This window comes from Bacteroidota bacterium, from assembly GCA_018266835.1.
Lineage (GTDB): Bacteria > Bacteroidota > Ignavibacteria > Tepidaquicellales > Tepidaquicellaceae > JAFDZO01.
This window is the reverse complement of record JAFDZP010000004.1, coordinates 57672-115342: the sequence shown is the minus strand read 5'-3', so window position 1 is coordinate 115342 and position 57671 is coordinate 57672. Positions and strand designations below refer to the sequence as shown.

The window sequence follows — 57671 nt, the reverse complement described above, 5'->3', positions numbered from 1 at the left end:
AAGAAGGTCAATTAGTGCTTTCCAAAAAGAAAGCTGATTCCATTAAGATGTGGGATAGAATTGTTGACTCATGGAAGAACGGTACAATTGTTAAGGGAAGATGCGTAAGAAGAATTAAAGGTGGTTTCGTAGTAGATCTTAGCGGACTTTCAGCATTCTTGCCTGGTTCACAAATCGATACAAAGCCAATCAGAGATTACGATGAATACATTGGTAAAATAATGGAATTCAAAGTTATCAAAGTTAACAACCTTAACGAAAATATTATCATCTCTCATAAGGTCATTATCGAAGAAGGTATGGCCGGACAAAGAGAAGAACTGTTGAAGACAATCGAAAAAGGAATGAAGCTGAAAGCAACTGTAAAAGCTATTACAGACTTCGGTGTATTCGTTGACTTAGGCGGTCTTGACGGTTTGATTCATATCACAGACTTATCATGGGGAAGAATCACACATCCTACAGATGTTGTCAAACTTGACCAGGATATCGAAGTATATGTACTTGAGTTCGATAAAGAAAAACAAAGAGTATACCTTGGCCTGAAACAGTTAATGGCTCATCCATGGGACTCTGTAAAAGATAAATACAAGATCGGCGATAAAGTATCAGGTAAAGTTGTATCATTGACTGACTACGGCGCCTTTATTGAAATTGAAAAAGGTATCGAAGGCTTAATCCACATCAGTGAAATGAGCTGGACACAGCACGTAACTAACCCAACCCAATGTGTAAACATGGGACAGGTTGTTGAAGCGCAAATCTTAACAATAGATTCAGAGAACAGAAAACTTTCATTAGGTATTAAACAATTAACACCTAATCCATGGCAGTCATTGCTTGAAAGATTCCCTGTCGGCACAAAGCACAAAGGAAAGATCTGCAACATCACAGGCTTCGGCGTATTTGTTGAGCTTGAAGAAGGCGTTGACGGATTAGTTCACATCTCTGACTTATCATGGACAAAGAAAATATTCGATATAAACGAACACTACAAAGTGGGCGATGAAATAGAAGTTGTTATCTTAGGTGTTGATGTTGCTAACCAGAGAATTTCTCTTGGAAGAAAACAGTTGTTTGAAAATCCATGGGAAACACTTGCCGATACTTATAAAGTAGGTACAGAAGCAGATGCAAAAATTATTAAAGCTATCGATAAAGGATTGATTGTTGAGCTTCCGAACGAAGTTGATTCATTCATCCCTGCATCACAGTTAGCTGCAAATAATATCAGAAACTTTGCAGAGCTTTTCAAAGCAGGCGAAACTCTTAAAGCAAAAGTTATCGATGTAGATAAGAACAATAAAAAAATCGTTCTTTCGGTAATCGATTACTTAAAAGATAAAGAGCAGGACGAAATTGATGCATACGTTACAAAGTTCAACATTCCGAAGAAATTTGCAGCGAAAGATATTGCAGATAAGACAAGAACATATGAAGCAGAACAAATTGATTTCAAGATTGAAGATATAATCGGTGAAGACGTTCCGGAAGCAAATCATCCTCCGGTAATAATTGACCCGACTGCCCCAGCTGCACCGGAAGTTCCGGCTGAAGCGCCAAAGGCATAATCAAATTCAAAAAATTAATTCGCTTTAATAAATACAAAATCCCTTCAGGTGAAATCTTGAAGGGATTTTTTTATTGGAGAAATTGTATTATCTATAAATGATGATTACTTACACAGAGTAAATTTACTTTTGCCCAGAAAATGATAATTACTAATTTCGGAATCTCGGACTTTAAAAAGAGGTAAGTATCTAATAAATGGTATTAGTACTTTTACTTTTTTAACCTTACCGTGATGTTTATATTTTATTTTATCCTTAATTAAAATACCATCAAGATTCGTTTTAAAGATAAAATAATTATTGCTCAAATTACTTCTAAATCTCCATGGCGTTGCACCTTCAAATAGACTACAGTTAATTTTCATTTTATCAATTCTATCAAAATATTTTACGCTATCTTCTAAACTATTTTCGCGTCCACTGTTAACTAGTTCAAAATACTTCTCTTTTGGATTTACTGACCAATATGAATCCGAATAAACGTAATAATTAAAGCTTGAGAAGTAAAAACCATTACCTAAATTTTCAATCTGAGATATTTCATTAATAAAATAAATTGAAACAACGATTGTATTTGTGTCTTTAGAAGATTGAGAAAGTTTGAAAACTATATATCCTTTAAAGTTTAACGAGTCTTGTAAAATCTTAATATCTTGCTCTGAGTTGAATTGTGTGTAATAAAAACTTTTAGGAACTATTGAGTCCTGTGAAAAACCATTTTGAAATAGAATCAAAATAAAAAAAGTGAATATGTAAATTAATTTTTCATTCATTTTATTCACTTAGCTATTTTTAAAACTCTTTTCTATATCTTGAAAGAATTTTTGTAGTGCATTCCATTCCATATAATCATCCCATTCTTCAAAATTTTCTTTTGCTGATTTCTTAATCTTCTGTTCGAATTCTTCAAAGGTAGAGTTGTACTTTTTAGAATATAGGTCTATTCTGTTTTTTATCTGACTTAATCTGTTTTCCATAGCATAAAATTAATTATATAAAAACAGAGTTTCAAACGCTTTTAACCTGACAGGATTAATTCGCCGCGGCGAACTGTCAGGTTATTTCTAAAACACTATCTCCATTTTTATATCTGCCCGCGCATATGCAGCGTGATCTAATGGAATTTCTTTGAAGCCGAGTTTTCTGTAAAGACTGATTGCATTTTCAGAGCCTTTGGTATTAGAAAACAAAATTACTTTTACTGCTCCGAGTTCTTTTGCTTTCTGCAAGGTTGCTTCACCAAGCAGCTGGCCTATTTTCAATCCGCGGCAGGTCTTATCAACTCCCATTTTCGTAAGTTCATATACATTATCTCCCTCGTTAATCAATGCGCATGTGCCTACAAGTTTTCCTTCACACTCTGCCATTAGTATACGTCCGCCGCCGCTCAGGATGTATTTATCAGGATTTCCTAAAACTTCTTCATCCACATCTTCAACTACAAATTTATCTTTAATCCAGTCGATGTTTATTTTCCGGAATGCTTCATGATGCGAGGGATTGTAATCTATTATTTGAACTGATTTGTTTTCTGTTTCCATACGGAATATTACGGTTGTGATTAACTAAAGTTGTAAAAATTACTTCAATTGAATTTGGAAGACAACCGTTTTTTGAGCAGGGAATTTTTTGTATAAAAAAAAAATCTCCGTCGATTTTAAATCGAGGGAGATTTCTGAAAAATTGTTTTGATTAAACTTACAAAAAAAAGAAGGGTAATAATTTACCTCCCCCTGCCCCCTCCTTATAAAGGAGGGGGTACTGTGTGCTTACTTAACCAAAATCATTTTTATTGCATTGGTATAGTTTTCTGAATTCATTCTACATATATAAATTCCTGAGGCAAGTGACTCGCCGTTGAAATGAACTTCGTAATTTCCTGCCTGACTATTTCCTGAAAATAAATTCTTCACAAGTCTTCCGCTTATATCATATACATTCAGTTCCATGAATGAAGCTTTCGGGACTGAGTAAGAAATTTTTGTAACGGGATTAAACGGGTTCGGATAGTTCTGATTCAGCTTAAATTCCTTTGGTACAACTGAACTCACTGTCTGCACATCCAATGGTAATGTTGCTGCGTATTGTTTTAATTTTGTCACGCTGTTAAGATATCCCGTTCCGCGAGCTGCTATTGCTGCAACTATGATTGTTGCGGTTTCTCCCGCAGCTAAATTGGCGGGGCCCAGAGTCATAAAAAATCTTGCGTCAGCATTTACATTTGAAAGCCAGCCGGTTCCTGTTTGCGGGTCGCCGTTAAAAATAAAATTTCTGGGTAAGCCGTTATACGTAAAAGGTTCTCCGCATTTATCTAAAGCTTTCTGATAATTTCTGAAATCATGAGGTGTGTATGGATCTCCCAAACATGGAGGCGGAGCGCTGCCTACATTATAGAAAGGTACACATGAGTTTAAAATAAATCCGTTGGTACTTGAAACAAATTTATATCCTACCGCTGGCGGCGTTGAACCGTAACCCGGGTCTGTAGCAACTCCGTTGTAGCCATAACCCAGACCTAATGCACTATCGCAGCCCATTCTATCATCAGTTGCTGTGCCAATATCAGTATCAACAAGAAATGAAAAATATGCGTTGTTCCAATCTGCAGTGTTTTTATTTGTGATACTAATTTTGTAATAGATTGCATCTTTTCTTAAATCATCATTAAAAGAATATTGATATATTTTTACTTCAGCTTTCAAAGGCGCAGTTTCACCGGTAAGTCCTGTTCTTGTCATATCTGTAAGAGTTACAAATGATGATTGATTGCCTGTCAGCTGAGGTAGACTTCCCGATACAGGAGCACCCTGAGATACAGGCCAATGGTCATAGTCAGGTACACCGCTTCCATCTCCGGTTTTTATCTGGTAAAGTCCGTATTCACCAAGTCTGCTTCCTACCTCATTTCCTCCTATAAATTGACCGGCACGGAAATCAGAGCCATTGTAACTTTGGCTTACTAAAGTATCTCCGTTGACAACAGCACTTAAAGCAAATGTTGAATTGAACAAACAATAATTATTGCTTCCCTTTGGATATTCAAATCCGGGAAGATTTGATCCCAGCGGCGATGGCGCCGTAAGACTGCCACGCGAATCTGTATAGCTGCTAATATTGTTAGAGTTTTGAATCTTTATGTAATCGGCAAAAAAAGGATTTACAAGATTACCCGGACCGGTGGTTGTTTTATATAAAAAATCGTCTGCTGTTCCATACCATCCTGTAGAATTATTGATAAAAGTCATAGGACCGGCGTAATAATTGGCGGAAGTTACTAATCTGAAATCTGTAGGGTTAAACCAGTTTACTCCTCCATTAGTTGTTTTTATAATTCCTGATTTATTGATATAATAATTTGCATAACCTGTTTGCTCATCAAAAAATATCACATCTTTAGGAGCGCGGCTGCCCGAATCATTAGAGTATAATAGAGTCCAGTTCTGTCCGCTGTTTGTAGTCTTCCAGCTTTTACCTTTTATTGATGATGCTGCAGATTTTCTACTAAACAACCATCCTGTATTACTATTTAAAAAATAAAATTCAGAAAGAAGCGAATCAGTCAATGTGTTAGTCCAATTAGTGCCTGAATTAGTCGTCACAAAAAATCCGTTGCTGTTAATTCCCACTCCTTTTGTTGCGGATTGAAAATTTATTTTCGTAAAACCAGTGGAAGAATTTACGATTGCCCAAGATGTACCGCCGTTTGTGGTCTGATACGTTTTATTAGTAGCTGCAGGATTATCTGTAGTAATCCATCCTGTAAGAGAATTGATAAAACTTATTCTCCACCGAATGAGTGTACTCGGCAATGGAGGTGTATTAAGAGTCGTCCAGGAAAGTCCTCCGGTTATTGTTCTGATTACCTGCCCTGAGTCGCATGCAGCATATACTATAAGAGGATTGATAACTTCTAACTGCTGCACATTAAAAGCAGTATTAAGTGTGAGCCGGTTCCAGTTGACCCCACCGTTTATGGTTTTATATATAGAGCCCGAATTTTGATAATTATAGTTAGTTCCTCCGATATAACCTGTATTTGCATCAGCAAATTTTAAAGTATAGGCAGAGAAAGATTCCTGCCCGAAGCCCGATGAATCTACACCCTGAACCTGCTGTTTTATCCATTGAGCATTCAAAGAAAAATTAACTGATAATAATATTGCTGCACAAAGAAAAAATCGCCAGAGAATACTTGATTTCATATATAAATATTTTAGTTGATTATAATAGTGATTATATCTTTTAAAATAAATAAAGTTCCAAATATTACTTATTTAATTAATTAAGAACGAAAGTATTCCAAATATTCCTCTTTCTACTTTCAAATGCCTTGAATAAAACTCATTTTACAAATATTTTAAAAGGAACCTTTAGGCACTTTCTTACATTAAATATATAATAATATATCATATCGGAGATACTATACCTTTTCTATAAATTATTTTACATTTTGAGATACTTTAAGCTATCGATAATAATTTTTATGTTCGCAGGAATATTTATCGGCGGATGTAACTATACAACTCAGCGTACTTTCGAAAAAACTCCTACTGCAGACGAAGAAGACCCTCAACCGAATTACGATATTTCTTTAGATGAGGATTATCAGGATTACGTTTCGTTTATGTTCATGGGGAACAGGAATGAAAACTTTTCCACATACTTCAATACATACTTTATGGCATCTGCAGATTTTGAAGATGCATATAATCTTTACAGGACATCAACAGTAGCATCATTCAATAAAAGACTTGACTCACTGAACATAACTCCTGCAATCAGCAATGAAATAAAAGAAAAGCTGACTAAAGTTATTGAAAGGGCATCAAAAGTTATCCAGATTCATAAGAACAGTAAATACTTGGATGATGCAGTGCTTCTCATAGGTAAATCATATTTTTATCTGGGAGATTATCTGCAGGCAGAAAGAAAATTCAACGAGTTCCTTACAAATCTTTCTGCAAGCAAGCTGTATGATGAAGCAATGTATTATCTTGGCGTAACAAAGATGAAGCTTGGAAAAACCGATGAAGCATCAATAATATTAAAGAACCTTGTTAAAAATGCTAAAGATAAAGAAGTCCGTTCAGGCGCTGCCGGCGAGCTGGGCATCAATGCCTTTGTAAAGAAAAATTATAAAGATGCAGTAGATTATTTCAGACAGTCAATAGAACTCTCGGGTGATAAAGATAATAAAGCAGTTAATCAGTTTATACTTGCAAGAATATTTTCACTATACCAGCCAACAAAAGCCGCAAAAGAATTTCAGAATGTTCTTGATTACTCTTCTGATTTTGATTTATCATTTTATGCAAGGCTTAATTATGCCAAATCGCTCGATATTGAAAAACAATACTCCAAAGCCAACGATGAGCTTGATAATCTAAGAAGAAAATACAGAGAAGTTCCTGAATACAAACAGCTTGCTGAACTTGAACTTGCCAATAATTTATACGACCAGAAAAAATATAAAGATGCTATATCCGGTTACTTCGATGTTATAATTGATTATCCTTCATCTTTAGCTGCAAGTGATGCTTATTACTATCTTGCAAGACATTATGAAACTGTGGAGAATAATTATCTTAAGGCACTTGTAAATTATAAAAAATCTACGGAAGAAAACGCTTCATCGGATTATTCTGCATTGAGCAAAAAAAAATATGATGTTTATACACGGTACTTTGCATTGCAGGAAAAAATTGATACTGCGAATAAAGTTGTCATACCGACTGAAAACAAGGAGCTTGAAAAAAGAAGGGTTATCCGAAATGAGGAGAAAGGTATAAAAACCAACCTGCCTAATAACCCCGGAAATGACCCTAATAATCCCAACGGCAGAGAGAACGGAAAGGGTTCAGGTATGCGCAGCTATGAATCTGATTTCAATAATGTATCTGATACAATTAAGGAAAAAGAAGAACGTAAGAAGAAGAAAAAGGAAACCAATGTACCCAATATAAAATCGGAAGATTCTGTAAAGGTACAGGATACTCTTATAACTTCAGCTATAGATACAGCCGGAATAAGAAGAGCTAACGATGAAAAATTTAATAATTACTATGAGCTTGCCGAATTATTTTTATATGATTTAAAAAGCGTAGATTCTTCCGTTCATTACCTGAATGTAATACTGGATAAATTTCAGGAGGAAGATAAAACATCAAGAACTATGTACACGCTCGCTACTATTTACGCAAACAATAATCAGCCGGATAAAGCGAACGAACTCTACAGGGAAATAATACAAAAATATCCGAATACAATTTTCGCAAATGAATCTAGAAAGATTTTAGGTGTTACAACTATCGAGCTTGAAGAGGAAACCGTAAAAGAGCTGTACAAAGATGCAGAGAAAAGACTTCTGGCGGGTTCAAGCAGAGATGCCGTAACAATACTCACAAATTTAAAAGATAAATATCCCGGCAGCGAGTTACTTCCTAAGACATACTATACATTAGGCTGGATATATGAAAATGTTTACAGGAACAAGGACAGCGTGATTTATTATTACAGAGCGCTAAAAGAAAAATATCCGAATTCAGAATATTCGCAGAAGATAACCGAAAAGCTTGCAATACTTGACTACAAACCGGAAGATTCACTAAAGACGAAAACGTTGCTTGATTCCAATGGTAATCCTATAGCAATGGATTCCTTATCAGTAAGAATGCCTGCTGATACTTTAAACCAAAAAATAGAAAATCCAACCGGTACCGATACAAAAGAACAGGAACTTGATGATTTGTTAAAAGATAAAACACCTGATGAAATTTTGAAAATACTGCAAGATGATGCAAAGAAAAGTCAGGAAGAGGAATTTAAAAAACAACAGGAAAATAATAAGCAAGACCCCGGGAAAGAACCTGAACCGCCAAAATAGATTTTTGAAATATTTTTAAAAAGAAAAGCGGAAGTGAGATAAAAACTCAATTCCGCTTTTTTGTTTCTCCTTGTTTCTTACTACTAATATACCGCTCCCCCATTTTTAAAACTAAAATTACATTGGCATTAAGACTTTATCGACAACCATTATAACTCCGTTTGACTGATATACATCAGCAATTGTAATCATAGCTGAGTTTCCTTTTTCATCCCATACCCAGATTTTGTTATCTTTATCCATAGAGAACATTAAGTTTCCGCCTGCAACTGTTTTTAAAGTAGCCTTACCGTTACCTGCCATTATTTCATCCATTAGTTTCTTTGAGTCATATTTTCCTGCGATAACATGATATGTTAAAATTTTAACAAGCATGTCCTTATTTTCAGGTTTTAAAAGTGTTTCAACTGTTCCTGCAGGAAGCATATCGAATGCAGAATTTACGGGAGCAAACACTGTGAACGGTCCTGCGCTTTGAAGTGTTTCTACAAGTCCCGCTGCCTGTACTGCAGCAACTAAAGTTGTGTGGTCTTTGGATTTCACTGCATTTTCAACGATGTTTTTTGATTTGTACATCATTTCTCCGCCTACCATTGGATTTTCCTGAGCGAATGAGAATGTTGATCCTGCACTTAATGTAAGCATAAGTGCAAGTGCGATTAAGATGTTTTTCATTTGTGTATTTTATTTTGGTTAATTAGTGTTTTTCATTTTCAAAATAAAATACGGAGGGATTGGGAGATTGGATTTAAAAAATTTTTAATAAAAACCCCTCCTTACTAAGGAGGGGATTTAGGGGAGGTTAAGGATAAGAGCAAAGTTTGTCAGCTCTTCCCTTTAACCCCACCCTGCCCTCCCCTTAGTAAGGGGAGGGTTACATTTTTTCTATATCAAAAAAGCGGGAGGGGAAACCATGAATCCCCTGCCCGCTTTGTTTGACTAATTAACCACTCTATTTCAACTAATAATTAATAATGAGTAATTAATAATTTTATTTTCTGACTTTCCTTCAGTAGTTTTTGCTCCTGCCTATTATACCTTTACCGTAATAATGAGGGAGTACTACTTTTGCTAACTTAATCTGTGTTTCAACTTTTGTGTTTGCTAAAAGCTTCTCTGTTAATTTGTGAGAGAGCTTTTCAAGAGTGTTTAGGGATTTCATAATTCTTCTCATTTTGTTTTAGGGGGTTTGGAGTTTTCTTTTAAAAAATCGGAGGCGCTGCTCTTAAGGGCAAACGCCTCCTATGTTGCTAAATTATTTTACTAACATCATTCGTTTTACATCTGAGAAGCCTTCTGCTTCAAGTTTGTAGAAGTATACTCCGCTTGCCATATTTGCTCCGTCAAAGTTTACTTCGTAGTTACCGACGTTTCTGAATCCGTTTACAAGAGATGCTACTTCTTTACCGAGCATGTTATATACTTTCAAAGTAACGTTACCTTGTTTTGGAATAGAGAAGGCAATCTTTGTTACAGGATTGAAAGGATTTGGATAATTCTGGTCAAGTGCGTAATCTTTTACATCTGTGCTGTTTGTGTTTATTCCTACTGAGTTTGAAATCATCACTGCATTCTGAACTGTATAGTCATAGCTTGATAAAGAAGGATTAAGCGATTTTGTCAACTGGAAGTAAACCATTGATACGTTGTTTAAATCCACCGGCTGACCGTTTACTAAGAATGTGCTCAAAACGATTTCTCTTGTTGTTACTGTTGAAGTTAATGGAACGTTTACAAAAGGATAGTAAACATTGTTTCCTGATTTTACTTCTAAGTAAACACTCATTGTGCCTGAACCGAATGCTTCGAATTTCAATTTAGAGAAATTTGTTAAGTTAATTCCTTCATATGAACCGTCTAATGAACGTCCGATATATACTTTATCGCCAAGGTTACCTTTTAATCTTGCGCCGCCCGGGAATATTAATGAGTTAGCCGGTGCAGTAGGGTTACCACTTGTTACTACATTTGAAAACTGTGTTATTGTGCTTGAAGGACCTGCATATGAACCGTAAACTCCGCCGCCTATGAATGCTGCATCTTTGAATCCGTTGGCGCATGTTAAGCTTAATGAAGCACCTGCCATAATTCCGATATTTGTATTGTATTCAAACTCACCGTTAGGAACGTTAACACTTTGATTTAATGTCTGTGATGACATACCGGTCTGCGGTGTGTATAAATAAGATACCGGTACTGTCTGGTTTACACCTGTTGTGTTGATGAATTTAATTTTTATCTTTCCGTCATTTGTATATCTTGCTGACTTCATGTAAACGTCAGGGTATTTTAATTGTGTCTGCTGATAAGAAACTGTTCCGAATGTTGCGAATTTATCTAATATCTTTTTTACTAAAATTGATGTTGCACCGAAATCTGCGCCCCATACCTGGAAGTTGTAAACGTTTGTTGCTCCGGCAGGAACTGTATATTCAGGGATTGTCCATTTGTTATCTACTATAAATCCGTTTGGCATTTCATATACACTGAATACTACTGAGTAATCTGTATATCCTTTTGTTGGGTTTACAATTTTTGCTGAGTAGAATTCATGGTTATCAATTAATGTTCTTTCAAGATTTTCAATATTACAGTTAGCAAGTCTGTCGCAGACTGATTTTGTATGTGAATAAATATTCGGAGCATTTGTTGTTGTTGAAAAAATTGTAGCGATTCTTGTTGAGCTGCTATTTACTTTATAATCTGCTGCGAAAGCTGATGTAGCATTTGAAATTCCTAAGATATCAAAAGGTGTCGTTGTAAATCTTACTGTTGTGTAAGGTCCTGCAGTTGGTGTAATCTCTTCAAGTGTATGAGTTAACGGGAAGAAGTCTGATTGATTGGAAACCATCACACTTGTTTCGCCGTTCATAATCTTATTGTGTCTTGTGAATAATGCTGAAGCTAAGTCATATGAAGATTCTACACCGCCTGAATTGCCGGATGATGTTGAATCCCATGAACATGTAAACTGGTCTTTCTTATTTCCGTAGGTAGGTGTTGCGATAACAAGTTTCTGTTTTGTTGTCGGGCTGCCTAAATGAACGTATCTTGTTCCTTGCGGAATAACTATGCTTGCCTGAGCAGTAATTGTTGCTGTTAATGAAGCGCCTTTTTGTATGGTAATCTTCGGGGAAAGTCCGCCTGCGCCGGTTGTGGTTGTTAAACTTCCGAGTGTTCCTGATGTTGTTGTAAGAGTAACGTTAATTCCGCTTACGCCAACGCCGAGTTCATTAAGAGTTTTAATTTGTATTGTATCCTTCACTGAAGGATTGTGTAACATACTTACGGGGACAATTTGTAAAGTTTTTACAGGAAGCGTGCTTGCGCCGTTTGCATCTGCATCTGCAATAATCTGCAATGCGCGTGCTTTAACTTCTGCGTTATCACTTGTGTTCACATCTACACCGTCACTGTAATGCCAGATTGCAAACTGCACTGCAGCTGCTTCTTTTGATGGAGTATTTAATGAACCAGAATAAGGCAAAGTTTTATAAGGGTAATAATTATTTAGTACATAAGTAATTTTGTTAGCAGTATATCCGGAATCGTTGTAAACTTCGTTGAATACCAGATTGTTTTGTATATCTATACAGTACATCTTTGTTGCATGTCCGTCAATTGTAGCATTGAATGTTCCTACATTATCATACTGTGTTAAAAACGGAGGATAAGGACTTGTAAAGTGAATTGGCAGAACATCTGCAACTGATTGCACCTGGCATACGCTGATACCTCTTGGCTGCGCGGATGCAAGGTTGATTCCTAAAAGCGTCATCAGAGCAATCTGAATGATTCTTTTAATAAATGAGTTAAATGTTGTCATGGTTTTTGGTTAATTATTAGTTAGTGACGCACTCTTATTCAATAGCTGTGCCAAATGAATATATGCTGTATTTACAGTAGTTATGATGATTTTTGAAGAAAGAAATTTCAGACCATTATTAGTATCAAAACTGCTTTTGTAGCGCCGGTACTATGCTTATTTTTCCCTCTCATTTCCGTATTAAGTTGTGTTAAAAAACCATATTTTGGATAAAATTTAAGTATGAAAGTAACGGGCATAACTGTTCAAAAAATTATTCTTGGATTCTGGAGCTGTTATTTCAGTATTGTAACTTTGACGAACATTCTGGACGGACTTAAAGCGATGGGTGTGCTTTCAAAGGACTGGAAATTTTCATCCGGCAACTTTGAAATGATTCTCCAGACAACTGCTAAAATGAGCGTTCCGGCAGGATTCAATGCATTCCTATTCTGCGGAGTGATTCTTCTGGAATTAACTGCATCTATATTATTCTGGAAATCTTTACTTACAACAGATGACGGCAATATTTATAAAGCGCATGCTGTCGGCTTAATTTTATTTGCAGGATTTATAATGGCTGATGAAATATTTTTCGCTTACGGCGTTGAGGCAACTCACATGAGAATTTTATTCGGCTTAATGCTTTCACTAACAACTATAATTATTTTAAGGAGAACTAACGAGAATTGGAAAAAAAGCTGATTAACCCAAAAGAGATTGAAATAAAAGATTACGATTACGACTTACCTGTTGAAAGAATTGCAAGCTATCCTTTACCGCAAAGAGATGAATCGAAGCTTTTAGTTTACAGAAATGAAAAAATAGAAGAATCCGTTTTCAAAAATATTTCACAATTTATTCCTGAAGATACAATTTTAATTTTCAACGATTCAAAAGTTGTTAAGGCAAGAATATTAATTGAAGACTCTGCAGGACATAAGATAGAAATTTTCTGTCTTGAGCCGCTGCAGCCATCGCGCGAATTCCAGATGGCATTCGCCGCAACTAAAAAATGCAAGTGGCTTTGCATGGTTGGAAATGCAAAGAAATGGAAAGAAGATGTAATCATTCAGAATTTTTTTACAAAAGGAAAAGTTGTAGAGCTCCGCGTAAAAAAATCCGCTCCCGCAAACGGAGTGTACGAAATTGAATTTGAATGGAATCCGATAGAGCTTACTTTCAGTGAAGTATTAATGAGAGTGGGGCACATTCCGCTTCCTCCCTATATTAAAAGAGCAGATCAAAGGTCAGATGCAGAACGATATCAGACGGTTTATGCGAACATGGAGGGCTCCGTTGCCGCCCCTACTGCAGGACTTCATTTCACACAGGAAGTACTTGACGAATTAAAAGCAAAAGGAGTTGATGAAGAATTTGTAACACTGCATGTAGGCGCAGGGACATTTCAGCCTGTTAAGGGTGAGAAAATAGGCGAGCACAATATGCATGGAGAAAAATTCTTTGTAAGCAGAGGACTGATAGAAAAATTATTAAATAAAGGTGATAAAAAAATTATTGCTGCAGGAACAACATCAGCAAGAACAATTGAATCTTTATTCTGGCTTGGAATAAAGCTGATTGAAAACTCAAGCGTGCAGATAAATAATCTGAGAATCTCTCAATGGGAAGCTTATGAAAACAAAGATGCAAGAAAATATACAATGGAAGATGCAATGCGTTCACTTGCAGATTATATGAACTTCAATGAAATAGATACGCTTGAGTGTGAAACGGAAATTATCATTACTCCGGGATATGATTTTAAAATAATCAACGGGCTTATAACAAACTTCCACCAGCCGAAAAGCACTCTGCTTTTATTAATAGCTGCATTTACAAAAGGAAAATGGAAAGATATTTATGATTACGCCATGAAAAATGATTTCAGATTTCTCAGCTACGGCGATAGCTCACTACTCTTAAATTTTTAATTTATTTATTGATGAAATATTTCTCAATCTGCATCTCTGGTCTTGTACCCCTCTTTATCATCCTGTTCATAGGAGAAATTAACGCTCAGTCAAATCTTTACATGCCGAAGGAATTCATTATCGCGCATGAAAAGAACACTCGTTCATCTGACGGCAGACCGGGAGCAAATTACTGGCAGAATAAATCAGATTATAAAATTTCAGTAGAAGTTGAACCTAAGACAAGAAATGTAAAAGGCAAAGAGACGATTTATTATCAGAATAATTCGCCGGACACGTTAAAGAGAATATATTTCAGAATGTATCAGGACTTGTATAAGCCAAATACGAGCAGGGACAGGTCAGTTCCCGCAAAAGAACTAACGGACGGAGTTTTGCTGCACTCAATTAAGATAGATAACAAATCCATACCTGAGAAAAGTATTTCAAGATTTGAAACACTGATGGTTATAAGTTTAGATAATCCTGTGCTGCCGTACAGTTCAGTGCAGGTTAATGCTGACTGGAGCTTTACTATTCCAAACGGGACAAGTATTCGTATGGGTACAAAGGATTCTACAACATTTATGATTGCTTACTGGTATCCTCAGATTGCAGTTTACGACGATATAAGCGGTTGGGATGAACTGCTATACAACGGAAATACAGAATTTTATAATGACTTCAATAATTATGACGTTGAAATAAAAGTCCCATATGATTTTAATGTCTGGGGAACAGGCATGCTGCAAAATCCCGAAGAGGTTTTAAGCAGCTCTGTTTTAAATAAAATGAACGAAGCAAAAAAATCAGATAATATTATTAACCTAATTGATTCCAACAACATTCTCGCTAAAAATTATTACAATAAGAATACAGGATATAACATCTGGAAATTTAAAGCAGAGAACGTAACTGATTTTGTTTTTGCTACTAGTGACCATTCTCTTTGGGATGCAACAAGCGCTGAAGTTGAACCGGGAAGAAGAGTATTCATCTCCTCCGTTTACAATATGGATTCAAAATATTTTTACTCAGTTGATAAAATTGCCAGAGATGCAGTATTATTTTTTTCAAACGAATTCCCTGCAGTTCCTTTTCCTTTCCCGTCGCTTACAATTTTCAACGGGCAGCAAAGAGGAGGAATGGAATTTCCTATGTTTGTAAATGACCGCTCATCAAGAACGTACAACGATGCAGTAGATGTTACAACTCACGAAATAACACATCAGTATTTTCCGTTTTATATGGGTATAAACGAAAAGAAATATACCTGGATGGAAGAAGGAATGGCGCAGATGATTCCTGAAGATTTGCAGGACAGACTTTCTGAAAATACAAACAAAAGAAAATCCAATACAGCAAGATATCAGTTTTTTGCAGGAAGCGAGCTGGAAGCTTCAATGATGACAACAGCATATTTATTGAAAGGTGATGCCTTTTCTTCTAATGCTTATTTTAAATCTTCCGTTATATATAATCTGCTGAGAGATTATTTCGGCAAGGAAAAATATATTTCACTGATGAAAGAATATATGAACAGGTGGAATGGAAAGCATCCCACTCCTTATGATTTTTTTAACACGTTCAATGAAGCTTCGGGAGAGAATTTAAACTGGTTCTGGCAGCCCTGGTTTTTCGATAAAGGTTTCCCTGATTTATCTGTAAAAGAAGTAAAGAAAGGAAGTACAAAAAGCATTATTGTTATAAAAAATAACGGAACACTTCCGCTTCCGATTGAACTCACTATTAATTATTTTGACGGAAGCAGTGATAAGATCATAAAAAAGATGGATATATGGAAAAAGGGCGAAAAGGAAATAGAAGTAATTGATGAATCAGGAAAAGATATTTCACAGATAAAATTGGGTAGTGACTTAATTCCTGATATTGATCCGTCAGGTAATATTTACAAACCGGAAAATTGATAACAAGGTTAACTTATTATCTTAGAATTTCATTAATTTTGCTGATAATAAATTTACCACGTTTATCTATAGTGGTAAACGGCACTTCTATTATTTGGTAATCCAAACTTTCATAAATTCTTTTCAATGTTAATCCGAAATTATTAGCTTCGTCAAAGCCGATAATTCTTTCATCATCCGTTGTATAAATTTCATTCCAGCCGTTAAACATAAAAACATTTTTGTTGTATCTGTACTCCTTAGCAGATTTTGTGCTTTCGTCTTCGTTTGTATTTAATAACTGAGAGTAAGCAATAATATCTGCAATACCTCTGTCAAAAATTACAGGTTCATTTATATTAATATTCGTTTTGTATTGAGATATCATTTTGTCCAGCATCAATTGATTAAACACCGTAGCATTTTTTTCAGGCACTCCTTCTCCGTTAATTTCCCTCTGCTCTTTTAAAACTATCCTTGCAGGTTCATCAATGCATATATAATTTTGTTTTTTAATTTCATTTAAAACGGCAGACTTCCCTGCTCCCATTGCGCCCGTAAGAATGAAGTAATTATTTTTAATCACATAAAATTTAAGAAAATGACTTTTTTAAAATAGGTTTTGAAATTAATTTAGAAAATATAAATTAAATTACATCTTATGATAAAAACACAGAGGCTTGACCACATTGCAATAACAGTTAAAGACGTGCAGAAAACAATTCAGTGGTATTCCGAAATTATAGGACTCGAGAGAGTTCATTCAGATATGTGGGACGGAGTGCCGGCATTTATGGTCGCTAACGGCAGCGGACTTGCAATATTTCCTGCGAATGAATCACTGGAAGATTCAGGACCTGCGAAAGAAAAATATGACGTGAAACACTTTGCTTTCAGAGTTGATAAAGAAAACTTTGAGAGAGCGAAGAAAATTTATAAAGAAAAAAACTTAGAGCATAATATTGAAGACCATGAGATATGTTATTCAATATATACAAAAGATCCTGACGGCTACATAGTAGAACTTACTACTTATGAGATTTAAGCAGTTTTAAAATCATAAAAAACGAAGAAGACAGCACCGATAATAAATCCGAACGCAACGATGTAATTCCATTTAAAATCCTCTTTAAAATATAAAACCGCAATTAGTACAAAGACAGAAATTGTAATAATCTCCTGAAGAATTTTCAATTGAAAGAGCGAGAGAGTCTGAAATCCAAGTCTGTTTGCCGGCACCATCAGTGAATACTCAAAGAATGCAATCCCCCAGCTGATAAGCACTGCCTTCCATATAGGATAATCCATTTTTTTCAGATGTCCGTACCATGCAAAATTCATAAATGTATTTGAAGCAATGAGAAGGAGTACAGTTGTGAGAACATTCATACAAGATTTTCTTTTTTAATTAAATTGATGAACAATTCAGAACCTTCACGTGGAGGAATTGAATTGTAACAATCATCAAAATATTTAAAATCGAAATAAGGTTCAAATAGTTTCACGTATTCATTTTTTGTACCGCCGAAAGGAGGACCCGGATTTGTGAATTCCGTGCCAAATAATAACCCTGATAACTTGCCATTCTCTGAAAGCAATTCAAAGGTTTTCTTAACATAATTTTCTCTTTGTGAAGGATGAAGCGCGCAGAAGAAAGTCTGCTCGATAATTAAATCATATTTTCCGGTATGATTAAAGAAATCATCCTGAAAAATATTTTCTGAAGGAAAGTCCGGAAAGCGCTGAATAAAATTTTGAATGGCTGTATCTGACCATTCAACTATAAAAATATTTTTGAAGCCAAGGTTGTATAAGTACTCTGCTTCATATCCGTTACCGCTTCCGGGAATGAGTATCTTTAAATCTTTATTTGTCAGCTGGTCAAAGTACTCTTTTAGGGGAGTAGATATATAACCTATATCCCATTTCGTTTCATTTTTTACAAATCGTTCTTCCCAGTATTCTTTATCAAAGTTTATTCCTGCAAAATTCATTCTATATTAAGCAATGTGAAGTTCTTTAGTTCTTTTCTTTTCTGCTTTAGTTAAGAAATATACTGCTACTAAAATAAAACCAAGCGTCATCCAGTCTTCATCAGTCGGATATTTTCCTCCGAATGAAAATGCGAATACTAGTGTTGCTGCAGTTCCGGCAACGAGTGATGTTAATCTGTTTACAAGTCCTGCAAAAGTTGCAGTTCTTCCTTTGAACATAAAAATGAATACTGAAAAGAAAGCTACCATTCCGAATGCAAGTCCCGATACAGTTGCCCAGTACCATAACGGTTTAGGAGTATCAATTGCTGTTTTGAATGCTGCAATTTCAGGAATGTGTGTATTATGTCCCAATATATAAAAAACAAATGCCGTAATCATAATCATGAAAATGGAAGCAGATATCTGCTCAATGGCAAAAAAGCTTCTGTTATCCTGTTTAACATTTTTTCCGGTTGTATTTTTATAATAGTTCATTATATAAATTCTGAAAGAATAAGCGCAGAGATAAGCAGTTAAAATCCCAACTGCCGCGGGTGACTTTACAAAATCAAAACTTCCCGGCTTTAATGAAACAAGATTTACAGCAACTGCAAGAATAGCGAAGAGCACTGCAACGTTCTCTTCCCAGTAAACTCTCTTTTTAAGTATGCCTTGTTTAATCTGAATAGCATCAACAACTCTTCCTATAACAATAACGCTGCCCCGCATAATAACCATTGCGACCATAACAGATATAGGAAGCATATACATTAAAGTAGTGGTAGGAATAACTACTGCAGTACATAAACCTGAAGGGATGATATAAAGAAACTGATAAGGCATACTGATGGGACCGATTTTCACAAGTCTATCAGCAGGAAATCTATACCACTTCAAACCAAACACAACTAATAATGCTATAAAATTTCCGCCGAGGGTATTATATACAAGATACTCCATTGAATTCATTGGAGCTAAATCGCGTGTAGGGAATTCGGTAAAGTACTTTACCGCAATACCGGTTATCACATAAAAAATAAAATATCCGATGCACAGTTGGATGAGCCTCGCAGTTGAACCTTCTTCAGATTTCCACATAGGGTAAAATTAAATTAAAATAAAAAAGCTCCGGCAAAATAAACTGCCGGAGCCTGAAAATTTTTTAACTTTTAAAAAACTTAAATCATTGGGGCAAGTTATTTATTAGTAATATAATATTCTGAGCAAAAAAATCAACGTATTAAAAATTTAATCGACTTTATTTATTAACATCAATGTACTCTTGTTTCTTTAGGTCTTGCATTCCAGAGTTTAATCATAAGCACACCGCCTATAATAGAAAATACTATCATACTCGGTCCCCATGAGCCCCATCCGTAAGTATCTATCAGCCATCCTGCGCCTATACCCATCACAGAGCCGCCTATGTATTGCATTCCGTCGAACATACCTGCTGCTGTTGCCGCAGCTCTTTGTCCGCCGAAATCCATCGAAGCAGTTCCTGAAAGCATTGAGTGTACCATTGATATTGCAAGCGAGTTTAATGTAAACGCTGCTGCTACTGCCATTACGCTCGGCGCCATTATAACTACTGCAAGTGAAATCACCTGAAGAACATAACCTATAAAAGCTACAGGAGGTCTGCGTGAACCAAAAACTTTATCGGACATAAATCCTGCGATAAAAGCTCCGCCAATACCTGCAAGAACAATTGCGAATGCATTACGCTGGAAGATCGGATTATCTAAAGTTAAATGCTGGGCTTCCTGCATGTAGCGGGGAAACCACTCTTCAAATCCTTTGCGAACAACTCCAGTGCAAAACTCTGCTGCAGCAATTGTTATTGCAATAGGATTTGTAAAAACTTTTTTTGCTACGTAACCTAAAGTTATTTTTTCTGTATCTCCGCTTGTTGCATCCTGAGGGTCGAAATCTCCGAGACCGGCTTCTTTAGGAGTATCTTTAACTATAAAGAAAGTTAGTATAGCAAAAATTCCTACAACAACTGCAGGAAGAAAAAATTTCCATTGCCATGGTAATGCAGTCACTAAAGCTGTTGTCATTAAAGCGTAAACAAAAAATCTTCCGCTTTGAATTATCGAACCAAAGATGGCAGAGAAAACTCCGCGCTCACTTACGTGAAACCATCCTGCGTTTACTTTTATCAATGCTAATGCGCTGTATGACTGGAAGTATTGATTTAATGTCCACGTGCTTGCAAGATACATAAGCATCAGTGTTCCTGTTCCAAGAAATCCTAAGTATGCGGCAAAACCGAATGCAAGATTGAAAACACATGCGCCTACTGCGCCTGTAAGCATTGCTTTTCTGCCTCCCCATCTGTCTGCAATGGGTCCGTTGAAAATTGCAGCAAGTCCGTACACGAGCGTACTTACGGTAATGATGGTTCCGATTTGTGTCTTCGAAAATCCAAATGTATCCGATAACTGCTTATTGGCAAAACCAAAGTTGTATCTTGCCATATACATCGTAGCATACGTAAGCCCAAGTGTTAGCCAGTTAAGTCCACGCCGTTTTTTAAAGTCGGATGTGTGTGTAATTTTAGGGAATAATGCTGCAGCCATAAAATTTTATTTATCAGATTTTTCTTCGAAAAATTTCAATTCAATTTTTTAATTACAACTCACCAATATCTTCACTCCACAATTGTGGGTTTTCTGCTATGAATTTATTCATCATATCTACACATTCTTTATCTTCAAGATCAATTACTTCCACTCCATGCGATTCCATAAATTCCCTTGCTCCGTTAAACGTAATTGATTCCCCTACTATAACTTTTTTAATTCCGAACTGAACCACTGCTCCGGAGCAAAGATGACATGGCATCAATGTAGAATATAACGTTGTTCCTTTATATGAACCTATTCTTCCTGCATTGAAGAGACAATCTATTTCAGCATGGAAAACAGGATTGGATTCCTGAACTCGTTTATTGTGTCCGCGACCGATAATTTTTCCATCTTTAACTAACACTGAGCCGATAGGAATTCCGCCTTCGGCTAATCCCCGCTTTGCTTCATCTACGGCTGCTTTAAAAAATTCGTCCATATTATTTAAATCCTTTATTTAAATCCTTTGTGTGCTAATTTTTCTATTACTACTTTGTGCTGTGGAAACTTTTTCAACAAATCTTCTTTTTCTCCTATAACAAAATCTTCAAAATCAAATCCCGGTGAAACAGTACATCCAACCAGAGCATATGAATCCTTATCTTTTACTTTTGAACCGAACCACTCCCCTGCTTTTATTACGACCTGCTGCTCTTCATTATTTTCGAGATTCTTTCCGAGCGCATGAACAGTAAGCTTTCCGCTTTCATCTATAGAATAAATTTCAAGCGTGCCGCCTTCGTAATGATGCCATATTTCATCTGATTGTATTTTATGGAGTGCTGAATAGTTTTCGGAAGTAAGAAGAAAATAAATAGAAGTGCAGTGCGCTCTATCGCCTGAAAATCTTGACGGTAGGTTTTCTTTTTTAACAGACTCTTCACATCTATAAGTCTCTTTAAAAAAGCCGCCTTCAGGATGCGCCTTAAGGTTTAATTTGCTGATTAAAAAATCCACTCGGGAGGACATAATATCACAAAGAAAGTAGATATTAATTAATTTATCAACCTAGTAAAAAATACTTTTTTGCAGAATTTTTCAGAAATGGACGGCAAGCCAGATGGCCTTTGGATTTGTGCTAGTGTATGTAACGCGGTGTTTTCGGTGCGCAGATATGGCTATAAACGCTCCTTTTTGCAGTTTTTGGACTTCTCCGTCCGCAAATGTAAGCTCAGCTTCACCCTGGACTAGAACTATCCATTCATTTTGAGGGGAGTCGTACCATTCGCCTTCCGGAGTTATCTGTCCCGATGAAACAATTCTTTCAATTTTTACATTTTCGTTTTGAAAGAGCGTTTCAAAAATTTCTTTGGAAAAATCATTGATGCCGGAGAGATCGAATATATCTTTCATAACAAATTATAACAGACTGTTAAAAATTTCTAACGCTGCGCCGTAACGAAGACCTTTTGTTGAGACTGATATCTTTTCAAATTTAAAATGCTTCATAAATTTCAGAAGAATAAATGCTCCCGAAGTTATTATATCATTTCTTCCAATCATATATTCACCAAGTTTTAATATTTCACTTTCTTTCATTTCAACAAGCATGCAGAAAAGTCTTTCAACATCCGTTAATCTTAAAACAGAATTGTTAACTTTATCAGATTCAAATTTTTTCAAATCCTGACTAAGCGCTGAAAGTGTTGTAACCGTCCCTGCAACACCAACCAAACTATAAGGTTCAAAGTTAAGATATGCAAGACTTACAAAACTGTTCAACAAAAACTGTTCAGCTTTATTCAGATTTTCGTCAGAGTAAGATTCTGAGAAGAATTTTTCTTTAAGTCTTACTGAACCGATGTTCATACTGAGCGATGTCAACCGTCCATTGTTTAAGAGAGATACTTCCGTACTGCCGCCTCCGATATCAATGACTACCTGATTTGTTTTTCCGGGGAAATCTATAAGCGCGCCCTCAAATCCGAACTTAGCTTCTTTCTTTCCCTCAATTATATCTATTTCAATTCCTGTTTCTGAATTAATGTAATTAATAAACTCATCTTTGTTAGCAGCATCCCGCAATGCGCTTGTACCGAATGCAAAAACATTATCGCAGTAGTTCTCCGCTGCTAATCTTTTATACTTCAAAAAAATCTCACGGATTTTTTCAAACATACTGTCTGATATCACTCTGTCTTTATCAACTCCTTTGCCAAGGCGCGGAACTTCCTGCACATCAAGTATAGTACTGATTTTATTATTAGAGAACTCAGATACTAAGAGAAGACAGGTATTTGTACCAAGATCAATTACTGCAGCTCTTTTATTTTTTTCTTGCATAGATTCCCAGCCATTCGGCTTTTTTTCTCACTTCAATTATTTCAATGTCGAATTTTTCCAGTTCGTTTAATATCTGCTGCTCTTCTTCAATTAAAATTCCGGAAATAAATAGCTTCCCGCCGGATTTTAATTTTGAATAGATGTATTTAAGATTTGCAGTTATTACCGAACGGATTATATTTGCAGCTATCACATCAAAATCCATTTCATCTACGTGGGAGATATTGCAATTATCAAGCTTGATAGATTTTTCAACTCCGTTATTCCTTATATATTCCTTTGCGTTTTCAATCGAATCCACATCGATATCTATTGCAACTGCATGTTCAACGCCTAACTTTATGGCTGCAATAGAAAGCACTGCTGTACCTGCGCCGTAGTCAAGCATCGTTTTATCATTTGCATCTAAATATTCACAAAGCATTTCGAGTACAATCTGAGTTGTCTCATTATGCCCTGTTCCAAAAGACATCTTCGGGTCAATCTCAATTAAAATTTTCCCTTCGGGATTCTCAATTGAATCTTTATTCCAGGATGAGTGTATTACAATTTTATCTTTTATATAAACAGGCTGAATTGATTTCTCCCATTCATCATTCCAGTTTCTGTTTTCAAATTTTTCTATTTTGATATCAATACTTCCTGCGTAATTTTCTAATTCAGTTTTGACTTTTTCAATTAAGTCTTTCTTCTCTTCTTCTATGTAAATTTTTATTGTTCCGTTCTCTTCCAGACTGTTTTCAATATCCGCCTGATATAGTGCGCTCTGAATGTTATCATAGTTTTCAGAGTTAAACGGAATTGTTATTTCAAAATAATTGGAGTTCATTTTAGTGTATTGTTTGCAGATTTAAGTGTGTTTTTCATAAGCATAGCAATAGTCATTGGTCCTACTCCCCCGGGTACCGGAGTTATCTTAGAGCACTTATCAAAGCAGTCATTGTAATCAACGTCTCCTGTTATTTTTGAACCGGATTTTTTGGTGGAATCCTCTACTCTGTTAATACCTACATCAATAATAACAACGCCTTCTTTTATCATATCTTTTTTTACAAAGTCAGCTTTGCCTATGGCAGCGATTAAAATATCTGCTGAAGCAGTTATCTCATTCAGATTTTTTGTTGCGCTATGGCAGATTGTAACTGTTGAATTAAATTCCTTCTGCACCATTAAGTTAGTAATTGGTTTGCCGACTATATTGCTTCTTCCCAGCACTACAACATTTTTACCGCTTGTTTCGGTATTCGTTCTTCTGAGTAACTCTGTAATTCCGTAAGGTGTGCACGGAATAAAACAATCAGTACCTATTACAAGTCTGCCGATGTTCTGCGGATGAAAACCATCCACATCTTTTTTATAATCAATCGATTCAATTACTTTCTGTTCATCAATGTGTTTTGGTAGCGGAAGCTGAACTAGTATTCCGTGAATTAATTTATCGTTGTTAAATCTGTCAATAAGTTCAAGCAGTTCTGATTCTGATACATCTTCCGGAAGCTCTTCCGTAACAGAATAAAATCCTACCTTCTCACATGCCTTTGCTTTACTGCTTACATAAACTTTTGATGCCGGATTTTCTCCCACTATTATAAATGCAAGTCCCGGAATTGTATTATAAGAATCTTTAAGGACTTTTGTTTCTGCTTTTACTTCTTCAAGAATCTGATTTGAGATTTCTTTGCCGTCTATTACTTTATAGTTTTCCATTTCTAATTTTTTGAAACTGTTTTCATAAATTCTGTAAATAAATATTTGCTGTCATTGGGGCCCGGTGATGCTTCAGGATGATACTGCACGCACATCACAGGATATTTTTTATGTCTTATGCCTTCATTAGTTCCGTCATATAAATTTGTATGAGTAATAATTATATCATCATTTTGGAAAGATTTTTCGTTCACTGCAAAGCCGTGATTTTGCGAAGTAATTTCAATTTTATTTATTTCGTGATTCTTTACAGGGTGATTTCCGCCGCGATGTCCGAACTTTAATTTATATGTTTCTCCTCCGAGAGCAAGAGAAATTAACTGATGCCCCAGGCAAATTCCGAATACCGGAACCCCGGAAGGAACCAACTTTTTTGCATTCTCAATTCCATAAGTGACTGCTGCAGGGTCGCCCGGACCGTTGGAGAAAAATATTCCGTCAGGTTTGTAATCCAAAACTTCTTTATGTTCTGTTTTGGCATTGAACACTTTCAGCTCAACATCAAAATTCAAAAACTCTTTTAAAATATTCTGCTTTATGCCAAAATCATAAACTGCAATTTTATATTTCGGATTATCTGCCCTAACTATATAATTTTTTTCAGTGGTAACATAATCGACAAGGTTTGCTCCGCTCATTTGAGGTACCTGCAAAACTTTTTCTAATAACTTCTTATCTGAAATTTTTGCACTCGTAATTAAACCGCGCATAGAACCCTGGTCGCGCACCATTTTTGTAAGTGCTCGTGTATCTATTCCTGTTATGGCCGTAACTTTATTATTCTTAAGATAACTTTTCAGAGATTCCATTCCTTCAAAGTTACTCCAGTCATCTTCATAACTTCCGACTATTAATCCTTTAGCCTGGACTTTACCTGACTCTTTATCATCATCGTTCGTTCCGTAGTTTCCGATAAGCGGATATGTCATAATTACAATTTGTCCGTAATATGATGGGTCAGTTAAAATTTCCTGGTAGCCGCAAAGGGATGTATTGAAGACAACTTCGCCTGAAGTTTCGGAATCATATCCGAAAATTTTTCCATCGAAGATTTCGCCGTTCTCTAAAATTAATTTACCGTCTTTCAATATAAATGTAGTGTATTATGTGCAATTTGAGATAGGAGGTATCTCAAATTAAAAAAAAAGCCGAATGATTAAAACTCATTACAAACTGCCTACAAAAAAACCCTTTTGATAAATAATCAAAAGGGTTTATATATTAATTTATAAAATTATTTTCAAAAATTTTATTGTAAGTATTTAGTTTCTTTAATAAACGCGTCGCCGTAACCTTTAGACTTAACATATGCCAGATCCTGTTCAGCTTTTCCTAAGTTATTATATTCACCTGTCACTATCTGATAAAACCCCTTTTTATTCCATTTCATATCGATGAAGTATCCCTGCAAATCATTTCTTGCCTTCGCGATAAAATTATCTGCATAAGTTTTGTTTACAAATGCGCCGATTTGAATTACTGTATTAATCGGAGTATAATTTACAGGAGGAGGATTATTGGTAGTTGGCGGTGTGTACGTTGGAGGAACATACGTTGTCGGTGGAACATACTGTTTCTTCTGCTGCTCACAAAGTACGCACGGGTCATCACTTGCGCCTTCATCAAACGGAACGCATCCGTTGAAGGTCTGTGATATTGCAATTACTATGATAAAAAGTATTAGAGAAAAATACGATTTTATATCTCTCATTTTCAATAGGAGTTTGGTAAAGATAACTTTATTTTAAATATTTATCGAGGAAATTCAACATCAGTTTAAAAACTTTTATCTGATTAGATACTTTTGAAAATCCGTGACCTTCATCTTCTAAAAGCATATACTCAACAGGCTTGTTTACTGATTTCAATTTTTCGACAATCTGAACAGACTCATCTTCAACAACTCTCGGATCATATTTTCCCTGAATAACAAGCAATGGACATTTTATATTATCAACGAAGTTGATCGGGCTTCTTTCTGTAAGCATTGCTTTATCTCTTTCTGCATTACCAACGAGAATATCTGTTCCCTGCTTCCAGTGCTCAGGCACTGATTTTAAAAACGTAAACAAATTTGAAGGACCGAAAATATCTATAGCACACTTCCATAGATCAGGCGCCTTAGTTACGCATGTGAGAGTCATAAATCCGCCGAAACTTCCGCCAACTACTGCAATTTTTTTAGGATCTGCATAGCCTGTTCCTTTTAAGTAATCAACTGCGCCCAACACGTCTTGTAATTCAGCGCCGCCCCAGTCTTTGTAAATCATTTGCTGGAATGTTTTACCGTAACCTACACTACCTCTGAAGTTAGGAGCAATAACAACATAACCTGCATTAGTAAATACCTGAAGATATTTATTGAAGTTATGCATTTCAGATGCTTCGGGTCCGCCATGAGGCCAAAGAATTGCAGGATTTGTTCCGTCTTTCTTTAAACCTTTCGGTACATAAAGTAACCCGTGAATATTAAGTCCGTCAAAACTTTTATAAAAAATATCTTTAGGCTGTGTAAATGCATCTTCACTTATATTTCCTATTAAGGAATCTGTTATTGCATGCTTCTTATCTTTTTGCAGATCATAAACAAAAATTTCAGTGGGAACTAAAGGACTATTGCACATATACACGAGTTTCTTTCCGTCATCAGAGAAACACATCCCTGAATATGTTTCTTTCTTCAGTTTAAGTTTTTTTATTTTTCCTGATTTCAGGTTTTTTATTCTCGGAATATGGCTGCCGTTCTCATTTATAACCCAGCTCATATTCTTAAAATCTTTGGAAAAATTATAAGTAACGATATCCCAGTTTTCGGTAACAATCCATTCGGACTTTCCTGATTTTATATCGTAGTATTTTATTCCTTTAAATTCTCTTCCTTCATCTGTTAAATAATAGAAGCCCTTATCATTTTTATCAAAGTGAATATTGCTGTAAAAAATATTTTCGTTTATATCATGTTCGGTAATATTTTTTAAAGAGCCGTCTTTTGAATCATACAAAAGAAGGTCTTTGTTCATATTGCCGTAAACTTTTTCAAAGATTATATATCTTTCGTTGCTGCTCCACTCTGAAGCATGTGTAGGATACTCATCATCAAAAGCTTTTACTAAAATATTTTCGCCTGTCTTTAAATCTTTAATGTAGCTATCGAAATTATACTGTAGTCTTTTATTGGATGCAAATAAGATCTTATTTCCTTTTTTATTATAGGAAATAAATATTGTCTGCGAATTTTCAAATCCTTCTGAAAGATAATTTACTTCACCGCCTGTATCCGGCATTGAATAAATCTGTGTCTGTTCGTCTCCGTTGTTATCGCTGACAAAAATTAAATCGCGTGTTTTTGGATTGTGATGTACCTCTCTTACTGCCTCAGGCCAGATTGAAATCTGTTTGGTAACGCCGCCCTTTAATGAAGTTACCCAAATCTGCGGGATGCCTGTTGTGTTTGTTATGTAGAATACTTCGTTATTTTTTTCGGATAGAGAGAATCCTGAAATGGATCTTATTGCAAAAAACTGTTCTACTGTTAGTTTTCTTACTTGAGGTGAATTAGTTCCGGACATTATTAGTTTAATTGAAATATCAAAATATATTTTTTTTTAGATATATTTTAGTCTATTTTAATCTCTTTTAATATTCGTTATGTTTCAATAAATCAATACAATTACAGAACATGAAGTTTAAAGAGAATTTTTTAAGCAATTTTCTATTGCCCGTCGATGAAATAGGTACGAAGGAACGCGCAGCTATGCTTGCAGGAAGAAGCATTAAAACCGAAAGTAAAATATGGGCTTTGAATACTGCTATATCCATGATAGACCTCACAACTCTCGAAGGTAAAGATACTGAAGGCAAAGTTCTTGCAATGTGCCAGAAAGCAATAAGACCAATGCCCGGAGATTATACAATTCCAAGTTGTGGTGCTGTCTGCGTTTACCCTAATATGATTAAAACAGCTGTGAAAGCTGTCGGCGATTCGGGTGTTCACGTTGCATCAGTTGCAACTGCATTCCCTTCCGGTCAATTTTCTATGGACTTAAGAGTTCAGGATGTAGTAGATTGCATAAGAGATGGCGCCGATGAAATTGATATGGTTATTTCCAGAGGAGAATTTTTATCGGGTGAATATCAATTGGTATTCGATGAAATAAAAGAGATTAAGCAAGTCTGTGTACAGGAATCAAAATATATGAGCGAGAAGCTCGGCAAAAAAGTTGACGTGCATTTAAAAGTTATCCTTGAAACAGGCGAACTTGAAACATACGATAATGTAAGACGCGCAAGTATTTTAGCGATGATGGCCGGAGCCGATTTTATAAAAACATCTACAGGAAAAGTTCAGCCCGCTGCAACACTGCCTGTAACACTTGTAATGCTTGAGGCAATCCGCGATTATTATTTTGAGACCGGAATAAAAATTGGAATGAAACCTGCAGGCGGAATTAAAACTGCTAAAGATGCTATCGCTTACTTAGTGTTAGTAAACGAAACACTCGGACCTGACTGGCTTAATAATAAAATGTTCAGAATAGGCGCAAGCACATTATTGAACGATTTATTAATGCAGCTTAGAAAACAAAAAACAGGCTTCTATCAGGGAGCTGATTATTTCACAATCGATTAAAAATTAAATAATACTACCATGCCGGAACTAACAGAGTACAAAGGAAATGCTTTAATTTGCTTAAACCCGGGAGAAAAATTCCCATTCTCATTCGGATTAGGAAAAGCAAAAATGATATTGGCTAACATAGAAGCGATTAAAAAGTTTGTTGAGTCCGAAGGAAAATCTGTAGAGTAAATTATTACAAAGATTAAAAAGAATTTAAAATTTGAAAATGAGTTCAAAATTACCCGCGAAAGCTAAGAAGGTTCAAAGCAAAGAGATTACCGTCAAAGGAAATAACGTTGCTCCGAAATGGAATTACTCCAAATCAATCGAAGACCCGTCACATATAAAGCTAAAACCGAAATATGATCTTTTCATAGACGGTAAATGGCAAAAGACTGCTAAATATTTTAATACTATAAATCCTGCAACGGAAGAAATAATTGCTAAAGTTGCTTCAGCTGAAAAGAAAGATGTTGATAAAGCAATTAACGCTGCTGAAAAGGCTTTCAACGGTGAGTGGAGCAAAATTTCAGGCAAGGAACGTTCGAAATATATTTTCAGGATTGCAAGAATTTTACAGGAAAAAGCAAGAGAGTTTTCAGTTATAGAATCAATGGACGGCGGCAAGCCGATTCGCGAATCAAAGGCTGTTGATATTCCTTTAGCTATCGCTCACTTCTTTTATTATGCCGGATGGGCGGATAAACTAAAGTATGCTTTCCCCGGACAAAACCCGAAACCTATCGGAGTTGTAGGGCAAATCATTCCTTGGAATTTTCCGTTATTAATGGCTGCATGGAAAATCGCTCCGGCGCTTGCATGCGGAAATACAGTTGTGATAAAATCAGCAGAGACTACTCCCCTTACATTATATAAACTTGCTGAAGTAATTCAGGAAGCAGGAGTACCGGATGGCGTTGTGAATATTATTTCAGGCGCAGGTGAAACCGGCGCATGGATTGTTAATCATCCGAAGGTAAAGAAGATAGCATTCACAGGCTCAACTGAAGTTGGTAAAATTATAATGCGTTCAGCAGCAGGAACAGATAAAAAATTGACATTGGAACTCGGCGGTAAAGCTGCAAATATAATTTTTGAAGATGCACCTATCGATGCCGCTATAGAAGGAATTATAAACGGAATTTATTTTAATCAGGGACATGTATGCTGCGCGGGCTCAAGACTTCTTGTACAGGAAAGTATTAAAGATATTGTTATCAGAAAATTGAAACACAGAATGAGAAACTTGAGAGTCGGTGAACCGCTCGATAAAAATACTGATATCGGCGCAATCAATTCAAGAATGCAGTTAGATAGAATTAACGAAATGGTAAACTCAGGAATAGAAGAAGGCGCTACCATGTATCAGCCTGAGTGCACACTTCCATCTAAAGGATACTGGTTCAAACCTACATTCTTTACTGATGTTGCTCAGTCCAACAGAATTGCAAATGAAGAAATCTTCGGACCGGTATTATCTATATTAACATTCAGAACTCCCGCTGAAGCTATAGAAAAAGCTAACAATACTTTCTACGGTTTATCAGCAGGTGTATGGACAGATAAAGGCTCAAAAGTTTTTAATGTATTAAGCAAACTGAGAGCCGGTGTTGTATGGGCAAATACATTTAATAAATTTAATCCTGCATCTCCGTTCGGCGGATATAAAGAAAGCGGATTCGGACGCGAAGGCGGCAAGCACGGTTTAGATGCATATGTAAGCTTGTAATCAAAATTGAAAATTAATTAATATAGAAGAGCGAACTTGTTTCGCTCTTTTTGTTTATATGAAAAATAAATATGAGCAATGAACTTACTGCTCTCATTCTCGCCGGAGGTAAAAGCCAAAGAATGGGAAAAGATAAAGCGCTTATTAATTACACCGGAAAACCTCATATATTTTATCTGGCAGATTTACTCTCACCTTTTTGTAGTAAAATTTTAATCTCACGTAACAAAGAACAAGCTCCCTTTCCCAAAGGAAATTTCGAAATTATTTATGATGATGAAAGCAGTGAAAACCAGGGACCGCTGACAGGATTAATCTCTGCGATTAAACAATTCCCCAATGAAAACTTCATTACAATTTATTGCGATTTAATTAATATTGATGAGACATTGCTTAAAATTCTTATTGATGGAAGAGATGCGAATAAATTCGCTACGTGTTTTATTAAAGAAGATTTTCCTGAACCTTCGATGGTAATTTTTGAAAGCAAATCAAATCATATTTTACTTGAAAAATATAATTCAGGCAGATACTCAATTATAAAATTTCTTAAAGAACATGACTGCAAATATATTCCATTACAAAATGAGTTAATTGATAAAGATGAGTAACGGGAATTATAAAATATTAAAAGTTCAAAACGGAATTACTAACGAAGCTGATGATACAGCTGCAATTGAAGAACCTTTGGAAATTTCTATTGTAAATTGTGCAGAAAAAAAAGTTATCTCAATTACCATGAGAACTCCCGGAAACGATGAAGAACTAGCTGCAGGATTTTTATTCACTGAAGGAATTATTAAAGATAATTGTGTTAAGTCGTTCTCAAAAGGAATGAATACAGTTACAGTCCATATAGAAGAAAATGCTCAGATTAATCTCAAATCTTCCGATAGAAATTTTTATATGACTTCAAGCTGCGGTATTTGCGGCAAAAGCTCAATTGATTCAGTCAGGACAAATTCTAAATACAAAATAGAAATTTCAAAAAATGTTATTTCTAAAGATACTATTTTAAAGCTGCCTGAGATTTTACGAAAACATCAGAGTATTTTTGATTCTACAGGCGGTCTTCATGCAAGCGGGTTATTCGATTTAAACGGAAACTTCATTGCGCTGAAAGAAGATGTCGGCAGACACAACGCACTTGATAAACTTGCCGGCTACGCTTTACAAAATAATTTGCTTGCGCTATCAAATAATATTTTATTATTAAGCGGACGCGCTAGTTTTGAGCTTATTCAGAAAGCTTTGATGATAGGAATTCCGGTTGTCTGTGCTGTCGGTGCGCCATCGAGTCTTGCAATTGATTTAGCAAAAGAAAATAATATCACTCTTATCGGATTTTTAAGAGATAACAGATTTAATATATACTCTTATCCTGAACGGATTAAGCTTAATGAAGAATAAAGAAACCAAAAATACAGAACATAAAATTACAAAGCCGAAAGTAAAAGCAGGCGGAATTCCTTCAGTTGTTTCGGCGTCTAAACATCTGCTTAGAGAGTTAAGTCCTTTCAGAGCAAGTAAAGTTATGTTTCAGCTTAACCAGTTCAACGGACCTGATTGCCCGGGCTGCGCATGGCCTGACCCCGATCCCGAACGTTCTTCTCTGGGAGAATATTGCGAGAACGGCGCAAAAGCAATTGCAGAAGAGGCAACATCTAAAATTGTTAATGCAGATTTTTTTAAGAACAACAGAATTTCAGAACTAAAAAATAAGGATGAATATTATTTAGGGAAACTAGGACGTATAGCGCAGCCTGTTTATAAAAAGTCAGGCAGCGACCATTACGAAGAAGTTTCATGGGATGCTGCATTTACCATAATAGGTAATAAACTTCAATCTCTCCATTCTCCCAATGAAGCAATATTTTATACATCGGGCAGGACAAGCAATGAAGCTGCATTTTTATATCAACTTTTTGTAAGAGAGTACGGAACGAATAATCTGCCTGACTGCTCAAACATGTGCCACGAATCCAGCGGAGTAGCATTGACCGAAACCATTGGCGTTGGTAAAGGTACAGTTAAACTTGAAGATTTTTATAATACAGATTTAATTATAATTGCCGGTCAAAACCCCGGAACGAATCATCCGCGAATGATGAAGGCTTTGCAGAAAGCAAAAGCTAACGGCGCAAAAATAATTTCAATTAATCCACTGAAGGAAGCCGGACTTATAGGCTTCGATGACCCGCAAAGCGTAAAAGGTGTTTTCGGTATTGCATCGAGACTTACTGATTTATACCTGCAGGTCAGAATAAACGGCGACGTTCCGCTTCTGAAAGCAATTATGTTTTTATTGTTGCAGGCGGAAGAAAAAAATCCCGGAAAAATTTTTGATTCAGAATTCATTAAGAAAAATACGCATGGGTTTGATAATTTTATAAAGGATTTAAAAGAACAAAATCTGAATTCGCTTTCAGAAAATTGCGGAATTTCCATAAGAGAAATTCAGCAAGCCGCTGATTTAATTATTAAATCTGAAAAAATAATTTATTGCTGGGCAATGGGATTAACACAGCATAAAAATGCTGTAGATAACATTTCTGAAATTGTAAATCTTTTACTTCTCAAAGGCAGTATAGGAAAACCCGGCGCAGGTGCCTGTCCTGTCCGCGGACACAGCAATGTTCAGGGTGATAGAACAATGGGAATTTATGAAAAGCCGAATCATAATTTTCTTGATAAGCTGAAAAATGTTTACGGCTTTAACCCTCCTTATGATCATGGATATGATACCGTTGACGCAATGAAGGCTATGCATAAAGGCAAAGCAAAAGTTTTTTTTGCAATGGGAGGAAATTTTTTATCAGCTACTCCCGATACAAATTATACAGGTGAAGGATTAGAAAATTGTGAGCTGACAGTAAGTGTCGCAACTAAATTGAACCGCACTCATTTTTTTACAGGTGAAGAATCACTAATACTACCGTGTCTTGCCAGAACTGATTCAGATTTTAAAAATGGAAAAGAACAATTTGTATCTGTTGAGAACTCAATGGGAATAGTACATCAGTCAAAAGGTACATTAAAACCTGTCTCCAATAAATTACTGAGCGAGCCTGAAATTGTGTGCCGGCTTGCAAAGTCAGCTTTAAAAAACAAAACTAAAATTGACTGGGATAAGATGCTTGTAGATTACGATAACATAAGAAACGAAATTGAAAAAGTAATTCCGGGATTTGAAAATTATAATTCACGTGTACGAATCAACGGAGGATTTTATCTTCCTAACTCAGCTCGTGACGGAAATTTTAATACACTCACAGGCAAGGCAATTTTTACAATTTCAGAAATTCCGCTGTTAAATCTTGCAGATGCTGAATACCTGATGATGACTATCCGGAGCCATGACCAGTTCAATACAACAATTTACGGAATGGATGACCGCTACAGAGGAATATTAAATACAAGACGTGTTATCCTGATGAATAAGACAGATATAAAAAATGCCGGACTGCATCATAATGAACTTGTAAACCTTGCTACATATTATGGTAAAGAACGACTTGTTGAAAACTTCAGAATAGTTGAATACGACATAACAGAAAGATGTGTGGCGACCTATTTTCCTGAAGCAAACCCTATAATACCTTACTCAGAAACTGCCCGAAAAAGCAATACTCCGATATCAAAAAGTATAATTATAAAGATTTTGAAAAAGTAACATTATTGTAACATTTTTTTATATTTACCGCAATAACAATATCTTATTTAATACTATTCTGCATAATAAAGCGTTCTTTTAATTTCTGATCACTAGAATGAATGCATAGCTCCTTTCTGCTCACAAAAAAATCCACAACAAAAATATAAAATAAATAGTATTTTCAAAAGTGTTATTAACCTATATGTAGTAATATACAGTTAAGATAAAAATTTGAATTAATTTTTATTTAAAAGTGTTATACATTTAAAAAGAAGGAGCGTTTCATTTTATTGAATAAACGGTTTTACATATTATTATTATTTCTGGTATTCACTTCCATTTCCACTTCATGTTTTTCTCAGGAGTATTGGATACCTTCCGTAATACCCAATGCAGATATGACATTAAATAAAGTTACCAGTGTAGACAGCGTAACTTATTATGTTGCTTGTGATTCAGGCAGAGCCCTTCGAAGTACAAATGCCGGGCTAAACTGGACTGTGCTTAATACAGGCATACCAAATGATATTCGCGATGTTGATTTTATAAATGCTAATACGGGATTTGCAATTGCATGGGAATATGGATTGGTTGACCCCAATTTTTACGGCTCTATAATTTTGAAAACAACCGATGCAGGGCAAACATGGGATTCTCATTACAAACGTGATGATTCAATTTTTTATAGAAAAATTTCCTTCATAAATTCCCAGTTTGGTTTTTTACTGGGTGAACCTGTTGGAATTGTAAGAACAACAAACGGCGGCAGTAACTGGATAAAAGACTATATTGATACCAACACCTTTGTTCATGGTTTTCCTGTATGGGATATAAAGACAATAGGCACACAGTTCGGAATTGCATGCGGCGGATTTCAAGACTTAGCGGGTGTAATATGGCGCACAACCAATGCAGGTGTAAACTGGACTTCGCAGGGAGTGGCTCCGGAACCACTTTTTGCACTTCACTTTTATGATAACCAGAACTTTATAGCTGTCGGAGGTGATTTTGAATACGGTGCAAGTCTTGTTAAAACTACCAATGCCGGAGCGAATTGGGATTATACACCTCTGAATGAATTTGGAATCGGATTGAATTTATCCTTCCGCACTGAATCTGACGGTTGGATGGCGCTTGGTCTCGGACAGAAATTTCTTTATACTTTTGATGGAGGGCTTGGCTGGAGAACTATTCCTACTCCGAATCTGGAAACAATTTTAGATGTACACTTTTCTTCTAAAAGACATGGTGTAGCTGTAGGACAACATGCAGCAATATTAATTTACAATTCAAGTTTAGTTGCTATTGATAATAATACTTCTAAACTACCTTCTTCAATTGAATTAAAACAAAACTATCCTAATCCGTTTAATCCGGAAACAATTATTTCTTTCTCATTAGATAAACCCCAATATGTAAGCCTGAAAATTTATGATATGATAGGGAAAGAAATAAAAACACTGGTCGAAGGAGTTACCGGTCCCGGAGAACATAAGATAAGATTTGATGCCTCAGAGATTCCGGCAGGAATTTATTTCTATACTTTGAAAACTGATAACAAGGTTTACCAAACTAAAAAAATGATATTAGTAAAATAGTTACCTCTAAGAACACTTCGTACATCTCAATCATTAAATTTGTAAATAAGCAGCTGTCATTTTATACTGTACAGATTTGAAAAAAATTTTTATAATATTAGCTTTATTAATTGCGGGAAATTTATTGCAGGCGCAGAATTACTGGCTTCGCTCTTCTTTTAATCCTAACATGAATTTGTTTGCTGTTACCTATACAGATTCAACTAATTTTTATATAGCGGCAGACTCAGGTAAAATTTTTCACAGTACTGATGCAGGTTTAAGCTGGTCAATGCAAAATACAGGATACCTCAGCAGAATTTCTGATATTAATTTTTTAGATGTCAATACGGGATATGCAATTTCATGGGAGTTTGGTTTAACTAATCCTGATTTTATCGGTTCGATAATTTTAAAAACAACAAACGGAGGAATTAACTGGCAAACTAACAGAGTCGATACCGGAATAACCTTCAGCAAAATATTTTTCACTGATTCGCAAAATGGTATGCTTACCGGATATCCTGTCGGCATTCTTCGCACCACAAACGGAGGATTAAACTGGACAAACGACTACATAGATTCTGCTACTTTCTATGATTACCCAATTAAATCTTTTATAAAACGTAACTCCCAACTATCTATAGCGTGCGGGGGCTGGAATGACATTCAGGGTGTAATATGGCGAACGACTAATAACGGACTGAACTGGGCAGCACAGGGTGTGGGTTTTGAACCGTTATACTCACTTCATTTCTTTGATGATAATAACGTGATTGCAGTCGGAGGTGATTTTGAATATGGCGCCAGCATGGCAAAATCTACAAACGGAGGAATCAACTGGGTGTATACTTCGTTTGAACAATTCGGAATTGCTTTGGGAATGTCATTCCGTATTCCTTCCGAAGGCTGGATTGCTTTGAGCCTCGGGCATACTTTTTTATACACTCGAAATAGCGGAAACACATGGAATGCATGGGAAACTCCTAACGGAGAATATATTTATGATGTGAAATTTTCAAATAACAGAAACGGAATTGCGGTTGGTGAACATGGAGCTATTCTAAAATTCAATACCGATTACGTTGGGATAGAAAACACCGGTACAACTATACCTTCAAACATTCATTTAAAACAAAATTATCCCAATCCGTTTAATCCGTCAACAATTATTTCTTTTACAGTACAAAGACCTGAATTTGTTACTTTAAAAATATATGATATGCTGGGAAAAGAAGTTGAGACACTCATTAACGGAGTAATAAATCCGGGTGAGCATAAAATAAATTTCAGCTCAGCTGAAATACCTGCAGGCGTTTATTATTATACTTTAAAAACAGAAAGTAATTTTACCGAAACAAAAAAAATGGTACTGGTAAAATAACTAACTCACTTCGGAATTTTTCTTTATCATCGTTCTCTCCGGCATTTCATTCTCTCCAAAGCCAAACTGTCTGTACAGACCGTGTGCATCTTTTGTGAAGAGCATCCAACGCTTCATTGTTTTTAAAGGTGAATATTCCATTACTTCTTTCATCAATATTTTTCCAAGTCCTTTTCCTCTGTATTCTTCATCTATTATTACATCGCATAAATATGAAAATGTATGGTAATCTGTAACTACTCTGGCAAAACCCACTTGTTTAGATTTATAGAACAATGCAAAGTTCAAAGAATTTTCCATAACTTTCTTCATCGCTTCTTTTGTTCTTCCAAATGCCCAGTATGAATTTGTTATCCAATTGTGGATTGCTTCAAAATCCATTTTAGATATATCTGTAGTTACATAGTACTCTTCTTTACTAATTTCTTTTAAATCCATTTATTTTACTAACACCATTTTTTTAGAATCTGTAAAACCATTTGCCTGAATGGTAACAAAATAAACTCCGGAGTTTAACGCTGCTGCATCAAAAGTATATTCATACTCACCTGCAGGTAAAACTTTATTAACTAGGGTTTGTATCAGCTTTCCTTCAGTATTATATACATTCATATTAACTTCACCTTTTTCCATAATGCTGAATTTAATATTTGTAGTCGGATTAAATGGGTTCGGATAATTTTGCGCAAGCTTAAATTTATCGGGAATAACATTACTTATCTGATTAATGCCAAGTGTTGTGACATCTAATTTAGTTGCCCATACCTGATAAATACCTGTTGAATTATCCATCCACAGAGCCCATAAGAAATTGCCTGAATTTGTAATTCCAATATTATCTCCCATGTAACCTGCTCCGGTGCCGGCAATGGGGGAAGGTTTAAATCTGTGGTCACTGATAGGAAAATCTTTCCATGTATCTCCGCCATCTGTAGAGCGTGACATAAAAACTTCGCTTGAATCACTTGCGCATCTTCTGTCATCATAATAAATAATATTTATTCCGCCGCCATCATCAACACGCATTGCAGGGAAAAATTGTATCTTACCATTATTTACAGGGTCCTGATTAACTCTTATTCTCGGAGACCATGTTTGTCCTCCGTCAGAAGACCTTCTGAAAATCACATCAAGATCTGAACCTGCAGGAGAAAGATTTTTTTCAGTTGTAATTATATATATCCATCCGCTTCTCAGTCCTGTTGACATATCTATATCAATATCAGGCAAACCATTTACCAGAATATTTCCTTTTTGAGGTAGAAATCCGCTTACTCCGCCCACATTGTAAATATTTTCTGTGACGGAAAAATTTGCTCCGCCGTTAGTAGATTTTGCAAGTCCTAAATAATTTTCAGGAAAGGGAGAGATTGAGCTTACAGCTGCCCATGTAATATATACGTCACCGTTGCGATTCATTTTTACCATTGCTCCATTATTTCTTTGAGTGGGATTATTTATCTGCCTGGGCGCTGCCCAATTTACTCCTCCGTTTGTTGTTGAAGAATAGTAAACAGATATTGGCGAGATAATCGGTACCCAGGAGTAATGTGTTTTGCCATAGTAAGGACTTGCGGGGCTAATATCACTTCTGATATCGCCTTTGTATTGGTCGCCTGTTTGTATAGGATACTGGTTTGACCAGGTCAAACCTAAATCTGTTGAGTAATGTGCAAACTGCCCGACAAATAAACTTTGTGACCCTAAATGAGTCATGTAAAATCTTCCATCTTTATCTATCATCGGACCCGGATCACCGGCATGATTTTGTATTAACTGACCTTTACATGTATCACTTCCAAACCATGAATTACCGCCATTGGTAGTAACGTACACACCTTCACTTCTGAATGCTCCATTAAGTGTAAATGAACTGGCGAAAAGAATATTAGGATTTGTAGGGTGAGGGACAATTTCAGGTTCAGTTTGAGAAACTCCGCTCGGAAAAATCCTGAAATTTGGTGCAACATTTACGTCCGAATAATATGATTGTTGAACTGTTCCACTCTGCTTAAAAAAGCCGTAAGACAATGCCGATAAAATAATCAGCAAAAAAATTTTTGTTTTCATATGCTTTGCAATCTCCTAATCATAACATAAGAGTAATATATTTAATTCGCAGGGATAATAATAATATACAAAAAAAGCGAAAGATGAACTATTCAAGCAATTTGAAAGCAGCTAAAAAATAAAGTTCATACTCCGCTTTGAAGGAGAGAAAATCCGTATTTTAAATAAATGTGCCGTTAAAACCGCTGAAAAATTTAATCGAAAGGAGAGTTTGTCTTTATTTTTCGTCTAACGGCACTTAATTTTTTTGTTTTATCTTAATTTATATAGTATTATTTTGCTCAAACCGAACTTCACCACAGTTATTAATAATATTTTCATGTTTGGCTCTTAAGTCACCCGTAAAAATATTTTAAACTGAATTTCAATCGGAAGGAGATTGAACAATAAGAAAGAACGGGGCGTTTACGTCCGCAGCTTTTTCTTGTTTTTAAAGAGCGGGAATAACTTTTATAATTTATTGCTAAGTTTCGGAGATTGCATGTAAATTCTAAAAGTTTATTACCCGCTTTTTAAATTGTCAGTAAATAATTAGTGCGCCGCTCCTTATGTATTAAACTAAACCTCAATCAGAAGGAGTTGATTGATTTGATAAGAAAGAACGAAGAAACGACACACTAAAACTTTTATTTTTTTTGTCAGATTAATAAGCGTGCTGCGCTTTTTTATAAGTATTAAACTAAACCTCAATCAGAAGGAGTTGATTGGTTGTGATAAGAAAGAACGAAAGTACAGCACGTTACTAAAATTTTTAGAAGTTACCTTTCAAAGAGAAAATAAAGTTCCTGCCCGGAGCACTTATTCCCGAAGCAAACACCCTGTAATTCTGATCTAAAATATTTTCCAGATCGAACTGAACATTCAGACTTTTTGTAAGCTGATATCCTGTTCTCAAATTCAATGTCATCCAGCCAGGCATTCCTTCTATTGTAGCATCTGCTAAATTATCTTCACCTGAGGGACTGTAATCTTCTAATTTCTTTTTAAAATTATAAACTGCATTTACATCTGCTTTGAACTTATCAAATGTAAATACAAAACCGGTTTTACCAAACATTGGCGGAATATGGTCCAGCGGATAATTTGCAGTATCGGCTTTAACTCTGGCATAAGTATAATTTATTGTACTCATGAAAGAAACGTTTTCGCTGAAATCTGCATTGATAGAAAAATTACCGCCGACTAAATATGCTTTCTGAACATTCTGATAAGCATAAACATTTGCAAGTACTCCGTCATAAATAATCTGGCTGCTTCCGTTATAAGTATAAGGAGCAGAAACAATTGCATCATTCAATAAAGTATAATATCCTGTCGCATTAACCTGCACTGCATTATTGAATGTTTTTGAAAGACCAAGCTCTCCGTTTATAGTAGTCTCCGGTTTTAAGTCGGCATTAGGAACTATTACTCTTCCTAAAGTTTGTCCGCTGCCTTTTACCGATTCAAATACTTTTGCAACATCATCTATGTTAGGAGCGCGAAAACCCATTGAACCGTTAACATAAATTTTGAAATCGGGCTGCACCTTAAATGTGAAACCTAAATTTCCTGTAGGAGCAATGTTATTTTGTTTTGCTTCTTTAAACGGAAATTTAAAGAATGTTGTATCAGTAAAGTTAGCATTAAGTCCTACGTAATTTACTCTCGCTCCTATGTTCATATAAACCTGCGGGCTTAGCTTCCAGTTATCAACAACATATCCTGAAATGTAAGTCATGTTGCTTCCGTCAACAGGATATCTTGTATCTGCAGGAGTTTCTGCAGCAGTATTGATGTTGTATCTGGTTGCAGTTGAAGTAACATTGTTATAAGATGCCTCCACACCATAGCTTATATCGTGTGTTTGCTTAACAACTTTTTTCAAATCCCAGTTTAAAGAGTAAACTTTTACATCTTCTACCTGATTTTTTATAGTAGAAGAGTTAAAGCTTCTGTTATGTCTGCTCTCGCCTGCATTCTGGAATGACAATATTAAATTTGAGTTATCAAACATTCCTGAATTTGATTTAAGCCCTAAAGTATATGAACCCATTATTCTCTTTTCAGGACCGTAATACCATTCGGCATTTGTATAGTTTGTACCTGCGCCGTTAAAAGTATTCAGCCTGTCGTATCTTGGAATATCGTTCGTATTTGAATACTGGAAATTAAATAAATGGCTAACGCTTTCGCTTCCTTTTATTAAAATCTTCTGCATGATATCATACTGAGAATAACCCGTAGGCGATTGCAGATATGCGTTTGAATTTTTTATCATCACATCTGTTCCTGCCATTGTTCTTTGGACTGTGTAATTTCTTTTCCAGCCTTCTCTTAAAGCATCGAAACCTTCCTTACCCTGCATCAGATTGCCGAAGCTTGAGTAGGATAAGCTTGTTAAAAATGCAACGTTCTTCAATCCGATATTCACATCAAGATGATTTGTTGCTTCGTTGTTTACGGATGAAAATCTGCTGCCTGTGCTTACTTTATACAGAGTTTTATTGTCGCTTCCGCTGAATAATGGGCTCTTAGTATAAAAGCTCATTACTCCACCAAGTGCGTCACTTCCATATAATGTAGAACCGGCACCGTACATGATTTCCATCCTGGAAAGCATGCTCTGGTCTATCCGTATCACATTTTGCAAGTGACCACCCCTGAAGATGGCATTATTTAATCTGATTCCGTCAATCATAATTAAAACTCTGTTAGCTTCAAATCCGCGAAGCACCGGACTCCCACCGCCCTGCTGACTCATCTGCACAAATACATTGCCTGTATTTTCCAGCAGCCTTGCTGTTGTTTGTTTGTTTTCAAATTCTATTTCCCGCGAGTTCACTACTTCTATCTGACGCGGTATATCTGTGAGATTCTCTCCGAACTTATCGGCTGAAATTACTATCTCATCTGTTGAGTAACTTTTCTGTGCCAGATAAACCATAAAGTTTTTCTTTACGATTTCATCATAGCTGAAAGTAGTTCTTGCATAATCAGGGCTGAAGAATGAAATTTTTTCTGCTCCCTGGAACTTACTAATGTTTGCCTGCCCAAGCTCGTTTGTCCAGACCGTCTCATTACTTGAAGGACTGGTTATTACAACCTTTGCGATTGGCTGCAAAGTGGATTTGTCGTTTACCGTAATTTCCTGCGCTTCAAGAAATGGTGCGGCAAAAAACAAGAACAACAAATGGAGAAGGTGTTTTTTCCTCATTGGATTGGTTTAATTAATAAATGTACTTCTAGAATTTATACTCTATGTTAAGTCCAGAATAAAAATTCCTTGGCTGCCCCAATTCATAATATCTTCCGTTGCTGTCGTTTATATTTACAAAACCGACATACTGTCTGTCAAAGATATTATTTAACCCCAACGAGAATAATAAATTGAATTTATCAAACTCAGCGGTTACCCCTAACAAGGAATTAAAGTACGAATAACTTCCCGTCTCTTCAGAATTTTTATCGTTCACAAACATTTTGTCTATATAATCTCCGTCTGCCTGTGCAAGTATTGTTATTTTTTTATTCACTCTGTATTTGTAGCTGAGAATAAGATTTACAATGTGTCTCGGGAATGAAGGTAAAATATTTCCTCCGTAATTTTCATCTGTTATATTTCCGTTTATATCATAAATTCTCGCAACATAATCTGTGTATTTGAAAAATGCATAATTGTAATTTGAAACAACTTCCAGTCCGTCAACAAGTTCATTCTTCAATCCGATTTCAACACCTGTTCTGTTAGTCTTAGCGGCATTTCTGAAAAACACCTTATCGCTTAATACAAAAGGAACGATTTCATCATCTACTCTGCTGTTATACAATGTTGCAGTAAAATATGTTTTCTTGAATAACTCTCTTCTTTCATTTTGAAGAGTCCCTTTAATTCCTATTTCAAAATTCAAAGATTTCTGTGCAGTCAAGTCCGGATTTAAAACTGTCCTTCCGCCGTTTGATGAGAAAGGATAGTTGTTAAGCTCGCTTAATGCCGGTGTATCATAACCTGTTCCGAACGAAGTATATATTGCAATGTTCGGAGTTAATTTATAATTCAGTGCAATTTTCGGTGTAAATTGCTGATATATTTTTGTTGTATCAATTGAACCAAGATATTGCAATGGAGTTGTTTCATAAATTATTCTGTCAAATCTTCCCGTTAATAACAAATCCATTTTGCCTTTTACAACGTTGACCTGATTTGAAAAATAAACACCTAAGTTATTTAATGTTTCCGTGTTTTGTGCTAAGAGAGAGAATCCCTTTACACCTCCGACATTATCATAATCTGATGTCGGTCCTGTCTGATAAAAATAATCCAGACCTGTTGAGAATTCATTTTCTCTGCCGGCTATCATTGATTTATTAACATATCTCACTGTGCTTCCCAAAACATATCTGTTGATCAAAGTGTAAAGTGTATTAGTTGTATTTATATAATCTTTTATCGCGCCGAAACCTGTCACTTCAAATTCCTGATTATCGTTTTTACCGAATAATTTTTTATATCTTACTCCAAGTCTTCCTTTTTGTGTTTCGCGTCTGAAATCCTGCGTAACAGCTAAAGGTCTTGCCTGAAGAGGATCGGCGTTATATTCAGCTAATGTCAATGAACCTGGTAATTTAATTATACCTCTTACAAAATTTCCGAGTATTTCTATTTGTGTTTTGCTGTCAGGATAAGCATCAAAAATAGAATTAACTGTATTTATGTATTCATTGCTATGCGGTCTGTATCCGTCATAGTTTCTGTAATTATAAGAAAGAAAAAATCTGTAATTGTTTTGCAGCAATCCTATCTTAACACCGTTTTGTCTTAATCCAAATTCACCGACCTGATTTATAGAAGTAACATGATTGTACGGATAGCTCAAATCCGAAATAAAATTTATAACGCCGCCCGGAGCGTTTGTATAAAGTGAAGAGGAATTTCCTTTTACAATTTCAACTCCGCCCAAAGAGTTGTAATCGATAGCATCGATTGTTGTCGAACCGTCAGGTTCTGATTCAGGTATTCCGTCCTGTAAAATTCTTATTCCGCGCACACCTGCGTTTGAACGCGTGCCGTATCCTCTGATAGATACACGCACGTCGTGGTTGCCGTAACGGTTCTGAAGAAACAACCCGGGAACGTCAGCAAGAATATCTTTAATGCTTACGTTACGGTTGAACTTGAACTCGCTCTTATCCACACGCTCTACAGCATAAGGGATATCGATAATTTTTTTACTTGTCCGGGTACCTGTAACCATTACAGTATTTATGTTGAACTCAAGTGAGTCTTTGGCTTCCATTTCACGTTCTTCTTTTTCGTCGTCGTCCTGAGCTTTGACAACTACTACAAAAAGTAACATGAACAGAAATGTTAGAATTTTTTTCACGTCCATCTGATTTAAGGTTTCCTCAAGTTAAAATCATTAATTAGTATTTTCAATTTCAATCGTTTTCATAGATAACTAATGGTTTATCAGTGAACGGATTGTTTATTATTTTAGCTTTAACATTAAAAATATCAAAGATTATTTCTTCTGTTAAATCTTTCAAATCATTTAAGATATATTTTATCAAACCGTCCTTCATAAAGATTATTCTGTCGGCATAATTAATCGAAAGATTTATATCGTGCAGCACTGCAATTACAATACAATTTTCTCTTGATATTTTTTTTGCCATCCCCAGTATAGAGTGTTGAAATTTCATATCAAGATTTGAAACCGGCTCATCTAAAAATAAAATCTTGCTGGTTTCTTTCTCCCAAATTTGTGCAAGCACTCTTGCCATCTGGACTTTCTGCGCTTCACCGCCCGAAAGTGTATCGTATTCTCTCCCTTTTAAATTTTCTATGTTCAGCATTTCCATTACGCTGTCGCAGATCTTTATATCTTCATGTGTCGGCACATTTTTAAAATGAGGATATCTTCCCATGATAACTATGTCATCGACAGTAATCGGAAATGTTATATCGTAATGCTGCGAAAGAACTGCTCTTAACTTTGCAAGCTCTAAAGCATGAAAACTTTTTATATTTTTATTATCCCATTCAACATCACCTGTTGAGCTTTTCAGACTGTTTGCAAGAATTTTTAACAGTGTCGATTTACCTGCACCGTTCTGACCCATGATAACTGTGAACTGGCCTTCGCCGAAATTCACATTTATATCATTCACCAAATATTTTTCCTTTATATTAAAGGAAACATCAGAAGCTTTAAGCAAAGAAACCTCCTTTATTAGGTGACCTTAAGTTTCTGTTCAGCAGCCACAAGAAAAACGGTGCTCCCACGAATGCAGTGATTATTCCAATCGGCATTTCCGCAGGAGCAATGATGACTCTGCACAGCATATCGGCCAGTGCAACTAAGATGCCTCCAAGCAATGCCGAGCCTGTTAACAAATACCTGTTATCAGAACCCTTCATTAATCTGAGTAAATGCGGAACAACTAATCCCACAAAACTAATTACTCCTACAAATGAAGTTGCTATTGCAACCATCAGGGTATTCACAAGAATAAGAATAATTTTTGTTCTCTCTGTATTTACTCCCAGGTAACCTGCTTCAGTTTCACCAAGCTGCATTGCATTTAACTGCTTTGCATATCTTCTGATAAAAAGAATACTGAACAAAGTTACAACAAAAACTATTGTTACAGACTTCCAGTCAGCTCCGGAAAATGTTCCGAGATTCCAGAATGTGATAGAACGCGCCTGCGGGTCCCTTGCAATGTAAGCAAGAAAACCTGTTCCGCCTGCAGCCATTGCATTCACTGCCATCCCTGCAAGTATCATAGTTGTGATGTTGACTTTTCCAAATGAAGAGGAAAATCTGTACACAACCATTGTTGCGAGGAAGGCTCCTGCGAAAGCCGCTAGAGGCAAAAAGAAATCTCCGAAGAAAGCCATTCTTCCTAAAAAATCCATTTTGCCGAACACAAAAACAAAAGCAGCGCCGAATGCCGCGCCGGCTGATGTTCCGATTATTCCGGGTTCTACGATAGGATTTCTGAACAACGACTGCATTAAAGAACCAGAGACTGATAGCCCCGCACCGACAATGATGCACATAAAAGTTCTTGGCAGCCTGATGTAAAAGAATAATCCTTCGGTAATTTTATTGACTCCGGGGATTTCAACGCCGAAAATCTTTTCATACAGGAAATCGTATATCTGATCGTATGGAATGTTCACGGCGCCTGTTCTGGCAGACACTATTATTAAAAGAACTAGTATAATTGAAAGCACAGTATAAATTGTGCCGTAGCTTGTTTTTTTGAAAATCAATTTGCGACTTTTCTCCTTCTTAGTCTTTTCTTGTGTTTCTTACATCTTATTACAAATACATATTTTGAAATCATACGTATCTTATTTCTTGTGAATCAGTTCCTGATATTTTATAACATTCTCACCTGTTCTTGGTCCGAGATATACTAAATCATGCTCTTCTATTCTGTAAATTCTATGATTCTTCGCTGCCGGAGTTAAATTTATTCCGGGAAGCTCAACAAAATGTTCCTCACCGCCTGTTCTGTCGAAACCGAAATCAGTAGCAAGTATTACATCCGGCTGGCTTCTAACAATTACTTCCGCGCTTAAATTTCTGAAGCCGGATGTATCAGCTGCATTCACTCCGCCTGCCCATGTTAGCATATCGTTTGCAGTTCCTCTGTTACCCATTACAAAATAATTGTTCATCTGTCTTCCGTAATGTATAATTAAAACCTTTGGTCTATCCGTATATTTTTTTAAATTTTCCGCCGCTGTTTTCATATCGGCATCAAGCTTGTTGCACATCTCAATTCCTTTTGCTTCGTTATTATATTCTCTTGCAATCTGCATCATTAAAACTTTACAGCTGTCTATATTAGGTGTACCCATATAAACTTTCATCGGAATACCAACTTTCTCAAGCTGAGTTATAACACTTTCCGGAGCAATACCACCGTTATGAATTACTAAGGTAGGATTGAGCGAGATAATGCCTTCAGCACTGAGCATTCTGTGATAACCGACTGTAACTAATTTTTGCGCTTCGGGCGGATACGTGCTTGATAAATCCACACCGACTAATTTATCACCTGCGCCGACTGCAAACATAAATTCAGTAAGCTGTTTTGATACGCAGACTATTCTTTCTTTTCCGTTTTTGGTGGTTGCGCTTTCTTTATTCGCGAACCTGCCGCAAGAAGTAATCAGAGCTGTAACTAAGAGTATTAAACAAATGCCAAGAGTTTTTTTCATATTTTTTAAATTCAGGACAGCTTATAAAAACTGCCCTGATAGTTTATAAATTAATTTCCAAAAATATATCTTAAAGAAGCTCCGCCGTACCATGTTGGTGTTTGCGGTGCAGGATTAAAATATTTTGTTGATGCATTCTGCGGTGTTAAGTTGATAAATATCATCTGGCTGTATTTAGCGCTTGTGAGATTATCTGCTCCACCGAAAATGTCAAGAACGTAGTTCTTTCCTAAATTTTTCTTGAATCCTAATTTTGCATTAATAGTGCTGTATGAATCTGCATTTCTGAAATTATCAAAAGAGATAGGCATTTTATCAACAAACATAAATGTACCATTAAGGTAAATTCCGGGTTTAGTTTCAACATCAAGGCCTACATTTAATAAATGAGGTGCAATGCCTGATACTTTTTTGTCATTTAAATTACCTGCTGCTGATGTATCAGAAGTATTTAATTTGAAATCAACATTGTATGCATTTGTATAGGTGTAAGATAAGAACGGTCTGATTAAGCTGAATAATGAACTCTTAGAAGGAGTAATATCTGCATTAAGGCCTAATTCAATTCCCTGATATCTTACTTTACCTGCGTTAACTGTAATTGTGTAAGCAGGTGTTGTTTGTGTTGCTGCTACGTTCTGGCTTACAAGTTTATCTGTAACATCCATCATGTAACCTGCAAGTTCGTAAGAGAATCTTCCGTTTGCCATTGTTCCTTTTGTACCTACTTCATAGCTGTTTGCTTTTTCAGGATTAAGAGCTGTATTTACCTGACCGATTGCATTTACAACTGCGCCTGTTCCCGGTGCTGAATATCCTTGTGAGAAGCTTGCATATACTGAGTAGTTCTTTGCAATAATCTGGTTAAGAGCAACTCTTGGTGTGAATACTCCGTCAAATTTTTTGCTTCCGCTTTTGTTGATGTATCCTGTTGCAACTCTCATGTCAGCGATATCATATCTGATCATGTTGTAGCTGCCGCCTAAAGTAAGCGATGTGTTTGATAAGAAACCTAACTCAGCCTGTAAGAATACATTTGACTGCTCAGGTCTTACTTCTACATCCGAAGTCATTGCTCCAAGCACACTGTTTGAAAGAGCATAACCTTTATTAAAGCTGATATTCTTTAAGTACTCACCACCGAACATAAAGCGTGTTTTAACATCGCCCATCATCGGAGAAAGTGTGAATGTTGTTCTTCCGCCGAATTTTTGTTTGCTGGTTCTGTTAAGACCTGCTGCAAAAGGCTGATCTAATGTAAAGCCTTCTGCAAACATGCTTGTCATGTTTGAGAAAATACTTGAGAATTTATAGTCGTGCGAAAGACCTAACATGCTGCTCTCAATATTAATGTGAGCATCATTTCTTAAGTATGGTACTTCAGCTGTATCAGGGTAAGCATAGAAACCGTTGCTATCTACCTGACCTGATAAATAATCAAATGAGTATGTATAGTTACCGAAAATAGAAACTGTTTGTTTGTTATCAGAATACAATGTTCCGTTCAATGTAACAAAGTTCTTGTTTGAGTTACCGTGAATTCTGAAACCGTCTTCCTGCTGATGGCCGTAGTTAAGCCATAAGTTTGAATGAGCGCCGCCCATGCTTACAGAAGTATTGGTTCTGAATAAACCGTATCTGCCTGCTTCAACCATTTGTTTTACAGAAGTTCCGTAAGGGGCTTTTTCAGTTGTAAGTTTTACAACGCCGCCGATACCTGTTCCGTAAACGCTTGATGAAGGTCCTTTGAATACTTCGATTCTTCCTAGTGTTGTGAAGTCGATGTCATCCATAATTGTTGAACCGTCAGCATCTGTAAGAGGAATATCATTATAGTAAGCCTTGTATCCGATACCATTGAAGTTGGTTTGGTTACCATAGCCGCGGATAACAATTCTTGTTCCTGCTGTTGTTGTTCTCATTTCCATTCTTACGCCGGGAATAAGATTAATTGTGTTCATTAAGTGAATACCGTTAGATCTGTTGAGGTCTCTGCCTGTTAAAACTCCGACTGATTGCGGAATTTCAATCGGCTTAAGACCGTTAATCAATCCAATGACATCAATTTCATTGGTTTGATATCTGGCAGTATCTGAATCCTGTGCTCTCACAATAGATACAGAAAATACCATAAGAATAAAAAGAAGTAGGGTTTGTCTTTTCATTTTTTGATTTTTGTTTTTGGTTTAGTTTAGTGCTTTAAAAAAATTCACAATGAATTTCTCATTCAAGAATTAAAACCTTACTTTTGCCCAAGCCAGGGAAAATAAGATGTAAACTCTTCAAGGACATAATGAACCAATAAAAAGCGTACTCCGCCATTGGCAGAATTAAAACTTTACAAAAACGAATTTTTTAAAAATGAAAGTGAGACAAGTTTAGGCTTGCCGCGGAGGAAGTGTATCGGGTGTTAATTTTATTGAAGCGAATTTCTGTGAGATATCTTTTATAGAAGTAAGTAATATTTCTGTTTTGGTGTGCTGCTGTGCTGCAGGAATAAGTGTTACAAGTGATAAAAATTTTACAAGCTGAAGCTCCATTTTGCCGTCTGTATTCTTTGCTTTGTAATCAAAGAATGATTCCAGTTTTGCAAAAAGGTGTTCTTCTTTTTCATCGTTAATACAATAAAAAATAATCTTGTCGCCGTGATCTTCGTGACGCGCAATATCATACATCTTTCCGTTTATGTTCAGTTCTTCTTCGTCTTCAATAAGATAGAGCTTAGCTTCTTCTTTAGTTAAAGAAATCGTTTCAAGGTTTTGCTCTTCCTTAATCTTTTCATTCATCTCAAAATATATAACGCGCTGCTCTACAAAAAACATGACTGCAAAGCCTGCAAAATTGAATGAGAAAATGGAAAGTAATATGAAAACGATTAACTTTTTCAACTGCTTGATTAGGTATGCGGTAAATCTAACAAAGTATAAATTAAAAAAAAAGTAATAAAAAAGAAATTGTAAGTATTTTTCTGTAAAATAGATTTCGTAAAACTATTATTTTCAAATACCTTAAAACTTTTCAATATTTGTTTGTTTTTAAAGTATTTTCGAATATCAACTTCTCTCTCATTTCAATTTAATTTCACTTCCGTTATTTTGTCTCAAACCTATTTCTCAAATTTAACATCAAAACAAATGTCACTTAGGCTTGGGGACTTAGCTCCCGATTTTACCCAAAACAGTACGGAAGGTGAAATTCACTTTCATAAATATTTAGGAGACAGCTGGGGAGTTTTATTCTCCCACCCGGCAGACTTCACTCCCGTATGCACTACTGAACTAGGAACTCTTGCAAAGATGAAAGCCGAATTTGATAAACGGAATGTTAAAGTAATTGCAATCAGTGTAGATGATATTGATTCACATAAAAAATGGGTCAGCGATATAAACGAAACACAACACACGACTGTTAACTTCCCTATCCTTGCAGATGCCGATAGAAAAGTTGCTGTTCTTTATGATATGATTCACCCTGAAGCAAACGAGAAAACAACTGTGCGTTCAGTCTTTATTATCGGACCGGATAAAAAAATAAAATTAATCTTTACATATCCTGCCTCAACAGGAAGAAATTTCCTTGAGTTGTTAAGAGTTATTGATTCGCTTCAGCTTACTGCATATCACAGTGTTGCAACGCCGGCTGACTGGAAACACGGAGATGATGTTGTAATAGCTCCTGCTATTCAGGATCCTGCCGAGCTTGCCGCAAAATTCCCGGGCGGATTCGATGTGATTAAACCCTATCTGAGAATGACTAAACAGCCGAACCTCGATAAAAAATAATTTCTGTAAATAAATATGTGAGCACAGTATTGATTGAGACAGTACCCTACTCCCGTTTTAAAACCGGCTAAATCCGGCAATCCTTCCCGTGCTCACAAAAATCTTTTTACTTAGTTGACCTGTTGATATTTTTGTAAATCTTTCCGTAGTTCTCTGTATCTTCAGCAGATACTATATACTGCTCTTCTGAACTTTCTCCTGCTTCAGTACTCCCCTTATCTTCCGAATAAGAACGAACGGACTGTTCTGAAACAAAAACTGTTAACAATGGTTTTACATTAAATAATGAAATCATTTTTTTAATTTGATTTGGAGGAATTTTAAGCCGTCAAATGCTATTTGGTCACCGAAAGAAAATATCCCTTTCGATTTTTTTAAAAAAAATTTAATTTGGAATTTTAAGCTTAGATTATGCTCTTTGGAGGAACTCCGTCAGGTGAAATACATTGAGATTGTAAAACAGGGGGAATATCTATTATTGAAGCCAGACAAATTGTCTGCTTAATTAAATTTTGCCGTTTATTAGAATGGAATAAAAAATTCTGAAACTGAACATCAGAATAATCATTATTTGAATTGTCTTCGGATTCGTTTATTTCAATGATAATATTTTCTAAACTGTTTTCAGTTTTAAATATTTTTGTAAACTCTGAGGTTTCATCTACAGGAAAATAATGACATGCAATTAAGAATCCTGATACATTAAAGAGCAGAGCGGTTAATAATATGATTGGGGTAATTTTTTTCACTTAGTATTATCAATCCTAAACTAATAAGTGGTATTATTAAATTAAAGTATAAAATTTTATTTGAAAAAATCAGCTTACGGAACAATTGTATATTCCGTAAGCTAAAATTTATTAATCTTATTTTATAAGCATCATCGTCCTGGTCTGAATTCCCAAAGCGGCCGACTCTAATCTGTAATAATATACTCCGCTGGATAAGTTCGCACCGTTAAACTCAGTCTCGAATTCTCCCGGCTGTAAAATCTGGTTTACAAGTGATGCAACTTGTTTTCCTGTGATATCAAACACTTTCAGAGAAACGAAATCTGATTTTGTAAGATTAAATCTAATCTTAGTAGTCGGGTTAAAAGGATTCGGATAATTCTGAAGCAATTCATACTTTGATGGAATTATCTGGCTTACATTTTTTACATCTGTAGATGTAAAAAATTTTTCTTTCGCGTTCTGAGTGTTTGTCCTTAAATCAGCCAGACTGCTGCCCTTCACCAAAGCAAATCCTATTGTTGTTGTATCACCTGCAGCAAGGGTAAGCGCACCGGCAGAAATTACAAAACATACATTCCCCGGTCCCAGAGTTGTTGTGTTGATTCCGTTTGAAAGAGCATCCCATTTCTCCTGAGTTGTAAATCCGTTTATAACATCTGTTCCGTTTAGCGGTTTGTAACTTAAAGTCTGACCTGTCAACAATGCAATTCCAAGATAAGGTGATGACGGACTGTTAAATGTATAAGCTAATTTCAAATCCTGCTCAAGTCCTGTTGTGTTACCGCCTAAAAGATTATCAGGAGAGAAGAATGAATAAATTCCGAAATATAAATTTGATATAGGAGCTCCGCTGTTATTCTTCAGTTTGTATCTGAAAAGAACTGCATTAGCATTGTTCGGCTCAGCAAAAGAAAAACTTTTCTGAATTACTTCTACGCCTATTTTATTATCACCCGCTCCTTCATCATTAAATGAACCGTAACCGAACTGGTCGTTACCAACCTTGTTTACTATATATGTTGATGTAGCAACAAAATCTGTATCCGATGCATTTGCAGGTGTAGTTCCTTTTCTACAGACGTCAGAGACTTTTGTATTGCCTGTACCTATCATAAGTCCCGCTTCAAAAATCTGATTGAGGCTTCCGTTATTTATAAATAATCCGTTGCCGTATGCCTGTGCTTTTTTGCCAATAGCTCCATCTTTTGTCACTGATAAAGTCAGATTATTGGAGTTATGTACTGCAATTCCTTCTCTGAATTTTATTGTAAAAGTATTTGCGGAGTTATCCGAGTAAGCAGTATTTGAGTAAGCTAATTTGAAAGTTACATTTCTATCAAACGGACATCCCGGCTTTGCTTTTATTTCAAAAGTATTTGCAAGCGATGTAGCGTAAGAACCATATGCAGCAAGGTTACCCACAAAAACCGAATCTTTTGTAATTTCTATATTAGGGTCAGTAGTTGTTAATCTCAGTGATACATTATTTCCTGCAAGCCATGTGTTCTTATAATTTAATACAACGGTTACTTTTTCATTAATATCATAAATCTTATCGTTGTTGCCGTATAGTGAATCACTTGAAGCAAAAGATGAAATTGTAACAATCGGTTTCTCTGTAACACACTTAAAAGCATTAACTCTTCCTGTGCCAAGAAGCCCGACGTAAGTTGGATTTAAATTATAGATACTGTCTACACCTAATTTCAATCTGTCCACTACCTGAGCAGGTGTCCATTCAGGATGAACGCATCTTATTAATGCAGTTGTTCCGGCAGTAATAGGCGAAGACATGGAAGTACCGTCTAACGCAGAATAAGAATTATTGAAATAAGTGCTGTTTATTCCCTGCCCGGGAGCAGAGATATCTACAGTAGTATGGAAATTTGAAAATCCTGTTTTGACGTCACCTGATGTTGTTGCAGCGACTGAAACTACGTTATCGTATGATGCAGGATATCTTGCCCAGTTCTGACCGACTCCGTTTGCATCTCCGTTACCTGCTGAACCGCAGATAACAGCACCTGCATTCCATGCATTGTTACAGACGTTTTGTGAAAATGCGCTGAATGTTGAAGAGCCGAATGAACAGTTGATTACTTTTGCTCCGTTCTGATATGCATAAACAATCCCGTTATCTGTATCCCACAGACCTGTGTTTGAGTTATCATCCCAGTGTTTTGTTATAAGAAGCTTACACTTGAATCCGACTCCTGCGCCGTTTATTCCGTTATCCGTTACCTGTGCTGCGCAGCCTGATACGTGCGAGCCATGAGAGCCGTCACCACCGATTACAACGTTCGGGTCGTTATCTCCCATTCTCACATCCCATCCCTGCCAGTCATCAATATAACCGTTGCCGTCGTCATCAATTCCGTTAGTTCGTTTGTCATGTCCTAGTCCGTCTAATCCATTCTCTCCGGGATTATGATAAATATTCGCAGCTAAATCGGGATGGTCTAAATCACTTCCTGTATCAACAATTCCGATTATCATGGTTGTATCACCTTTAGTAATATCCCATGCCTGGATTGCGTTAATTTTTGAAATATGATACTGAGCTGCTAAGGTAGGGTCGTTCGGAGTGTAGTCAGGGTCATAGATGTAAGCCGGTTCAACCCACTCTATAATGTCTCTGTTTTTCTCCATAAGAATTTTAGATAGCTCTGCAGGATCAGTTGAGTTATCATAGGTAAATCTGAAAATTCTCGCAAGGTCGTCATCTCCGATAGTCCATTTTTTGTAGTCATGTTTCAAAGGAAACATTTGCAGAACTTTGTTTACAGAGTAAGATGATAAAATATTATCGATGCCTGCAATACCAAATCTTTTTTCTCCGAAAGAAAACTGAGCGCTTTTAAATTTGATGTTGACAACACCTGACTGATATTTTGCTCCGTCCGATAAGCGTTTAATAACTTTACCGCCGGCAAGATATTCGAACTTCTCTGTAGAATTAAAACTGAATAGAGTTAAAGAAAGGAAAAGAAATAGCGGAAATAATAATTTTTTGCTTCTCATAGCTTTGTTAGGTTTATTTTTTAAAAATTGCAATCTCCTTCCAAAATTATGATGTAATGAATCTAACAATATTATCAAAATAATTTCCGTTTTCAATGGAAAAGTAATTATGGAATAACTGAAAGAATTTTTCTTAGAGTCAGATGACAATACTGTTAAGGATTAATAAAGGGATGAATTTAAACTAAGAAGCTGGTGTGTAAAGTTTTTAGCTAATAAGAATTGTAAATTAATGATAAATCAAATGCAGATACGACAACTTCGTTTTAAATGCTTATTTTTTCAAAGATTTATTGTAAAACTTACGAGGGGGCGTAAGTTTTGTCCTATGTTTTATTAGTGATATAAGACTAATAAAATATCCCTTCTAAATCCTCTTCTCCTACAAGTATCTCTCTGCCCTTAGCTCCGTTGCCGCTGCCGACAATTCCTGCAAGCTCCATCTGATCAACTATACGGGCTGCTCTGGCATAACCAAGTTTCAATCTTCTCTGTAATGTTGATGTAGAACACTGCCCAAGCTTTACTACAAGTCTTGCTGCTTCTTCAAAGAGCTCATCTCTCTCCTCATCTTCTCCGTTGAAAGTTCTTCGTTCAACAAGTGAAGGAAGCAGATAAGGTTTTTTAAATCCTACCTGAGCATCGACGAATTCTGCAATAAGCTCACACTCTTCAGTGGAGATAAATGCATTCTGGATTCTTATCGGTTTCTGTGATGAAGATGACATATAAAGCATGTCGCCGTTTCTCAGTAACTGCTCTGCGCCTTTCATATCCATAATGGTACGGGAGTCAATCTGCGAAGCTACCTGATATGCAATTCTCACAGGGAAATTTGCTTTTATGACACCTGTGATAACGTCAGTCGAAGGTCTTTGTGTCGCAACGACTAAGTGAATACCAACTGCTCTTGCCATCTGCGCAAGACGTGCAATCGGCTCTTCAATATCTTTCTTAGCTGTAATCATAAGATCGGCAAGCTCATCAATGATAACTACTATGTACGGCATTTTTTTGTGACGGATAAATTCTGTGCTGGTCAGCTTTCCTTCTTTGTACTTAGCATTATATGCTTCTATATTTCTTACTCCTGCATTGGCAAGTTTATCGTAACGGTTATCCATTTCCACTGTAAGACTTTTTAAAATGCTCACTGCATTCTGGGGACTAGTAACAATGCTTTCATTAATATCACTTGAAGATGCAAGATAATGTTTCTTTAATTTTGAATATAAGTTAAGTTCAATTTTCTTCGGGTCAATCATTACGAACTTCAAGTCGGACGGATGCATTTTATAAATCAGGCTGGCAATAATTGTGTTAATACCGACTGACTTACCTGAACCAGTTGCTCCTGCAATTAAAACGTGAGGCATCTTCGCAAGGTCATCAATGAACACTTCACCATCGATAGTTTTACCCATAGCAATTGGCAGAAGCTTTTCAGTGGAAGCATATCGTTGTGAAGAAACTAAGCTTCTAATTCTTACCATCTGCGCTTTGCGATTCGGGATTTCAACACCCACGGTTCCTTTGCCGGGAATAGGAATAATTAATCTTATTCCTTTGGCCTTCATAGCAAGGGCAATATCATCCTGTAAGGATTCAATCTTTGAAAGTTTTACATCTGCTGCCGGTACAAGTTCGTATAATGTTACAACCGGTCCGGGAGTTGCAAAAACTTTTTCAATTTCAATTCCGAACTTTAACAATTTTTCCTGTAATAATCTTCCGTTGCCTGTTAATTCTTCATCGGGAATAACTTCAAGCTCTTCTTTCGTCTGCTCTATTAGTAAATCTATACCCGGAAATTTATATCCTTCAAGTTTTTCTTCAACGAAATCATCTTCATCTTTTCCCATAAGTCCTTCAAGCTCATTGGAGTTCTCGGGATTTATATCTATTTCAGTTTTATCACCTTTATTTATCTCTGTCCCTACAAATGCATCTTCAAAATTAGGCGCTTCTTTTTTCTTAAGCCTTTCGGATTTTACTCTTTGCTTAAGTTTCGGTTCTTCTTTAATATCATCCTTAGTATCAATTATTTCATCTTTCGGTATAACTTCAAACGGATCTCTTTCTACATTTATAAATGCCGACTCAATTTCTTTTGGGCGATTAATTTCAGTCTCTTTAATTAAATCAACTTCCTGAATCGGAAGTGTTTTTGCGCCTCGTAATTTTTTTATTCTGTCCTTCTCTGCT

49 protein-coding genes (2 of these 49 cut by a window edge) are annotated in these 57671 nt (G+C 36.0%); 15 read left to right on the top strand and 34 right to left on the bottom strand.

The annotated features are described in order from the left end of the window. A protein-coding gene (gene rpsA, locus JST55_11550) for a 30S ribosomal protein S1 (GenBank protein ID MBS1494142.1) crosses the window boundary here: on the top strand, positions 1-1571 show its 3' portion. The gene continues 331 nt to the left of window position 1, outside the view; the window shows 1571 of its 1902 coding nt (coding positions 332-1902); its start codon lies off the left edge, out of view; the stop codon is at positions 1569-1571. A 104-nt stretch (positions 1572-1675) separates the two neighbouring features. Here the strand turns inward: rpsA and JST55_11545 are convergent, their stop codons facing one another. From JST55_11545 to JST55_11530, 4 genes are all read right to left on the bottom strand, one after another. Continuing rightward, entirely contained in the window at positions 1676-2344 is a 669-nt protein-coding gene (locus JST55_11545) for a hypothetical protein (GenBank protein MBS1494141.1), read from the bottom strand. Between the two features lie 9 nt (positions 2345-2353). Beyond that, the gene (locus tag JST55_11540) at positions 2354-2548 is read right to left on the bottom strand and encodes a hypothetical protein (GenBank protein ID MBS1494140.1); all 195 of its coding nucleotides are present in this window, start codon (positions 2546-2548) and stop codon (positions 2354-2356) included. Positions 2549-2635: 87 nt separating this feature from the next. Further along, a complete protein-coding gene (locus JST55_11535; protein MBS1494139.1) occupies positions 2636-3112 on the bottom strand; it encodes a GNAT family N-acetyltransferase in 477 nt (158 codons plus the stop codon). A 228-nt stretch (positions 3113-3340) separates the two neighbouring features. Continuing rightward, positions 3341-5773: a T9SS type A sorting domain-containing protein gene (locus JST55_11530; GenBank protein ID MBS1494138.1), complete on the bottom strand. Its 2433-nt coding sequence runs from the start codon at positions 5771-5773 to the stop codon at positions 3341-3343. Positions 5774-6054: 281 nt separating this feature from the next. Here JST55_11530 and JST55_11525 point away from each other — a divergent pair, with 281 nt between their 5' ends. Then, positions 6055-8454: a tetratricopeptide repeat protein gene (locus JST55_11525; protein MBS1494137.1), complete on the top strand. Its 2400-nt coding sequence runs from the start codon at positions 6055-6057 to the stop codon at positions 8452-8454. A 117-nt stretch (positions 8455-8571) separates the two neighbouring features. Here the strand turns inward: JST55_11525 and JST55_11520 are convergent, their stop codons facing one another. The 3 genes from JST55_11520 to JST55_11510 form a co-directional block, all read right to left on the bottom strand. After that, the gene (locus JST55_11520) at positions 8572-9129 is read right to left on the bottom strand and encodes a fasciclin domain-containing protein (protein MBS1494136.1); all 558 of its coding nucleotides are present in this window, start codon (positions 9127-9129) and stop codon (positions 8572-8574) included. Positions 9130-9463: 334 nt separating this feature from the next. Next, positions 9464-9616, bottom strand: coding sequence for a hypothetical protein (locus JST55_11515; protein MBS1494135.1), 153 nt, complete (start codon positions 9614-9616; stop codon positions 9464-9466). A 93-nt stretch (positions 9617-9709) separates the two neighbouring features. Further along, positions 9710-12280, bottom strand: coding sequence for a Cys-Gln thioester bond-forming surface protein (locus JST55_11510; GenBank protein MBS1494134.1), 2571 nt, complete (start codon positions 12278-12280; stop codon positions 9710-9712). 222 nt (positions 12281-12502) lie between these two features. Between JST55_11510 and JST55_11505 the strand changes: the two genes are divergently transcribed. The 3 genes from JST55_11505 to JST55_11495 are packed head-to-tail and all read left to right on the top strand — an operon-like array spanning position 12503 to position 16100. After that, positions 12503-12964, top strand: coding sequence for a hypothetical protein (locus JST55_11505; protein ID MBS1494133.1), 462 nt, complete (start codon positions 12503-12505; stop codon positions 12962-12964). Continuing rightward, positions 12964-14193 (top strand): S-adenosylmethionine:tRNA ribosyltransferase-isomerase, encoded by a 1230-nt coding sequence (locus tag JST55_11500; GenBank protein ID MBS1494132.1) that lies wholly within the window; start codon positions 12964-12966, stop codon positions 14191-14193. The genes JST55_11505 and JST55_11500 overlap by 1 nt, the downstream gene beginning before the upstream one ends. An 11-nt stretch (positions 14194-14204) precedes the next feature. Further along, positions 14205-16100, top strand: coding sequence for a M1 family metallopeptidase (locus JST55_11495; GenBank protein ID MBS1494131.1), 1896 nt, complete (start codon positions 14205-14207; stop codon positions 16098-16100). A 16-nt stretch (positions 16101-16116) separates the two neighbouring features. Here JST55_11495 and JST55_11490 read toward each other — a convergent pair whose 3' ends face one another. Next, positions 16117-16665 carry an AAA family ATPase gene (locus JST55_11490; GenBank protein ID MBS1494130.1) on the bottom strand — a complete coding sequence of 183 codons (549 nt, stop codon included), beginning with the start codon at positions 16663-16665 and terminating at the stop codon, positions 16117-16119. A 75-nt stretch (positions 16666-16740) separates the two neighbouring features. Here JST55_11490 and JST55_11485 point away from each other — a divergent pair, with 75 nt between their 5' ends. Next, the gene (locus JST55_11485; protein ID MBS1494129.1) at positions 16741-17124 is read left to right on the top strand and encodes a VOC family protein; all 384 of its coding nucleotides are present in this window, start codon (positions 16741-16743) and stop codon (positions 17122-17124) included. Here the strand turns inward: JST55_11485 and JST55_11480 are convergent. The 13 genes from JST55_11480 to JST55_11420 form a co-directional block, all read right to left on the bottom strand. Continuing rightward, positions 17121-17468 (bottom strand): DMT family protein, encoded by a 348-nt coding sequence (locus JST55_11480; GenBank protein ID MBS1494128.1) that lies wholly within the window; start codon positions 17466-17468, stop codon positions 17121-17123. The two genes, JST55_11485 and JST55_11480, sit on opposite strands and share 4 nt — an antisense overlap. After that, complete coding sequence (locus tag JST55_11475; protein ID MBS1494127.1) at positions 17465-18073, bottom strand: SAM-dependent methyltransferase; 609 nt, start codon at positions 18071-18073, stop codon at positions 17465-17467. Before JST55_11475 ends, JST55_11480 begins: the two co-directional genes overlap by 4 nt. Positions 18074-18079: 6 nt before the next feature. Continuing rightward, positions 18080-19153 carry a hypothetical protein gene (locus JST55_11470; protein MBS1494126.1) on the bottom strand — a complete coding sequence of 358 codons (1074 nt, stop codon included), beginning with the start codon at positions 19151-19153 and terminating at the stop codon, positions 18080-18082. A gap of 173 nt (positions 19154-19326) precedes the next feature. Continuing rightward, entirely contained in the window at positions 19327-20640 is a 1314-nt protein-coding gene (locus tag JST55_11465; protein MBS1494125.1) for an MFS transporter, read from the bottom strand. A 52-nt stretch (positions 20641-20692) separates the two neighbouring features. Beyond that, complete coding sequence (locus JST55_11460; GenBank protein MBS1494124.1) at positions 20693-21127, bottom strand: nucleoside deaminase; 435 nt, start codon at positions 21125-21127, stop codon at positions 20693-20695. Positions 21128-21141: 14 nt separating this feature from the next. After that, positions 21142-21657 carry a cupin domain-containing protein gene (locus JST55_11455; protein MBS1494123.1) on the bottom strand — a complete coding sequence of 172 codons (516 nt, stop codon included), beginning with the start codon at positions 21655-21657 and terminating at the stop codon, positions 21142-21144. Between the two features lie 69 nt (positions 21658-21726). Continuing rightward, positions 21727-22041, bottom strand: coding sequence for a cupin domain-containing protein (locus JST55_11450; GenBank protein ID MBS1494122.1), 315 nt, complete (start codon positions 22039-22041; stop codon positions 21727-21729). A gap of 6 nt (positions 22042-22047) precedes the next feature. Continuing rightward, positions 22048-22971 carry a Ppx/GppA family phosphatase gene (locus JST55_11445; GenBank protein ID MBS1494121.1) on the bottom strand — a complete coding sequence of 308 codons (924 nt, stop codon included), beginning with the start codon at positions 22969-22971 and terminating at the stop codon, positions 22048-22050. Further along, complete coding sequence (prmA, locus tag JST55_11440) at positions 22955-23800, bottom strand: 50S ribosomal protein L11 methyltransferase (protein ID MBS1494120.1); 846 nt, start codon at positions 23798-23800, stop codon at positions 22955-22957. Before prmA ends, JST55_11445 begins: the two co-directional genes overlap by 17 nt. Continuing rightward, a complete protein-coding gene (folD, locus tag JST55_11435; protein ID MBS1494119.1) occupies positions 23797-24678 on the bottom strand; it encodes a bifunctional methylenetetrahydrofolate dehydrogenase/methenyltetrahydrofolate cyclohydrolase FolD in 882 nt (293 codons plus the stop codon). Before folD ends, prmA begins: the two co-directional genes overlap by 4 nt. 2 nt (positions 24679-24680) lie before the next feature. Next, complete coding sequence (gene carA / locus JST55_11430) at positions 24681-25766, bottom strand: glutamine-hydrolyzing carbamoyl-phosphate synthase small subunit (protein MBS1494118.1); 1086 nt, start codon at positions 25764-25766, stop codon at positions 24681-24683. A 161-nt stretch (positions 25767-25927) separates the two neighbouring features. Further along, entirely contained in the window at positions 25928-26389 is a 462-nt protein-coding gene (locus JST55_11425) for an SPOR domain-containing protein (protein ID MBS1494117.1), read from the bottom strand. 28 nt (positions 26390-26417) lie between these two features. Continuing rightward, positions 26418-28247, bottom strand: coding sequence for a S9 family peptidase (locus tag JST55_11420; protein MBS1494116.1), 1830 nt, complete (start codon positions 28245-28247; stop codon positions 26418-26420). Between the two features lie 110 nt (positions 28248-28357). Here JST55_11420 and deoC point away from each other — a divergent pair, with 110 nt between their 5' ends. From deoC to JST55_11380, 8 genes are all read left to right on the top strand, one after another. Next, positions 28358-29308 carry a deoxyribose-phosphate aldolase gene (gene deoC / locus JST55_11415; protein MBS1494115.1) on the top strand — a complete coding sequence of 317 codons (951 nt, stop codon included), beginning with the start codon at positions 28358-28360 and terminating at the stop codon, positions 29306-29308. 18 nt (positions 29309-29326) lie between these two features. After that, a complete protein-coding gene (locus JST55_11410; GenBank protein MBS1494114.1) occupies positions 29327-29485 on the top strand; it encodes a hypothetical protein in 159 nt (52 codons plus the stop codon). A gap of 37 nt (positions 29486-29522) precedes the next feature. Continuing rightward, complete coding sequence (locus JST55_11405) at positions 29523-31025, top strand: aldehyde dehydrogenase family protein (GenBank protein ID MBS1494113.1); 1503 nt, start codon at positions 29523-29525, stop codon at positions 31023-31025. A gap of 71 nt (positions 31026-31096) precedes the next feature. Continuing rightward, positions 31097-31636, top strand: a complete 540-nt coding sequence (locus JST55_11400) for a molybdenum cofactor guanylyltransferase (protein MBS1494112.1) — start codon at positions 31097-31099, stop codon at positions 31634-31636. Next, positions 31629-32435: a formate dehydrogenase accessory sulfurtransferase FdhD gene (gene fdhD / locus JST55_11395; GenBank protein ID MBS1494111.1), complete on the top strand. Its 807-nt coding sequence runs from the start codon at positions 31629-31631 to the stop codon at positions 32433-32435. The genes JST55_11400 and fdhD overlap by 8 nt, the downstream gene beginning before the upstream one ends. Beyond that, positions 32425-34698, top strand: coding sequence for an FdhF/YdeP family oxidoreductase (locus tag JST55_11390; protein MBS1494110.1), 2274 nt, complete (start codon positions 32425-32427; stop codon positions 34696-34698). The genes fdhD and JST55_11390 overlap by 11 nt, the downstream gene beginning before the upstream one ends. Before the next feature lie 380 nt (positions 34699-35078). Further along, complete coding sequence (locus JST55_11385) at positions 35079-36278, top strand: T9SS type A sorting domain-containing protein (GenBank protein ID MBS1494109.1); 1200 nt, start codon at positions 35079-35081, stop codon at positions 36276-36278. Positions 36279-36354: 76 nt separating this feature from the next. After that, on the top strand, positions 36355-37641 hold the full coding sequence (locus JST55_11380) for a T9SS type A sorting domain-containing protein (protein ID MBS1494108.1): 1287 nt from the start codon (positions 36355-36357) through the stop codon (positions 37639-37641). On the opposite strand, the gene JST55_11375 is transcribed toward JST55_11380, so the two are convergent. From JST55_11375 to JST55_11335, 9 genes are all read right to left on the bottom strand, one after another. Beyond that, on the bottom strand, positions 37642-38079 hold the full coding sequence (locus JST55_11375; protein MBS1494107.1) for a GNAT family N-acetyltransferase: 438 nt from the start codon (positions 38077-38079) through the stop codon (positions 37642-37644). It abuts the gene before it with no gap. Beyond that, positions 38080-39711, bottom strand: coding sequence for a T9SS type A sorting domain-containing protein (locus tag JST55_11370; protein MBS1494106.1), 1632 nt, complete (start codon positions 39709-39711; stop codon positions 38080-38082). Between the two features lie 751 nt (positions 39712-40462). Beyond that, complete coding sequence (locus JST55_11365) at positions 40463-42907, bottom strand: TonB-dependent receptor (GenBank protein MBS1494105.1); 2445 nt, start codon at positions 42905-42907, stop codon at positions 40463-40465. Between the two features lie 28 nt (positions 42908-42935). Beyond that, the gene (locus tag JST55_11360) at positions 42936-45074 is read right to left on the bottom strand and encodes a TonB-dependent receptor (GenBank protein MBS1494104.1); all 2139 of its coding nucleotides are present in this window, start codon (positions 45072-45074) and stop codon (positions 42936-42938) included. A gap of 55 nt (positions 45075-45129) precedes the next feature. Beyond that, the gene (locus JST55_11355; GenBank protein MBS1494103.1) at positions 45130-45909 is read right to left on the bottom strand and encodes a heme ABC transporter ATP-binding protein; all 780 of its coding nucleotides are present in this window, start codon (positions 45907-45909) and stop codon (positions 45130-45132) included. Then, on the bottom strand, positions 45902-46972 hold the full coding sequence (locus JST55_11350) for an iron ABC transporter permease (protein ID MBS1494102.1): 1071 nt from the start codon (positions 46970-46972) through the stop codon (positions 45902-45904). The genes JST55_11355 and JST55_11350 overlap by 8 nt, the downstream gene beginning before the upstream one ends. 81 nt (positions 46973-47053) lie before the next feature. Beyond that, entirely contained in the window at positions 47054-47929 is an 876-nt protein-coding gene (locus JST55_11345; GenBank protein ID MBS1494101.1) for an ABC transporter substrate-binding protein, read from the bottom strand. Positions 47930-47979: 50 nt separating this feature from the next. Further along, entirely contained in the window at positions 47980-50094 is a 2115-nt protein-coding gene (locus JST55_11340) for a TonB-dependent receptor (protein ID MBS1494100.1), read from the bottom strand. Between the two features lie 213 nt (positions 50095-50307). After that, positions 50308-50817 carry a hypothetical protein gene (locus JST55_11335; protein ID MBS1494099.1) on the bottom strand — a complete coding sequence of 170 codons (510 nt, stop codon included), beginning with the start codon at positions 50815-50817 and terminating at the stop codon, positions 50308-50310. Positions 50818-51063: 246 nt separating this feature from the next. Between JST55_11335 and JST55_11330 the strand changes: the two genes are divergently transcribed. After that, complete coding sequence (locus JST55_11330) at positions 51064-51711, top strand: peroxiredoxin (protein MBS1494098.1); 648 nt, start codon at positions 51064-51066, stop codon at positions 51709-51711. A gap of 106 nt (positions 51712-51817) precedes the next feature. Here the strand turns inward: JST55_11330 and JST55_11325 are convergent, their stop codons facing one another. The 4 genes from JST55_11325 to JST55_11310 all read right to left on the bottom strand — a co-directional run. Then, a complete protein-coding gene (locus JST55_11325) occupies positions 51818-52006 on the bottom strand; it encodes a hypothetical protein (GenBank protein MBS1494097.1) in 189 nt (62 codons plus the stop codon). 109 nt (positions 52007-52115) lie between these two features. Beyond that, a complete protein-coding gene (locus JST55_11320) occupies positions 52116-52460 on the bottom strand; it encodes a hypothetical protein (protein ID MBS1494096.1) in 345 nt (114 codons plus the stop codon). A gap of 117 nt (positions 52461-52577) precedes the next feature. After that, positions 52578-55466: a S8 family serine peptidase gene (locus JST55_11315; GenBank protein MBS1494095.1), complete on the bottom strand. Its 2889-nt coding sequence runs from the start codon at positions 55464-55466 to the stop codon at positions 52578-52580. 350 nt (positions 55467-55816) lie between these two features. Beyond that, positions 55817-57671 carry the 3' portion of a DNA translocase FtsK gene (locus JST55_11310; protein MBS1494094.1) on the bottom strand. It continues 671 nt past the right edge of the window, so the window shows 1855 of its 2526 coding nt (coding positions 672-2526); its start codon lies off the right edge, out of view; its stop codon occupies positions 55817-55819.

What these genes read in the sequence shown, in the direction of transcription:
- JST55_11545 (MBS1494141.1), bottom strand. Translation starts at nt 2,344, where the DNA reads ATGAATGAAAAATTAATTTACATATTCACTTTTTTTATTTTGATTCTA.
- JST55_11540 (MBS1494140.1), bottom strand. Translation starts at nt 2,548, where the DNA reads ATGGAAAACAGATTAAGTCAGATAAAAAACAGAATAGACCTATATTCT.
- JST55_11535 (MBS1494139.1), bottom strand. Translation starts at nt 3,112, where the DNA reads ATGGAAACAGAAAACAAATCAGTTCAAATAATAGATTACAATCCCTCG.
- JST55_11530 (MBS1494138.1), bottom strand. Translation starts at nt 5,773, where the DNA reads ATGAAATCAAGTATTCTCTGGCGATTTTTTCTTTGTGCAGCAATATTA.
- JST55_11525 (MBS1494137.1), top strand. Translation starts at nt 6,055, where the DNA reads ATGTTCGCAGGAATATTTATCGGCGGATGTAACTATACAACTCAGCGT.
- JST55_11520 (MBS1494136.1), bottom strand. Translation starts at nt 9,129, where the DNA reads ATGAAAAACATCTTAATCGCACTTGCACTTATGCTTACATTAAGTGCA.
- JST55_11515 (MBS1494135.1), bottom strand. Translation starts at nt 9,616, where the DNA reads ATGAAATCCCTAAACACTCTTGAAAAGCTCTCTCACAAATTAACAGAG.
- JST55_11510 (MBS1494134.1), bottom strand. Translation starts at nt 12,280, where the DNA reads ATGACAACATTTAACTCATTTATTAAAAGAATCATTCAGATTGCTCTG.
- JST55_11505 (MBS1494133.1), top strand. Translation starts at nt 12,503, where the DNA reads ATGAAAGTAACGGGCATAACTGTTCAAAAAATTATTCTTGGATTCTGG.
- JST55_11495 (MBS1494131.1), top strand. Translation starts at nt 14,205, where the DNA reads ATGAAATATTTCTCAATCTGCATCTCTGGTCTTGTACCCCTCTTTATC.
- JST55_11485 (MBS1494129.1), top strand. Translation starts at nt 16,741, where the DNA reads ATGATAAAAACACAGAGGCTTGACCACATTGCAATAACAGTTAAAGAC.
- JST55_11480 (MBS1494128.1), bottom strand. Translation starts at nt 17,468, where the DNA reads ATGAATGTTCTCACAACTGTACTCCTTCTCATTGCTTCAAATACATTT.
- JST55_11475 (MBS1494127.1), bottom strand. Translation starts at nt 18,073, where the DNA reads ATGAATTTTGCAGGAATAAACTTTGATAAAGAATACTGGGAAGAACGA.
- JST55_11470 (MBS1494126.1), bottom strand. Translation starts at nt 19,153, where the DNA reads ATGTGGAAATCTGAAGAAGGTTCAACTGCGAGGCTCATCCAACTGTGC.
- JST55_11465 (MBS1494125.1), bottom strand. Translation starts at nt 20,640, where the DNA reads ATGGCTGCAGCATTATTCCCTAAAATTACACACACATCCGACTTTAAA.
- JST55_11460 (MBS1494124.1), bottom strand. Translation starts at nt 21,127, where the DNA reads ATGGACGAATTTTTTAAAGCAGCCGTAGATGAAGCAAAGCGGGGATTA.
- JST55_11455 (MBS1494123.1), bottom strand. Translation starts at nt 21,657, where the DNA reads ATGTCCTCCCGAGTGGATTTTTTAATCAGCAAATTAAACCTTAAGGCG.
- JST55_11450 (MBS1494122.1), bottom strand. Translation starts at nt 22,041, where the DNA reads ATGAAAGATATATTCGATCTCTCCGGCATCAATGATTTTTCCAAAGAA.
- JST55_11445 (MBS1494121.1), bottom strand. Translation starts at nt 22,971, where the DNA reads ATGCAAGAAAAAAATAAAAGAGCTGCAGTAATTGATCTTGGTACAAAT.
- prmA (MBS1494120.1), bottom strand. Translation starts at nt 23,800, where the DNA reads ATGAACTCCAATTATTTTGAAATAACAATTCCGTTTAACTCTGAAAAC.
- folD (MBS1494119.1), bottom strand. Translation starts at nt 24,678, where the DNA reads ATGGAAAACTATAAAGTAATAGACGGCAAAGAAATCTCAAATCAGATT.
- JST55_11425 (MBS1494117.1), bottom strand. Translation starts at nt 26,389, where the DNA reads ATGAGAGATATAAAATCGTATTTTTCTCTAATACTTTTTATCATAGTA.
- JST55_11420 (MBS1494116.1), bottom strand. Translation starts at nt 28,247, where the DNA reads ATGTCCGGAACTAATTCACCTCAAGTAAGAAAACTAACAGTAGAACAG.
- deoC (MBS1494115.1), top strand. Translation starts at nt 28,358, where the DNA reads ATGAAGTTTAAAGAGAATTTTTTAAGCAATTTTCTATTGCCCGTCGAT.
- JST55_11410 (MBS1494114.1), top strand. Translation starts at nt 29,327, where the DNA reads ATGCCGGAACTAACAGAGTACAAAGGAAATGCTTTAATTTGCTTAAAC.
- JST55_11405 (MBS1494113.1), top strand. Translation starts at nt 29,523, where the DNA reads ATGAGTTCAAAATTACCCGCGAAAGCTAAGAAGGTTCAAAGCAAAGAG.
- JST55_11400 (MBS1494112.1), top strand. Translation starts at nt 31,097, where the DNA reads ATGAGCAATGAACTTACTGCTCTCATTCTCGCCGGAGGTAAAAGCCAA.
- fdhD (MBS1494111.1), top strand. Translation starts at nt 31,629, where the DNA reads ATGAGTAACGGGAATTATAAAATATTAAAAGTTCAAAACGGAATTACT.
- JST55_11390 (MBS1494110.1), top strand. Translation starts at nt 32,425, where the DNA reads ATGAAGAATAAAGAAACCAAAAATACAGAACATAAAATTACAAAGCCG.
- JST55_11385 (MBS1494109.1), top strand. Translation starts at nt 35,079, where the DNA reads ATGACATTAAATAAAGTTACCAGTGTAGACAGCGTAACTTATTATGTT.
- JST55_11375 (MBS1494107.1), bottom strand. Translation starts at nt 38,079, where the DNA reads ATGGATTTAAAAGAAATTAGTAAAGAAGAGTACTATGTAACTACAGAT.
- JST55_11370 (MBS1494106.1), bottom strand. Translation starts at nt 39,711, where the DNA reads ATGAAAACAAAAATTTTTTTGCTGATTATTTTATCGGCATTGTCTTAC.
- JST55_11365 (MBS1494105.1), bottom strand. Translation starts at nt 42,907, where the DNA reads ATGAGGAAAAAACACCTTCTCCATTTGTTGTTCTTGTTTTTTGCCGCA.
- JST55_11345 (MBS1494101.1), bottom strand. Translation starts at nt 47,929, where the DNA reads ATGAAAAAAACTCTTGGCATTTGTTTAATACTCTTAGTTACAGCTCTG.
- JST55_11340 (MBS1494100.1), bottom strand. Translation starts at nt 50,094, where the DNA reads ATGAAAAGACAAACCCTACTTCTTTTTATTCTTATGGTATTTTCTGTA.
- JST55_11330 (MBS1494098.1), top strand. Translation starts at nt 51,064, where the DNA reads ATGTCACTTAGGCTTGGGGACTTAGCTCCCGATTTTACCCAAAACAGT.
- JST55_11325 (MBS1494097.1), bottom strand. Translation starts at nt 52,006, where the DNA reads ATGATTTCATTATTTAATGTAAAACCATTGTTAACAGTTTTTGTTTCA.
- JST55_11315 (MBS1494095.1), bottom strand. Translation starts at nt 55,466, where the DNA reads ATGAGAAGCAAAAAATTATTATTTCCGCTATTTCTTTTCCTTTCTTTA.